At 55.8% G+C, this 57,671-nt stretch carries 44 protein-coding genes (2 of these 44 running past the window's edge); 14 read left to right on the top strand and 30 right to left on the bottom strand.

Features of this window, described 5'->3' with window-relative positions:
• The 10 genes from GW579_RS03115 to GW579_RS03070 form a co-directional block, all read right to left on the bottom strand.
• On the bottom strand, nucleotides 1-784 hold the 5' portion of the coding sequence (locus GW579_RS03115; protein WP_152326189.1) for an iron-containing alcohol dehydrogenase family protein. Its footprint begins 302 nt before the window's first position; 784 of the gene's 1,086 nt are visible here — the first part of the coding sequence; its start codon is at nucleotides 782-784; the stop codon falls past the left edge of the window.
• Between the two features lie 81 nt (nucleotides 785-865).
• A complete protein-coding gene (locus GW579_RS03110) occupies nucleotides 866-2,014 on the bottom strand; it encodes an alpha-hydroxy-acid oxidizing protein (protein WP_165057482.1) in 1,149 nt (382 codons plus the stop codon).
• Complete coding sequence (hisC, locus tag GW579_RS03105) at nucleotides 2,011-3,165, bottom strand: histidinol-phosphate transaminase (RefSeq protein ID WP_165057480.1); 1,155 nt, start codon at nucleotides 3,163-3,165, stop codon at nucleotides 2,011-2,013. Before hisC ends, GW579_RS03110 begins: the two co-directional genes overlap by 4 nt.
• Before the next feature lie 181 nt (nucleotides 3,166-3,346).
• Complete coding sequence (gene hutU / locus GW579_RS03100) at nucleotides 3,347-5,029, bottom strand: urocanate hydratase (protein WP_165057478.1); 1,683 nt, start codon at nucleotides 5,027-5,029, stop codon at nucleotides 3,347-3,349.
• Between the two features lie 78 nt (nucleotides 5,030-5,107).
• Nucleotides 5,108-6,658 carry a histidine ammonia-lyase gene (gene hutH / locus GW579_RS03095; RefSeq protein ID WP_152326185.1) on the bottom strand — a complete coding sequence of 517 codons (1,551 nt, stop codon included), beginning with the start codon at nucleotides 6,656-6,658 and terminating at the stop codon, nucleotides 5,108-5,110.
• A 117-nt stretch (nucleotides 6,659-6,775) separates the two neighbouring features.
• Nucleotides 6,776-7,561, bottom strand: coding sequence for an ABC transporter ATP-binding protein (locus GW579_RS03090; protein WP_165057476.1), 786 nt, complete (start codon nucleotides 7,559-7,561; stop codon nucleotides 6,776-6,778).
• The gene (locus GW579_RS03085) at nucleotides 7,561-8,442 is read right to left on the bottom strand and encodes an ABC transporter permease (protein ID WP_152326183.1); all 882 of its coding nucleotides are present in this window, start codon (nucleotides 8,440-8,442) and stop codon (nucleotides 7,561-7,563) included. Before GW579_RS03085 ends, GW579_RS03090 begins: the two co-directional genes overlap by 1 nt.
• A 17-nt stretch (nucleotides 8,443-8,459) precedes the next feature.
• Nucleotides 8,460-9,440: an ABC transporter substrate-binding protein gene (locus GW579_RS03080; protein ID WP_152326182.1), complete on the bottom strand. Its 981-nt coding sequence runs from the start codon at nucleotides 9,438-9,440 to the stop codon at nucleotides 8,460-8,462.
• Between the two features lie 232 nt (nucleotides 9,441-9,672).
• Nucleotides 9,673-10,254, bottom strand: a complete 582-nt coding sequence (locus GW579_RS03075) for a HutD/Ves family protein (protein WP_165057474.1) — start codon at nucleotides 10,252-10,254, stop codon at nucleotides 9,673-9,675.
• Nucleotides 10,251-11,624, bottom strand: coding sequence for a formimidoylglutamate deiminase (locus tag GW579_RS03070; RefSeq protein WP_165057472.1), 1,374 nt, complete (start codon nucleotides 11,622-11,624; stop codon nucleotides 10,251-10,253). The genes GW579_RS03075 and GW579_RS03070 overlap by 4 nt, the downstream gene beginning before the upstream one ends.
• A gap of 240 nt (nucleotides 11,625-11,864) precedes the next feature.
• Here GW579_RS03070 and hutC point away from each other — a divergent pair, with 240 nt between their 5' ends.
• From hutC to hutG, 3 genes are all read left to right on the top strand, one after another.
• The gene (hutC, locus tag GW579_RS03065; RefSeq protein WP_152326179.1) at nucleotides 11,865-12,665 is read left to right on the top strand and encodes a histidine utilization repressor; all 801 of its coding nucleotides are present in this window, start codon (nucleotides 11,865-11,867) and stop codon (nucleotides 12,663-12,665) included.
• A 180-nt stretch (nucleotides 12,666-12,845) separates the two neighbouring features.
• Nucleotides 12,846-14,108: an imidazolonepropionase gene (hutI, locus tag GW579_RS03060; protein WP_152326178.1), complete on the top strand. Its 1,263-nt coding sequence runs from the start codon at nucleotides 12,846-12,848 to the stop codon at nucleotides 14,106-14,108.
• Nucleotides 14,105-14,941, top strand: a complete 837-nt coding sequence (hutG, locus tag GW579_RS03055; protein WP_165057470.1) for an N-formylglutamate deformylase — start codon at nucleotides 14,105-14,107, stop codon at nucleotides 14,939-14,941. Before hutI ends, hutG begins: the two co-directional genes overlap by 4 nt.
• Nucleotides 14,942-15,190: 249 nt before the next feature.
• Here the strand turns inward: hutG and GW579_RS03050 are convergent, their stop codons facing one another.
• Genes GW579_RS03050 through bcsR form a run of 5 tightly spaced genes read right to left on the bottom strand, consistent with a single transcriptional unit; the run spans nucleotide 15,191 to nucleotide 24,378 of the window.
• Entirely contained in the window at nucleotides 15,191-18,481 is a 3,291-nt protein-coding gene (locus GW579_RS03050) for a cellulose synthase subunit BcsC-related outer membrane protein (RefSeq protein ID WP_165057468.1), read from the bottom strand.
• A gap of 4 nt (nucleotides 18,482-18,485) precedes the next feature.
• Nucleotides 18,486-20,843, bottom strand: a complete 2,358-nt coding sequence (gene bcsB, locus GW579_RS03045) for a cellulose biosynthesis cyclic di-GMP-binding regulatory protein BcsB (protein WP_165057466.1) — start codon at nucleotides 20,841-20,843, stop codon at nucleotides 18,486-18,488.
• Nucleotides 20,840-23,455, bottom strand: coding sequence for a UDP-forming cellulose synthase catalytic subunit (gene bcsA, locus GW579_RS03040; protein ID WP_165057464.1), 2,616 nt, complete (start codon nucleotides 23,453-23,455; stop codon nucleotides 20,840-20,842). The genes bcsB and bcsA overlap by 4 nt, the downstream gene beginning before the upstream one ends.
• 1 nt (nucleotide 23,456) lies before the next feature.
• Nucleotides 23,457-24,176, bottom strand: coding sequence for a cellulose biosynthesis protein BcsQ (gene bcsQ / locus GW579_RS03035; RefSeq protein ID WP_165057462.1), 720 nt, complete (start codon nucleotides 24,174-24,176; stop codon nucleotides 23,457-23,459).
• Between the two features lies 1 nt (nucleotide 24,177).
• A complete protein-coding gene (bcsR, locus tag GW579_RS03030) occupies nucleotides 24,178-24,378 on the bottom strand; it encodes a cellulose biosynthesis protein BcsR (protein ID WP_152326368.1) in 201 nt (66 codons plus the stop codon).
• 203 nt (nucleotides 24,379-24,581) lie between these two features.
• Here bcsR and bcsE point away from each other — a divergent pair, with 203 nt between their 5' ends.
• From bcsE to bcsG, 3 genes are read left to right on the top strand one after another with little or no spacing between them, the layout of a single operon-like run.
• Nucleotides 24,582-26,180: a cellulose biosynthesis protein BcsE gene (bcsE, locus tag GW579_RS03025; RefSeq protein WP_165057460.1), complete on the top strand. Its 1,599-nt coding sequence runs from the start codon at nucleotides 24,582-24,584 to the stop codon at nucleotides 26,178-26,180.
• Between the two features lie 5 nt (nucleotides 26,181-26,185).
• Entirely contained in the window at nucleotides 26,186-26,419 is a 234-nt protein-coding gene (bcsF, locus tag GW579_RS03020; RefSeq protein WP_165057458.1) for a cellulose biosynthesis protein BcsF, read from the top strand.
• Nucleotides 26,416-28,065 (top strand): cellulose biosynthesis protein BcsG, encoded by a 1,650-nt coding sequence (gene bcsG / locus GW579_RS03015; protein ID WP_165057456.1) that lies wholly within the window; start codon nucleotides 26,416-26,418, stop codon nucleotides 28,063-28,065. The genes bcsF and bcsG overlap by 4 nt, the downstream gene beginning before the upstream one ends.
• A 579-nt stretch (nucleotides 28,066-28,644) precedes the next feature.
• Here bcsG and GW579_RS03010 read toward each other — a convergent pair.
• Nucleotides 28,645-29,343 (bottom strand): FadR/GntR family transcriptional regulator, encoded by a 699-nt coding sequence (locus GW579_RS03010; RefSeq protein WP_165057454.1) that lies wholly within the window; start codon nucleotides 29,341-29,343, stop codon nucleotides 28,645-28,647.
• Between the two features lie 196 nt (nucleotides 29,344-29,539).
• Here GW579_RS03010 and uxuA point away from each other — a divergent pair, with 196 nt between their 5' ends.
• Nucleotides 29,540-30,724: a mannonate dehydratase gene (uxuA, locus tag GW579_RS03005; RefSeq protein ID WP_165057452.1), complete on the top strand. Its 1,185-nt coding sequence runs from the start codon at nucleotides 29,540-29,542 to the stop codon at nucleotides 30,722-30,724.
• A 623-nt stretch (nucleotides 30,725-31,347) separates the two neighbouring features.
• Here the strand turns inward: uxuA and araC are convergent.
• The 4 genes from araC to GW579_RS02985 all read right to left on the bottom strand — a co-directional run bounded on the left by araC (nucleotide 31,348) and on the right by GW579_RS02985 (nucleotide 36,170).
• A complete protein-coding gene (gene araC, locus GW579_RS03000; protein WP_152326165.1) occupies nucleotides 31,348-32,283 on the bottom strand; it encodes an arabinose operon transcriptional regulator AraC in 936 nt (311 codons plus the stop codon).
• A 176-nt stretch (nucleotides 32,284-32,459) separates the two neighbouring features.
• On the bottom strand, nucleotides 32,460-33,467 hold the full coding sequence (araH, locus tag GW579_RS02995; protein WP_371819794.1) for an L-arabinose ABC transporter permease AraH: 1,008 nt from the start codon (nucleotides 33,465-33,467) through the stop codon (nucleotides 32,460-32,462).
• Nucleotides 33,468-33,482: 15 nt separating this feature from the next.
• Nucleotides 33,483-35,066: an L-arabinose ABC transporter ATP-binding protein AraG gene (gene araG / locus GW579_RS02990; protein ID WP_152326163.1), complete on the bottom strand. Its 1,584-nt coding sequence runs from the start codon at nucleotides 35,064-35,066 to the stop codon at nucleotides 33,483-33,485.
• Between the two features lie 117 nt (nucleotides 35,067-35,183).
• Nucleotides 35,184-36,170 (bottom strand): arabinose ABC transporter substrate-binding protein, encoded by a 987-nt coding sequence (locus tag GW579_RS02985; RefSeq protein ID WP_152326162.1) that lies wholly within the window; start codon nucleotides 36,168-36,170, stop codon nucleotides 35,184-35,186.
• 416 nt (nucleotides 36,171-36,586) lie between these two features.
• Here GW579_RS02985 and GW579_RS02980 point away from each other — a divergent pair, with 416 nt between their 5' ends.
• The 5 genes from GW579_RS02980 (at nucleotide 36,587) to GW579_RS02960 (ending at nucleotide 44,105) form a co-directional block, all read left to right on the top strand.
• Entirely contained in the window at nucleotides 36,587-38,266 is a 1,680-nt protein-coding gene (locus GW579_RS02980) for a ribulokinase (RefSeq protein ID WP_165057450.1), read from the top strand.
• 52 nt (nucleotides 38,267-38,318) lie between these two features.
• Entirely contained in the window at nucleotides 38,319-39,824 is a 1,506-nt protein-coding gene (gene araA / locus GW579_RS02975) for an L-arabinose isomerase (protein WP_165057448.1), read from the top strand.
• A 790-nt stretch (nucleotides 39,825-40,614) separates the two neighbouring features.
• A complete protein-coding gene (locus GW579_RS02970) occupies nucleotides 40,615-41,358 on the top strand; it encodes an ABC transporter ATP-binding protein (protein WP_165057430.1) in 744 nt (247 codons plus the stop codon).
• Between the two features lie 86 nt (nucleotides 41,359-41,444).
• On the top strand, nucleotides 41,445-42,386 hold the full coding sequence (locus GW579_RS02965; protein WP_405047812.1) for an ABC transporter substrate-binding protein: 942 nt from the start codon (nucleotides 41,445-41,447) through the stop codon (nucleotides 42,384-42,386).
• Nucleotides 42,387-42,446: 60 nt separating this feature from the next.
• Nucleotides 42,447-44,105: an ABC transporter permease gene (locus tag GW579_RS02960; RefSeq protein ID WP_165057428.1), complete on the top strand. Its 1,659-nt coding sequence runs from the start codon at nucleotides 42,447-42,449 to the stop codon at nucleotides 44,103-44,105.
• Here the strand turns inward: GW579_RS02960 and GW579_RS02955 are convergent.
• The 4 genes from GW579_RS02955 to GW579_RS02940 form a co-directional block, all read right to left on the bottom strand.
• Nucleotides 44,102-45,583, bottom strand: coding sequence for an MDR family MFS transporter (locus GW579_RS02955; RefSeq protein ID WP_165057426.1), 1,482 nt, complete (start codon nucleotides 45,581-45,583; stop codon nucleotides 44,102-44,104). The two genes, GW579_RS02960 and GW579_RS02955, sit on opposite strands and share 4 nt — an antisense overlap.
• 120 nt (nucleotides 45,584-45,703) lie before the next feature.
• Complete coding sequence (gene bioD, locus GW579_RS02950; RefSeq protein ID WP_165057424.1) at nucleotides 45,704-46,390, bottom strand: dethiobiotin synthase; 687 nt, start codon at nucleotides 46,388-46,390, stop codon at nucleotides 45,704-45,706.
• A 321-nt stretch (nucleotides 46,391-46,711) separates the two neighbouring features.
• Nucleotides 46,712-47,935 carry a sugar metabolism global transcriptional regulator Mlc gene (mlc, locus tag GW579_RS02945; RefSeq protein ID WP_152326155.1) on the bottom strand — a complete coding sequence of 408 codons (1,224 nt, stop codon included), beginning with the start codon at nucleotides 47,933-47,935 and terminating at the stop codon, nucleotides 46,712-46,714.
• Nucleotides 47,936-48,105: 170 nt separating this feature from the next.
• Nucleotides 48,106-49,005 carry a LysR family transcriptional regulator gene (locus tag GW579_RS02940; protein WP_152326154.1) on the bottom strand — a complete coding sequence of 300 codons (900 nt, stop codon included), beginning with the start codon at nucleotides 49,003-49,005 and terminating at the stop codon, nucleotides 48,106-48,108.
• Between the two features lie 142 nt (nucleotides 49,006-49,147).
• Here GW579_RS02940 and GW579_RS02935 point away from each other — a divergent pair, with 142 nt between their 5' ends.
• Nucleotides 49,148-50,440, top strand: coding sequence for an MFS transporter (locus tag GW579_RS02935; protein ID WP_152326153.1), 1,293 nt, complete (start codon nucleotides 49,148-49,150; stop codon nucleotides 50,438-50,440).
• A 127-nt stretch (nucleotides 50,441-50,567) separates the two neighbouring features.
• Here the strand turns inward: GW579_RS02935 and GW579_RS02930 are convergent, their stop codons facing one another.
• From GW579_RS02930 to GW579_RS02905, 6 genes are all read right to left on the bottom strand, one after another.
• A complete protein-coding gene (locus GW579_RS02930) occupies nucleotides 50,568-51,662 on the bottom strand; it encodes an ABC transporter ATP-binding protein (RefSeq protein WP_165057422.1) in 1,095 nt (364 codons plus the stop codon).
• Nucleotides 51,663-51,666: 4 nt separating this feature from the next.
• The gene (locus GW579_RS02925) at nucleotides 51,667-52,509 is read right to left on the bottom strand and encodes a carbohydrate ABC transporter permease (protein ID WP_152326151.1); all 843 of its coding nucleotides are present in this window, start codon (nucleotides 52,507-52,509) and stop codon (nucleotides 51,667-51,669) included.
• A gap of 10 nt (nucleotides 52,510-52,519) precedes the next feature.
• On the bottom strand, nucleotides 52,520-53,443 hold the full coding sequence (locus GW579_RS02920; protein ID WP_101078854.1) for a carbohydrate ABC transporter permease: 924 nt from the start codon (nucleotides 53,441-53,443) through the stop codon (nucleotides 52,520-52,522).
• 58 nt (nucleotides 53,444-53,501) lie between these two features.
• On the bottom strand, nucleotides 53,502-54,785 hold the full coding sequence (locus tag GW579_RS02915; protein WP_152326150.1) for an ABC transporter substrate-binding protein: 1,284 nt from the start codon (nucleotides 54,783-54,785) through the stop codon (nucleotides 53,502-53,504).
• A gap of 65 nt (nucleotides 54,786-54,850) precedes the next feature.
• Nucleotides 54,851-56,029: an aminotransferase class I/II-fold pyridoxal phosphate-dependent enzyme gene (locus GW579_RS02910; protein ID WP_152326149.1), complete on the bottom strand. Its 1,179-nt coding sequence runs from the start codon at nucleotides 56,027-56,029 to the stop codon at nucleotides 54,851-54,853.
• Nucleotides 56,016-56,729, bottom strand: a complete 714-nt coding sequence (locus GW579_RS02905; RefSeq protein ID WP_165057420.1) for a FadR/GntR family transcriptional regulator — start codon at nucleotides 56,727-56,729, stop codon at nucleotides 56,016-56,018. The genes GW579_RS02910 and GW579_RS02905 overlap by 14 nt, the downstream gene beginning before the upstream one ends.
• A gap of 290 nt (nucleotides 56,730-57,019) precedes the next feature.
• Here GW579_RS02905 and GW579_RS02900 point away from each other — a divergent pair, with 290 nt between their 5' ends.
• Nucleotides 57,020-57,671 carry the 5' portion of an FAD-dependent oxidoreductase gene (locus GW579_RS02900; protein ID WP_152326147.1) on the top strand. It continues 557 nt past the right edge of the window, so only the first 652 of its 1,209 coding nucleotides appear in the window; it begins with the start codon at nucleotides 57,020-57,022; its stop codon lies off the right edge, out of view.

Raw genomic sequence — 57,671 nt, 5'->3', positions numbered from 1 at the left:
AGCCTTCGTAAATGGCGTGGGAGGCGGCGGCGTGGGCCCCGCTGCTCATCAGCGAGGTCAGACCGGCAAACATGAAAATGGCGTCCAGCACCTGATCCAGTTCGGCGTTTGGTTTACCCGCGCGCACCGCGTCGCAGGCAGCCGGGCCACAGGATTCAATCAGGTCATAACAAATCCGGCTGTTGGCGCTTGAAGATCGCGCCACGCCGCTTAACTGACCGTGATGGCTGCTGATGGCGCGGAATTCGTACCATTTTGCCAGCGTATCGCCCAGCCCCGCAGCGAGCCAGCGCAACGGCGCGGCCGCCAGAATGTCGCTGTCGATAATGACCGCCGCCGGGGCCTGTGGTAGCGGGAATAAATCGCGAAAATGTCCGTCATCGTGATAACGGATAGTCAGCGGCGTCACGGCAGCGCAGGTCGCGGCGATGGTGGGAATGGTCACCACCGGCACGTTGGTTTCCACCCCAACGGCCTTGCAGGTATCGAGAGATTTCCCGCCGCCTACGCCAATCACGATGTCGGCCTTTTTGTCTTTCACTACTTTCGCCAGACGCGTGATATTGCCTTCGCTGCTTTCACCGCCAAACCATTCGCTGCCCACCAGTTCCACCGCACAGCCTTCAAGCTGATGACGAATTTTATCTCCTGCCGCCATCAGGGCCTGATGCCCGCCAATCACCAGCGCGCGTTTACCGAGCAACGCACAAATATCGCCAAGCTGAGAAATAACGCCGGGGCCGCGCAGAATTTGCGCCGGGAAGATAATGTTCTGTGCCTGCATAACTGCTTCTCCGTGATGCTTGTGTTTGACTGATTCAGGTTAAAAATTCTGAGGATGTTTACTGTTTTTACTTTGTGCAAATTAACGCTCAGGGCGCAGCAAATGCGGCCCCAGCTGATTCACCGACGTACAACCAAGCTGCGCCAGCGTGCGGTCTACTTCCTGCAAGATAATCTCCAGCGCACGTTGCGCGCCCGCTTCGCCCGCCGCCGCCACGCCGTAGAGCATCGGGCGGCCAAGCAATACGGCATTCGCGCCCAGCGCCAGCGCTTTCACCACGTCGGTACCACGACGAAAACCGCTGTCGATAAGAATAGTGGCATCCGCGCCGCACAACTGGCGAATTTCCGACAGGACTTCCATCGCGCTGACCGAACCATCGAGCTGACGGCCGCCGTGATTGGACAGCACAATGCCGTCTGCGCCGGCGTCCAGCGCCCGTTGCGCATCGGCCGGTGCCAGAATGCCTTTAATCAGCAACGCGCCCTGCCACTGGCTGCGGATCCAGGCAAACGTTTCCCAGTTCAGGCGGGTATCCATCTGCTCAGAGAAATAGCTCGCCCCACCCGCGCCACGCTGTTTATCCGCAGACACGTAAGGTTTTAAATTGCCAAAACCGGGCATACCCGCCGGTTTCAGCGTCCGCCACACCCAGCCGGGATGCAGCGCGACATCCACCAGGCTCGGCAACGAAAGCTTCATTGGCCGCCGGTAGTTGCGTTTATCTTTTTCGCGATTACCGAAATGGACGGCATCGACAGACACCACCAGCGTGGTGCATCCGGCAGCTTTCGCCCGCTCCAGCAGGCCGGTTGTCACGGCGCGGTCTTTTAATACGTACAGCTGAAACCAGTGCTGCGGCAGGTTTTCCGCCGCGATTTCTTCAATCGATGCTGTGGACACCGTGCTCTGGATATACCCGATCCCGGCGCGTCTGGCGGTACGGGCCAGCATGGCGTCTGCGCCAAAACGCAGCATGCCGTTGTAACCGGTCGGTGCAATCAGCAGCGGCGCAGAGAGCGTCTGCCCGCAGAGCGTGACAGACAAATCGCGCTGGCTGGAATCCGTCAGTACCGGCGGAATAAAGCGCCAGCGGGCAAAAACCTCACGGTTATCTTTCAGCGTTTGTTCATCATCCGCCCCGCCTTCCACATAGCTGAAAGCGAAACGCGGCAACGCGCGCCGGGCCTGACGGCGCAATTCTTCAATGTTTAACGCAGCACGCTTCACGCGGCTTCCTCCGCCAGAATGTGTTTCAGGCTTTCCATAAACTGCCGGTTATCCTGCTCGTTACCGACTGACACGCGGATCCAGTTTTCATAGCCGGTTTCGCGCCACGGCTTAATAATTACGCCAAAGGTAAGCAATCGCTGTGCCAGTTCCGCGCTCGGCTGGCCGCAATCAAAGAACAGGAAATTGGCGTGCGACGGCGCAACGGTAAAGCCCAGAGCCGTCAGCTCTGCGGCCATTTTTTCACGCTGCGCGGTGACCAGCGCAATGCTGTCACGCACGTGCTGTTTATCCTGCAAAGCCGCAACGGCGGCAGTTTGTGCCGAGCGGTTAATGTTAAACGGCGTCCGGACACGGTCGAGCAGATTCACCAGTTCAGGATGGCTGGCTAAACCATAGCCAATGCGCAAACCGGCCAGCCCGTAAGCTTTGGAGAAGGTACGCAACACAATCCACGGACGCGGCTGCTCAGCCAGAACGCGCAGGCTGTCTGGATAATCAGGCTCGTTTTCGCAATATTCGAAATAAGCTTCGTCAATCACCAGAATGCAATCCTGCGGGGCAGCATCGATAATTCGGGCGAATCCTTCGCGACCCAGCATGCAGCCCACCGGGTTCGACGGATTGCTGAAAATCACCATTTTTGCAGGTGTGGAAAGCGCCCGTTCCCAGGCCTCAATATCGAACTGCTGCTGCGCGCTGACGCCCACCAGCGTGACCTCAGCCCCCATCATGCGCGGGAAAATTTCATGCAAACCAAAAGACGGGATCAGCGTGACGACGCGGTCGCCAGGGTTCAGAAAGGCCAGCGCCAGCATGTGTAAAATGTCTTCAGAACCGTTGCCGGCCACAATGTTTTCCGCGCTGACGCCCGTTTCTTCCGCCAGCACCGCACGCAATGCCGCACTAGATGCATCAGAATAAATCGCGCTGAAACGGGCATCAGCTTCAAGCGCCGCAATCACTTTCGGGCTGGCCCCCAGAGGGTTTTCATTACTCGCCAGTTTGGCGATACGGGCTGCGCCATATTTTTGCTGTACAGCATCGGCTGAAAGCCCGGCGTTATACACGCCCAGCGCCCGTGATGCGGGCCTTGCCAGATTTTTCAGGCACTCTTTTGCTGCATCAAAAGCTGTCGGATCTGAAGCCATCTTTTACCTCGTGCTGTGAAGATTCTGTTCCCGAGTATGCCGGAAGTCCGCGCGGTTTTACGCCACTTTTTAACGCATTTTCAGATTATTTTAGAAACAAAACGGGCAGCGACCTGCGCCACTGCCCGCTGATTTTGTTCAGTTTAATTGCCGCTGTATTCATCACTTACCCTAACGGGTTTCATAACATCGGCAGGTTCAGGTCATTGCGTTCCGCACAGGCTTTAGCCTGCTCATAACCGGCATCAGCATGACGCATCACGCCGGTTGCCGGGTCATTCCACAGAACGCGCGATAGGCGTGCATCGGCCTCTTTAGTGCCGTCCGCCACAATGACCATGCCCGCATGTTGCGAGAAGCCCATGCCGACGCCGCCGCCGTGGTGCAGGCTGACCCAGGTTGCGCCGCCCGCAGTGTTGAGTAACGCATTGAGCAGCGGCCAGTCGGAAACCGCGTCGGAGCCGTCTTTCATGGCTTCGGTTTCACGGTTTGGCGAGGCCACAGAACCGGTATCCAGATGGTCACGACCAATGACAACCGGCGCTTTCAGCTCACCGTTGCGCACCATCTCATTGAACGCCAGCCCGGCAATATGACGCTCGCCCAGACCGAGCCAGCAGATACGCGCCGGTAAACCCTGGAAGGCGATGCGCTCGCGTGCCATGTCCAGCCAGTTGATCAGGTTGGCGTTATCCGGGAACAGCTCCTTGAGTTTGGCATCCGTTTTATAGATATCTTCCGGGTCACCGGAAAGCGCTACCCAGCGGAACGGGCCTTTGCCCTCGCAGAACAGCGGACGGATATACGCAGGGACAAAGCCCGGAAAATCAAAGGCATTGGTCACGCCTTCGTCTTTCGCCACCTGACGGATATTGTTGCCATAATCCACGGTCGGAATGCCCATTGCGTGGAAATCCAGCATCGCCTGAACGTGTTTTGCCATCGAGGCTTTTGCGGCCTTCACCACAGATTGCGGATCCGATTTACGCGCTTCCTGCCATTTTTGCAGGCTCCAGCCTTCCGGCAGATAACCGTTCAGCGGGTCATGCGCCGAGGTCTGATCGGTGACGATATCCGGGCGCAAACCGCCTTCTTTCGCACGCGCAACCAGCTGCGGCATCAGTTCCGCGGCGTTGCCCAGCAGGCCGACGGAAATGGCTTTTTTCTCCGCGCAGGCTTTTTCAATCATCGCCAGCGCTTCATCAATGCTGTGCGCCTTGTAATCGACATAACGGGTGCGCAGACGGAAATCGATACGCGATTCCTGGCATTCAATCGCCAGGACGCACGCCCCGGCCAGAACGCCCGCCAGCGGTTGTGCGCCGCCCATACCGCCCAGACCGGCGGTTAAAATCCACTTGCCGCGCAGGTCGCTGTTGTAGTGCTGACGCCCCGCTTCGGCGAACGTTTCGTAAGTGCCCTGAACAATGCCCTGCGCACCAATGTAAATCCACGAACCGGCGGTCATCTGGCCGTACATCATCAGCCCGGCTTTATCCAGCTCATGGAAATGCTCCCAGTTTGCCCAGTGCGGCACGATATTGGAGTTGGCAATCAGCACGCGCGGCGCATCGGTATGGGTACGGAATACGCCGACCGGTTTGCCGGATTGAACGAGCAGCGTTTCGTCTTCACGCAGCTGGCGCAGGCTTTCCAGAATGCTTTCAAACGCGGGCCAGTTACGCGCCGCTTTACCAATCCCGCCGTAAACCACCAGATCTTCCGGGCGCTCAGCGACATCCGGATCAAGGTTGTTTTGGATCATGCGGTACGCGGCTTCAATCAGCCAGTTCTGGCAGCTCAGTTCAGTCCCGTGCGGCGCACGAACAACGCGGGCTACAGCCGTTTTTTGTGGAGCGTTCATCGTCGGTTCCTTCTCTCAAATAGGGTGTTTTCAGGTTCAAAATTTCAGGCAAAGCTCGTGTTCAGGCGAAGCTTTCGATCAAACAAAGCTTGGCAGCAGCGCTTCAATCGCCGCGGGCCAGTGTTCACGGGAAGCCCACAGACGCATCATTTCGACGTCCGGTGCCATCAGGCGATCCTTTTCAAGAAACGCGACGTTTTCACGGATGGCCTTCATTTCGTTTTCCAGCGTCACAGAGCTTTGCAGCGGACGATGGAAATCAATCCCCTGTGCGGCCGCCATGGCTTCGATGCCCACGACGACGCTGGTGTTAAAGCACATGTCCCCCAGACGGCGTGCGGCGTAAGTCGCCATTGAAACGTGGTCTTCCTGATTCGCTGACGTTGGCAGGCTGTCGACACTGCCCGGATGTGCCAGCGATTTGTTTTCTGACGCCAGCGCGGCTGCCGTCACCTGGGCAATCATGAAACCGGAGTTCACACCGCCGTCGTTCACCAGGAACGGCGGCAGGCCGGAAAGACCGGTATCGAGCAGCAGCGCCATGCGGCGTTCTGAAATCGCACCGATTTCTGCCACCGCCAGCGCGATGATGTCCGCAGCAAACGCCACCGGTTCCGCGTGGAAGTTACCGCCGGAAATCACATCACCATTTTCAGAGAAGACCAGCGGATTGTCGGAGGCGGCGTTGGCTTCGATGCGAAGAATACGCGCCGCGTGATGCAGGTTATCCAGACAAGCGCCCATCACCTGAGGCACGCAGCGGATAGAATACGGATCCTGTACACGCCCGCAATCGGCATGCGACGTGACAATGTCACTGCCAGCCAGAATAGTTGAAAGCGCCGCCGCAACGCCAATCTGGCCCTGCTGACCACGCGCTTCGTGAATGCGTGAATCGAGCGGTTTTACCGACCCTTTAATGGCTTCCAGCGACAACGCGCCTGCCACCAGCCCGGCAGAAAATACGCGCTCCGCTTCGAACAAACCGGAAAGTGCCAGAGACGTTGAAACCTGGGTGCCGTTAAGCAGCGCCAGCCCTTCTTTCGGGCCAAGTTCAAACGGCACCAGACCGGCGGTTGCCAGCCCGGCGATGGCCGACATTTTTTCACCTTTCGCCGTGACCTGACCTTCACCAATCAGCATCAGTGAAAGGTGCGCCAGCGGTGCCAGGTCGCCGGAAGCGCCGACCGAACCTTTCTCCGGAATACACGGATACACGCCCGCATTAAATAAAGTAATCAGCGCATCAATCACTTCAATGCGGATCCCTGAATGGCCGCGCGACAGGCTCAGGACTTTGGTTGCCATGACCAGACGCACCACGTTATCCGCCAGATCCTTGCCGATACCGACGCTGTGCGACAGCACCAGATTACGTTGCAGCTCAGCCAGCCGTTCAGCAGGAATGCGCGTTTGCGCCAGTTTGCCAAAACCGGTGTTGATCCCGTAAACCACTTTGCCCGACTCAACGATGCGGGTGACCGTTTCCTGCGAAGCCAGTACGCCAGCGCGCGCCTCTTCAGCCAGTTCAAGACGGACGTTGCCTTGATAAATTTTGCGCAGCATCGGCAGGTCAACATGGCCCGGTTGCAGGCGGCAAAGGGTTAAAGCGGTGGATGAAGAAGCCATAATCTATTCCTGTATAGACAAGTGAAACGGGAAGTAAACCCGGCTAAGGCCTCAGCCCGCCGGGTGTTTATGCAATACCTGACACAACAACGTTAAACGCTTACCCGCAGGGAGAGATCAGTGATCCATCGTCTGCATTGTTTCGGTACGGATTTCTTCCGTCACCCGCGCTTTCAGCGCCATAAAATCCGGTGACGTTTTCAGGGTGTAATCACGCGGATGCGGGAAATCAACGGCTATTTCTGTCTTAATCCGCCCCGGCCGCGCACTGAAAATGGCCACTTTGTTCGCCATGAAAATCGCTTCGTCGATATCGTGCGTCACGAACAGCACGGTTTTACGCGAAGATTCCCAGATCGACAGCAGCAGTTCCTGCATCATTACGCGGGTCTGGTTGTCGAGCGCACCAAAAGGTTCGTCCATCAGCAAAATTTTCGGATCATTCGCCAGCGCTCGGGCAATCGCGGTGCGCTGCTGCATGCCGCCGGACAACTGACGGGGAAAATGCTGCTCAAATCCGCGCAGCCCGACCTTATTAATGAAATAGTCGCTGCGCTCTTTTTGCGCCGCTTTGCTGACACCGCGTTCCTGCAAACCAAAACGGATGTTTTGCTCCACCGTCAGCCACGGAAACAGGGTGTAGCTTTGAAACACCATGCCCCGGTCAGCGCCCGGCCCGTCAACCAGTTCGCCATCAAGCCAGACTTCCCCGCGCGTCGGCTGATCCAGCCCTGCCACAATGCGCAAAAGCGTGGATTTGCCGCAGCCCGATGGCCCGAGAATGGTGATGAAATCATTTTCGTTAACCTGATAATCCACCGGCAACAGCGCCTGCGTTTTCTCGCCTTTCGGGCCGGTGAAAATACGTTCCACCTGCCGGACACTCAGTTTCGGATGGCTCATCACAGTGAACTCCAGACAAACAGGCGGCGGTTTGCCGCTTTAAATAACAGGTCAGAAAGCAAACCGATGCAACCAATCACGATAATGCCGAAGATCATTTGCCCGGTATTGAGCAGCGCCTGACTGTTAACAATCATATGGCCGATGCCGCTCGATGAACCGATAAGCTCCGCCACGATGACGTATGTCCACGCCCAGCCCAGCACCAGCCGCAGCAGCTCGGCAATTTCAGGCGCGGCACCCGGAATAATCACCCGGCGAACCACGCTCTGATTCGTCGCACCCAGCGTGTACGCGGCTTCGACCAGATCACGTCGCGCAGCGCCGACCGTCACGGCCACCATCAGGGTTATCTGGAAGAAGGAGCCGATGAAAATTACCAGAATTTTCTGCATTTCACCGATACCCGCCCACAGGATCAGCAGCGGAACAAACGCTGACGCAGGCAGATATCGGCAAAACGACACAAACGGCTCAAAAAACGCTTCAATCAGTTTGTACGACCCCATCAGAATGCCCAGCGGCACGGCAATGGCGCAGGCCAGAACAAAACCGCCCAGCACGCGCATCACCGTCATGCCGATATCGGTAGTGAAATCGAAATCGGTAAACAGTAAAACGCCTTCCTGCAACATGCTGGCCGGGCTGGCCAGGAACGTCGGTGACACGAATCCGGTAAACGTCACCAGCGACCACAGGGCGAAAAACAGGACAAAAAAACAGAACCCGAGGAAACCGCGTCGCCTTGCTGCGACCGGGCGCAAAGGCACCATCATCGGGTTATGCCAGATTTTTTTGCTTGCCGGCAACGGGGCCGGCTCGCGTAAATCTGACTGCGCGTTAACGGGATGTACGGCTGCCTGAGTGACAGAACTGTTCATGTCTTTGTCCTTCATGGCTAGTTCACGTACTTCGCGTCATATAAGGTGTTGATGTCCGGCGTTTTACGCAGGATTTTCATCTCGGTCAGCAGGCGCGCCGCTTCGTTGGTGAAGGTGACAATTTCACCGCTGAAGAATTTCTTATTGGCATCGCGACCCTGCCAGCGCAGATAACTGGATTCTTCCGCAAACTGTTTGCCGGTTTCTTTTACCGCAGCACCCATGATTTCGTTGGATTTTTCAGGGTCTTTCTTGATCATATCCAGCGCTTCAAAGTAGCTGTTTACCAGCGCCTGTGCGGCTTTCGGGTTTTTATCCAGCCATGCAGGCGTACAACCCAGCGTATCCATCACCATCGGATAATCGAGCGTCGTGGCAAGGATTTTGCCTTTGTCCGGGCTCTGGCGGATGGTGGAAAGGTAAGGCTCGTAAGTTACCGCCGCATCGTTTTGCCCGGCGATAAACGCATGTGCGGCTGCGTCCGGCCCCAGCGTCGCGAGTTTGACGTCTTTCATCGTCATGCCGTTTTTATCGAGGATCCACGCCAGCAGGAAGTAAGAAGAGGTACCCGGCGCATCGACGCTGACGGTTTTCCCTTTCAGGTCGGTAATTTTGTTAATCCCGCTGCGCACGGCAATACCGTCCGCACCGTAGGATTTATCAAGCTGCACGATCTGTTTAATCGGCACGCCGCTGGCGTTCCAGGTTAAATAGGTTTCCACCGTGGTAGCCGCGCACTGCAATGAACCGGAAGCAATCGCCAGATGACGGGACTGCTGCGGCACCATTTTCAGCGTGACTTCAAGGCCGTTCTTTTTGAAGATCCCGGCTTTATCCGCCAGCGTCAGGGGGGCAAAACCTGTCCACCCTGAGATACCAATAGCTACCGGTGTATCTGCCGCCTGCGCCGCACTGACAGCCACGCTGCCCATCGCTACAGCCAGCCCTAACAAAGACAACGAACGTTTCAGTACAGCCCTGGAAATCATGTTGCTCATCTGCCACTCCTGCCAAAGTACCTGTCGGGGGAACGCCTGAAGCGGTGAAAAACCTCAGGCAAAATACGCTACTGTATATTCTTGTCTATACAAGTCAGTCGACTATATTAAAGCAAGCTTTGTGCCAGTTCCGGCAGAGGCCATTTTACGTCGTTTTCTGTATCACACTGCCCGGTGGCCCGGCAGCGGATGAATCAATTCGGTGCGTCGCACGCTCTTTTTTAGCGCACGGTTAACGCGTAATTTTTGCCCAGAGCAGAAGGCCGTTGTCTGAAAGCGCCGTGATTTCCACGCTTTCCCCACCGTGGTGCGCATCAGCAAGAGCGGCGTTGAAGAACCCTTCTCCGCCACCAAACTGGCGACCATCCGGCCATTGCCATGTTCCGCGGATGGCATACAGCACGCCACCATCGTTAAGAGAAACACAGGGACTTTTAGCGGTGGAAATCACCTGCGCAGAACACCGGTTGCGGCGGGTCATGATATTGAAATCTGTCGTTGTTCCGCCCGGTAAGCTCGCATTCAGTGCGATGTCCCCGCTGAATGCGAAAGGCGTACCCGCTTCACTGAGATGATGATTAATTTCCGGTTCGCAAAGCAGGTGAACGCCCCCGCCGCTCAGCAACGTGATAGAGCGGTCAACGCCGGGAAATGCGGAAAACGGGCCGTCCTGCGCAATAGTGGCAATACTGGCGCGCCAGTCGAAATCGGCTTCACCCGGTGGCCAGCTGAGGATTTCACGGGTTTCTCCGCCGCCGTTTCGCCACGGGCTGACCGGTAAGTTCTCGAAGGAGAAATGCTGCCAGCTCGTCATGCGACCTCCTCTGCCAGCTGATTAAGCAGGTGCAGGAAATCTTCCGCCGCTTCCTGTTGCTGTTCATGCTGCCCGCCGATAATGCGCGCGACGCCGCCAACGAACACATCACGGATTTGCCCGATATTTCCGGCAAACAGCCAGCGGTTAAGCAACTCGCTGTCTCTGGCAGATGCAAGATAAGGATCCTGCCCGTCAAGCACCAGCCAGTCGGCGCGATAGCCTGCGGATAACTGCCCGATTGCCGCACCGCACGCCTGTGCGCCCCCCAGTAAGGCCCGGGTATACAGCACATCGCCGACGGAATTTTGCGAGGTTGTGGTCAGCCGGTTCCGGCGCTGGTCACGCAGGCGCTGCCCGTATTCAAACCAGCGAAGTTCTTCCACCACGTTGAGGGAAACGTGGCTGTCGGAGCCAATTCCCCAGCGGCCAGATTGCGCGAGGTAATCCACCCCGTGGAAAATTCCGTCACCAAGATTGGCTTCTGTCGTCGGGCAGAGTCCGGCAACTGCCCCGCTGTTCGCCATGCTCGCCAGTTCAAAGCGGTCGGCGTGAGTGGCGTGGATCAGGCACCAGCGGGCATCGATGTCGAGATTGTCATACAACCAGGCGATCGGACGCTGTCCGCTCCAGCCCAGACAATCGTTCACTTCTTTTTGCTGCTCGGCGATATGGATATGCACCGGCGACTGTTTATCGCCCGCCGACAGCACCTGCTGCATTTGTTCGAGCGAAACGGCGCGCAGCGAATGGAAGCACAACCCCTGATTTTGCAGTGGCTGGTTTTTCATCTGGCTGCGGATTATGTCCTGTTGTTGCAGGTAACCATCGGCATCCTGAATAAACCGTTTTTGCCCGGTCTGCGCGGGCTGAGCGCCGAAGCCGGCGTAGGTATAAAGCACTGGAAGCATGGTCAGACCGATACCGGTTTGTGCGGCCGCATGGCTCAGATGCGCGGCCATTTCACCGCGGCTGGCATAAGGATTTCCGCTGATATCGTTGTGGAGATAGTGGAATTCGGCGACTTGTGTATAGCCACCTTTAAGCATTTCGATGTACAACTGACGGGCGATAACGCCAACCTGTTCTGGCGTCAGGCGCTGTACCATGCGATACATCAGGTCACGCCAGGTCCAGAAGCTGTCCTGCGGATCACCGGCAACTTCCGCCAGCCCCGCCATTACCCGCTGAAAAGCGTGAGAGTGCAGGTTTGGCATACCCGGCACGACCGGGCCGGAAAGGCGGATACAGCCTTGCGGATCACCACCGGGCGTCACGGCGCTCAGTGTTCCGGCGGCATCAACGTCCAGACGCACATTGTGCGACCAGCCGTGGGCAAGTAAGGCGCGTGAAGCAAAATAAGCAGGCATAACAGCGTTCCTGATCAGCAATGAGAAACATAAACGCAATTTTATAGAAACAATTGCAAAACTTTTAAGCGACTTGTCTATACATATACATATGCCTGATTGCGCTGTAAACTTGCAACAATCCTTTTTTTATAAATTTAGTTTTCCGTCACGCCTTTCCGTTTCTTTTCCTTAAGGGAAACTGGCGGACATTCCGGGAAACTTTCCAGATACCTGTGTATTTTTTGAGAGGTCAGAGACATGTCGGAGCCCACACCACTTTCTTCGCAAAGTGCAGCGCAACAGGGAGTGTCTCAGCAGACATTGTCCGAACTGGCTGCGGCCATGAGCGACACGCCCGCGCCGATTTATCAGCGCGTGAAACAGGCGATCATCGGGCAGATCCGTGCCGGTGTCTGGAAACCGCATCAGCGCGTGCCTTCTGAAAGTGAACTGGTCAATGAACTGGGCGTCAGCCGCATGACCATCAACCGTGCGCTGCGCGAACTGACCAGCGAGGGTTTTCTGATTCGCATGCAGGGCGTCGGGACGTTCGTTGCCGAAGCCAAGGCCTACACGCCAATGCTCGAAGTGCATAACATCGCCGATGAAATTGCCCAGCGCGGGCACCGCCACGACAGCAAAATTCTGGTGTGCGAAGCCCGTCTGGCCGACGCAGAACAGGCGCTTCAGTTGGGTATAGCACCGGGCGCCATGCTGTTTTACTCGCAGATTGTGCACTATGAAAACAATGTGCCTGTGCAGATTGAAGACCGTTTTGTAAACCCGGAAACCGCGCCGGATTACCTTCAGCAGGTGCTCAATAAGCAAACGCCTTACACCTATCTGATGGAAATCGCACCGCTGACTGCCGGTGAACACCGCGTTGAAGCCATCGGTGCCAGCGATGAACAGCGCGAACTTTTGCAACTCAGCGAGCATGAGCCGTGCCTCTTAATTCATCGCCGTACCTGGAGCGGCAGCCGCGTGGTGACTTCTGCGCGCCTGATTTATCCGGGCTCCCGCTACCAGCTGTTCGGACGTTTCACCAGCCACGGCTGATGCCCTTTCATGCTGCCATACCCTAATCGCGGCCGTTCCGGGCCGCTATGCTTTCGTTTAAATTTTGGAAGACGTCTCGTAATAAGAAAAAACTATCGCTGGCCGCCTTGCCGGTTCCGCGGTTATGCGTTAGGTTGACTTTAGTTGTCTATACAAGATGAATTCAGCCTGGAGCCTGTCATGCCGGTAGCACTTTCCCCCCGTTTGTCTTCCGAACCGCCCACTCACTGTGACAGCGTATGGCGCGGTGCCACGCTCGTTACCATGATAGACGGGCATTACAACCTGATCGAAAACGGCGCGATTGCCGTCACCGGCGGCAAGATTGTCTGGACAGGCAGTGCCGCGGATTGCCCGGCCTTTTCTGATGCAAAACAGCACGAGTTTGACGGCGGCATCATCACGCCGGGTTTTGTCGACTGCCATACGCATCTGGTGTTCGGGGGCGATCGCAGCGCTGAATTTGAACAGCGTTTGAACGGTGTAAGTTATGCAGAAATCGCGGCAGCAGGCGGCGGAATTATCTCGACCGTCAACGCCACGCGTGACGCCACAGAAGATGAACTGCTGGCGCAGGCGTTATTTCGCCTCAAACCGCTGCTGGCTGAAGGCGTTACCTGCGTTGAGATTAAATCCGGCTATGGCCTGAGCGTGGAAAGCGAGCTGAAAATGCTGCGCGTGATCCGCAGGCTGGGCGTGATATTGCCGGTTGAGGTGAAATCCACCTGCCTTGCCGCGCACGCCCTGCCGCCTGAATTTAAGGGCCGCGCCGATGACTATATAGACCTGATTTGCGACACGTTACTGCCGGTGGTCGCCAGCGAAAACCTGGCCGATGCGGTGGATGCGTTCTGTGAGCATCTGGCGTTCTCGCCGGATCAGGTTGAACGGGTATTTAAGGCTGCTGCGGCACTGGGTTTACCGGTCAAACTGCATGCGGAGCAACTTTCTTCGCTGCACGGCAGCGCGCTGGCAGCCCGGCATCACGCACTCTCCGCCGATCATCTTGAATACGCAACGGAAGACGACGCCAAAGCCATGGCTGCCAGCGGAACGGTCGCCGTGTTACTGCCGGGTGCCTATTATTTGCTGCGCGAAACGCAGTGCCCGCCGGTAGCGCATTTCCGCCAGCATAACGTGCCGATGGCGCTGGCAAGCGACGCTAATCCGGGAACCTCTCCGGCGCTTTCGCTGCGTCTGATGCTCAATATGGGTTGCACGCTGTTTCGTCTCACACCGGAAGAGGCGCTTGCCGGGATCACCTGTCACGGCGCGAGAGCACTGGGATTACAGGAAACGCACGGCACGCTGGAAACGGGCAAAGTCGCTGATTTCATCCACTGGCCGCTGTCGCGACCGGCAGAACTGGTTTACTGGCTGGGCGGGCAGTTGCCCTGCACTATCGTTTATCGCGGAGAAATCCGGGGAGAATTTTGTTCATGAGCCTTTCAGCAGCTAACCGCATCACCGATCCTTACCATTTCATTCCCGGCACAGCACCAATACTGATCAGCATTCCCCACGCAGGCACACACCTGACGCCGGAAGTCGCCAGCGGGCTGAGTGATGCCGCCCTTCCGCTTTCGGATACCGACTGGCATATCCCGAAGCTGTATGACTTTGCCCGCGCGCTGGGTGCCAGCATTCTGGTCGGCCAGTATTCGCGTTTCGTGATTGACCTGAACCGCCCGTCCGACGATAAACCGCTCTACACCACGGCTACCACCGGTTTGTATCCGGACACATTGTTTGACGGGCGCGCCACCTTTAAACCGGGAATGACGCCGACTGACGCTCAGCGTCAGCAATATCTTGATGAAATCTGGCAGCCGTATCACCAGAAAATTCAGTCAGAACTGGCGCGGATGAAACAGGAATTCGGCTATGCGCTGCTGTTTGACGCCCATTCAATTGCCTCCGTGATCCCGCGTCTTTTCGACGGCCAGTTGCCAGATCTGAATCTCGGCACCAACAGCGGTGAAAGCTGTGCACCCGCGCTGAGTGAAATCCTCGAAAAAACCTGCCAGCAGCAGACGCGTTTCACCCATGTTCTGAACGGCCGCTTTAAAGGCGGGTACATTACGCGGGCTTACGGCCAGCCGGAAAACGATGTGCATGCCGTTCAGCTGGAACTGGCACAGGTGAATTACATGGAGGAAATTGAGCCGTTCAGCTATTCAGAGGACAAAGCCTCTGAGCTCCAGGCTTTGTTGAAGCCATTGCTGGCGGGGATGGTGTCGTGGGGATCGGAGAGGTATAAACAGGGCGCTGTTTAATCACGCTTTTTATCGCTGACGCTTGGTTTGATTGGATTGTATCAGGTGTAAGTTTCGGTTTCTCAATGGCAGTTATCACTCAGCGCCGGGTGCCGAAACCGACCAAAAGGGGAAAGTGCTTTTCCCCTTTTGGATTTCCCCACACTTTATCAACACGCGCTCCTTGAGGCCCGTTTGGGTGGCAAGCCAAGGTTATGAACTTGACCTCAGGCCAGCTCGGGCGATTAGCGCCCAATGCCCGCTCCGGCATTACTTAAAGTCCGCGTACGGCACCAACGGCTCTGGCGGCATATCCAAATCCCCCTGCCATCCGCTTAATGAATATCTCGCGTAGAGCAGATAGTGACTTGGCGTGTAATCTTTAGCCTGCTGGATGTCGATCCCGGCACCCACCGTCCAGTGGGAACTGACACGGCGTTCGACCAGCGCCTGAACCGTGTAACCAAACCCGGAACCGCTGCTGCCGGTTTCGACAGCGCCTTTGTCCGGCAGAGAATCAGGTACGAGATTCTGGATCGGATACCGCTTTTCATCGCTGGTGGATGAACGTGACCACGAAACCGAACCGCCCAGCTGCCATGACCAGTTTTCGGTGCGCTGGCGGTAATTCACCGGTACCGATAAAGAGAAATACTGCTGCGGACTGTAGTAACCACCTTGCCCCAGCGTGTAGCCGCTGAGATCTTTCTGGTAATGCCACAGCATGGAGCTGAGGCCGACGGTCGCGCGGCGGTTATCTTCGTTGATAACTTTGTAGTAATAGCCCCCCATCAGGCGTTCGCGGGTGTTGTCTTCGACGTTTTCACCCGTCAGCTGATGTGCGCTGACGTCTGCCCAGACGCCGTTTGCCAGCCCCTGATCGTAGCTCAGGCCCAGGCTGGCACCGGTCGCGCGTACGCCGCCCCAGGTGGTTCCGGTTCCCGGATCTTTTGCACCGGCAAAGGAAAGCAGTGAGCTTGAAACCGGACGGCGTGAAACGGTGGTCGTCCAGCCGATATCACCCCAGTCTCCGCTGTAGGCCAGCCCGCCGACCCAGTCAACGACCGGGAAGCCCAGGGGCGTAGTGCCCAGATCCCCTTTCCATTTGTCGTTTTCCCAGCCCGCACCAAGGCTGACGCCGTTGGCCGTCTGGCTGCGGTAGCTCCGGCAATTCTGATCACTACAGCTCCCGAAACTGGCTTCGTAGTTGCCGTTTTCGTTGTCGAACGTTCCCGCGTCCATACGCACCCAGTCGGCACGCAGGAATCCACGCCCCTGATAAACCGGCATATCCGCCTGGAACATGGTGGTATTAGCGGTGAGGTCGGATTTCCCCGGCGTCCCGCTGGAGGTCCAGGAATCGGTGTCCACCGTGAAGTTCACATCCTGCTGGCGGTAGAGGTCATGCGCGTCCGAGCGGATACCACGTTTCAACCAGTCATCGCTGGCGTTGTTACGGGTCAGACGGGTGTAACTGTCGTTGTCCTGCGGCTGTTTGTCGGTGATCCCGCTGGCAATCATCGCCTGTTCGTAATCCTGACGCGCCAGTTGCGGCTGACCGAGCTGTTGTTCTACGTTTGCCGCATTGCGGTAAATCAGCGCTTTGTCCTGCCCGGCAGGTTGAGTTCGTGCTGCGGTTTTCAGCGGTTGTAACAGTGCGGCGGCGCGTGAGGTTTCGCCCACGTCCAGCCACGCCATCGCGACACGCCGCTGCTGATTCAGGCTCATGCCTTTCAGATCGGCGGCTTGCAGCCGTTGTTTCGCCTGCGATTTGTTACCCGCCGCTAACGCGGTATCAATGCCGGTGAGGGTTTTATCGAGCTGAATGCGCTGCGCCATTTCGCGCATGTTGTCGTTCCACGTCGTTTCCGGCAGCGTATGCAGATGGCGAAGCGCCGCGTCGTCGCGGTCAGAACCGGAAAGATAAAGTGAATATGCGTAAACCTGTTCCGCATCCGCCGGGCGTTTTGCCGCAAGATGTGCGAAAGCGGCGTCTGCCTGTGCCGGTTCTCCGGCTTCACGCAGCGCATTGGCGTAGTGGTAGGTCGTCCAGACGTCATCCGGATTGAGTTTCAGGGCTTCGGCATAACGGTTCGCCGCCTGATTCCACTGGCGGTGAGCAACGTACTTTTCGGCCTGTGAGGTGACAATGTCACTTTGTAATCCACGTTGTTTATCAATCAGTTTGGCCTGAGATGCAGCCGGTAACGAATTGAGGTAATCGAGCGCTTTTTGCGGTGACTGACGCTGATAAATATTCACCAGCCCGCGCTGGGCGCTGCTGTTATCACGTTCCAGCCGCAGCGCATGCAAATAAGCCTGCGCGGCCTGCGGGTCATTTTTGCGCGCCACGGCGACATCACCGAGGCCAATCAGCGCCCACGGATCGCGTGAGTCGATGCGCTGCGCCTGTTTGTACGCCGCTTCGGCCTGATCAAGCCGGTTGGCTTTAAGCGCGTTGTCGCCCTGACTGATTTTCAGCCAGTAACTGTTGGTCTGGATCAGACTGGTCCATTTACCGGAATTATAACCGTCAGTTTCGGCGGCTTTGGCCCGCTCGAAAAGATTCAGCGCCTGCTGGCGGTTACCGGCGCGGGAATACGCCAGCCCCATTGCGCCCAGCACTTCGGCATCATTCGGTTTGGCCTGCAACGCCTGTTTAAGCGGAGCGATCGCGCCGGTTGAACCGCCGTTGCTGACCTGCGCCAGCCCGCGAACGCGCGCCTGATAATGAGGATCGGCCAGCAAACCCTGCTGACGCTGAAGTTCCTGCTGTGCCGCAATCACCTGCGGGCCGGTATCAAACGTGGCAATAAACTGTTGCAGCGCGTCAACGCTGGCATTGCTTACCGGCTGATCTTTGATTTTCGCCAGCCACAAATCAGCGGCGGGTGAACGCCCTTCATTGGTGGCGGCAATCTGTTTCACCAGAACCACGGCTTTGGCGTTATCGCCTTGTTCAAAGGCCATCTGCGCCAGCTGCAAACGCAACTGCACATCGCCTGGATACTGGTTATTCAGCGCCAGTAACTGCGCCTGTGCACGCGCTTTTTGCCCAGGAAGGCGGGCAACCAGTTGCCAGTATTCCACGGCCAGATCTAAGGTTGGCGGCTGGCCATCAAAGAGCTGATCGTACTGCGCTTTCGCTTCATCCAGACGCCCTGCCGTGGCCAGCAAACGCGTCTGCTGGAGTTTTTGCTGCATCTCCGGCGAGGCGATCTTCAGGCTCAGCTGCGCCTGACGGTATTCGTCAGAACCCGGCGCCACCTCTTTAATTCTTTCCAGCTGTTGCTGCGCTTTAACCTGGTCGCCTTCCCGCAGGGAAAGGCGAAGACGTGCGGACAACACTTTTGGATTTTTTGGATCCATTAATTCCAGACGAAACAGCGACTGACGCACCAGATCGTCCTGATGGCTGCCCTCCCCGACGCGGACCTGTTCCAGCAACCACTGCTCGGGGGAAACCACCGGCGCCGAAATTGACGGCGCGGCGAGCAGAGCAAGCCCGAGCGTCAGGGCCAGCCGGTTGAAAATAAACGGTATTCTACGACGCGTGTTCACAAGCCTATTCCTGGTCATCATCAGACAGACGACGACGCGCCAGAGAACGCAGGCCGGTCCACAGTAAGATTGCAGCAAGAATCACCACAATAACCGCCATCAGTGCCAGCAAGGCCGGATGGTTTGCCAGCGCATTCCACACGCGTTCCCACCACGGCAGATGGCCGACATAGTAGGTATCGCCGACTTTCAGGCTGCTCACGCCGGAATCGCGCACCACGGACACAGAACCAAAGACCTGCGCCCGTTGTTTCGCATCCTGCATTGAGGTGTTCAGCATCTCAAAGCCTTTCTGACCGTTGGCCATCAGCGCCACAACGCTGCGCTGGTCAAAGTAAGGGGACTGCAAACCGACGATGGCCGCAATCGGCCCCTGCGCACTGATCTGCGTACTGGTATCGACGCGCGCATCGCTGGCCGGTGCAGTGTTGTCCGGTAACGCAGCCTGACGGATTGGTGTATTGACCGCATCGCGTGCCGCATCCAGCAGCAGGTTGGCTTTTTTGTCATCACGCAGGGTGTCGTCGCGCATGCCCGCTGGCAGGTTGCCGATAACCAGTAAATCTGCGTCGGTGGTTTTCGCTTTTGCCGCGTCTTCCGTGAGGCTAACGCCAAGTGACGGATAACCGGTCAGTGCGCCGATATTACCCATCGCATCCAGTAATGTGGTGAGCTGAACCGGCTGCGGCTGCGGCTGAACCAGTACCAGCGTCTGTGACAAATCGGCCATGCGGCTGAACGGGAAACCGGCGTTGGCAAATGCGCGCAAATCCGGCATCGCCATAAAGTGACGGTAACCGGAGAAGTCGATGGTGGAACTGTCGTCGATCACGACGTGGTTTGGCACGGTGGTGTAGGTTTCGCAGCGCCCTTCCATTCCGCTCGCCAGCAGCGAGGTGTAATCGAAGTCAAAGCGCATCTGGTTTACCGCGCCGAGTTTAAGCGCCGGAATGTTCAGATCTTTGCTGCCGTCCAGCAGCCCCTGTAACAGGGACAAATGCAGAAGCTGCGATTCTTCGTCATGACCGGCTTTCAGGGTCAAATCCTGCACAAACTGGTTATTCAGGCTGATGCTCAGACGGGAGGTATTTTTCAGCTGCGGCGAGGTGTAGCGATATTTCAGGCGCATATCGATACCGGTGCTGTTAATCAGGAACAGGTCTGGCGGCAGATTGATGTTCATGGTGATCGGGTTCGGCTGGAGGCCGTCCGACTGCAACTGTTCCGCGTACTGTTTAAGTTCGCCGAAGTTCATCGGACGATCTGTCCGCACCCAGTTTGGCGCGTCGTAAGGCTGGCGAGGCTGGATATGATCAACGTTATCCACGCTTACGGTTTCGCCACGGAACAGGATATTGCCCTGCGAAATGCCTTTTACGGCAGTCAGCAGATCGTTGTCATCGCGCCCCAGAATCAGCAGCATTTTGACGTAAGGATTGTCCGCGCGGCTGACCATCTGCACGACCGGCCCTTTCACCGGCGGCATGTCTTTCAGGAAATCAGGACGTTTGTCGTTGGTGGCAAACACTACGGCGTGGTTGTCCGGCAGCTGGTTGTACAGCGTCGGGAAAGACTGCCCGCGCCACTGCGCTTTAGCACCAAACCACGACGCCAGAATGGCGGCCGCCTGTTGCTGGCTGGCGTCCGGAGACGCGGCAAATACCATCGGTAAATCCAGCGGACGGCTGTCGCGCGCATCAAAGAACGGCACCGGGAAATGCGCCAGATCGTTGCTGAGCGGCAGTTTCTGGTATTGCAGACTGAGCGAACTGCCCTTGCCGATTTCCAGCCACAGCGTGGTGTTGGCCGGATTTTCACAGACGTTCTGATAATGGCCGATAAACTCCAGCCGGATGCGGTTGAAGTCGGTGATGTAGCGCGGATCAATGACCATCTGTAAGTGATTTTTCTTGCCGAGCTGGTCTTTATCAATCACTTCAACGCCCATCAGCTGGTCGTTGAGATATACCTTGAGGTGCGACTGCACCGGAATTAATGACGGCGACGGCGTGAATTCAAGATTCAGGGTGGACTGCGTCACGACTTCGTCACTGCGCACACCAAATTCGATTTGCCCGTTGGGCTGAATACCGCGCAGGGTAATCGCGCCCGGCGTCGGAGCGACATCCGCAAACGGCAGCGTCACGTTGCGTACCGGCGCACCCGGAATAATCATCGGATTGACCGCCGGCGCAACCACCGGCAATAGCACCTGCGGCGCAGGCGTATTTTGTGCGACGTCAGGTGCCGGAGCATTGCCCGCGCGCGGCGGTGCCTGTTCGCTGAACGCCGGAGCCGCTGAACCCAAAGCCAATGTCATCAATGCGGATGCCATTAAAGTCGTCAAAGGAAGTCTTTTCATTGTTTAGTCATCATCAGGTTGGATTCATCAGGCTGAGCAGACAGCGGCGGATTGCGTGGGGCAAAGGACAGCAACCAGCAGCAAAACGCCTGGGTGCCGGAGGCCAGAGGGCGATATTTTTTCGGGGCAATGTCCAGCATCCGCAGATAACCGCGAATACCCAGCCCCATCACTTCGCGCAGGCTTTCCATAGGTTTGTCTTCCGGGAAATTGTCTTCACGTAATACCCAGCTGTCAGCGCGGGCAAAGGTACATTGAATGAAATCGATATGTTGTTGGGTGGTTAAAGGCTGAAGCTGCATGCCGATGCTTTTGCCAAATACACGGCTGATTTGCATCGGGAATGTATACTCCTGCTGACCACGATGAAGCAGTAACGTGACGTTGTCACCCGGCTGGAACTGGCTAGCACTCTCGGTTTCCAGCCCGACACCATTATCGGAGTAGTCCTGCACGGTACAGACATAAATATGCCCGTCCGGGCGCATTAATGACGCCGGCATTTTGGCTTCCACGCGGTGAGCCTGACGCACCTGTTTGGATTCGAATGCCACCGCGATCGCCCCACCCAGAATAATCATGTTGTAAATCACCCACGCCATACTCACCAGCACGGTAAGAATTTCGTCGGTGCGGCCATACATCACGCGGTAAATCCCGAAGAACAGACCGGCCAGATTAAGCAGCATCAGCACCTGATACGGGCGGCTGATTTTCCAGTCGACATACGCATGTTTGTTCAGGCCGCCTTTTGCCGTGACGTTAAAAGTCCCGGCGTGCGGATTAAACAGCGCGATGGTCGTCGGCCTGGCGATATACCACGCCAGCACGGTTTCGTAGATTTCATTCCAGAAGGAGTGGCGGTATTTCCCCTGCACCCGCGAGTTGGTCAGGCTGGCGTGGATCATGTGCGGCAGCACGTACAGCGCGATGGCCAGTGCAGGCGCGTAAATCACGTAAGCGTGCAGCAGCAGGAACGCCAGCGGCGCAGTCAGGAAGATCAGCCGCGGAATACCGGCCAGAAAGTGCATCATGGCGTTGGCATAACACAGCCGCTGCGCCAGTTTCAGCCCTTTGCCAAACAGCGGGTTATCTAGGCGGAAAATCTGCACCATCCCGCGCGCCCAGCGGATACGCTGGCTGACGTGCGCTGACAGGCTTTCTGTCGCCAGACCGGCGGCTTGCGGAATGCGGATATATGCCGAGCTGTAGCCGTGGCGGTGCATCCGCAGCGAGGTATGCGCATCTTCAGTGACGGTTTCCACCGCGATGCCGCCGATTTCATCGAGCACGTCACGGCGTAACACCGCGCATGAACCACAGAAGAAACTGGCATCCCACAGGTCGTTACCGTCCTGCACCAGCCCGTAGAACAGCTCGCCTTCATTTGGCGTGCGGCGCATGCGGCCAAGGTTGCGTTCGAAAGGATCCGGCGAGAAGAAGTGATGCGGCGTCTGCAACATGCTGAGATTTTTATCTTTAAAGAACCAGCCGACGGTCAGTTGCAGGAAAGATCGCGTCGGCACGTGGTCACAGTCAAAAATCGCCACCAGCTGGCTTTTGGCATATTTCAGCGCGTGGTTGATGTTCCCCGCTTTCGCGTGTTCGTGCGTTTCGCGGGCAATATACTGAACCCCGATTTCATGCGCAAAATCGGCGAACTCCTTGCGGTTGCCGTCATCGAGCAGATAAATGGTGAGTTTGTCGCGCGGCCAGTCCAGCCCGAGCGCGGCATACAGCGTCGGTTTCACCACGCTCAGGTCTTCGTTATAGGTAGGGATCATCAGATCCACCGTCGGCCACGTCGATACATCCGCAGGCATCGGCACCGGTTTACGGTTTAGCGGCCAGATGGTCTGGATATAACCGAGCACCAGCACCGTCCAGGAATAGGTTTCCGCACCCAGCAGCAGCAAGCCGCAAATCAGGCTAAGCGGATCATCCCAGTTTAACGTCGAGGTGTAACGCCACCATAAATAGCGGCAGGAAATGGTCAGCGAGAGGACTATCAGCATCAGCGCGGGGAATCGCCCCGGGATCCGCCGGATAATCATCGCAATGCTCCACAACAGCACCACGAAAACAAACTGCGCGATATAGCCGAAAGGCTGCGAAATACAGAACATCGCCAGCGTAATCGCTACCAGGCTGGTCAGGGTTATCAGTACGCGTTTGCCGAGGCGGTTCATTTTACCAATGCGGCGTGTGACGCGAATTTCCAGCGGGTTCTGTTTAACCTGTTTCGGCAGCGATTCCAGCCACAGAATGACTTTCTCGCGTAAACGTTGCGGCCATCGGGTGTAAACGATGCGTTCGCGCAGGCCGTCCGATGGAATAATTACCAGCAACCACAGGCTCTGAACCAGATAACGCAAAGGATCGGCCAGACGAGGTTTTGACGGTGAAAATTGCGGATACCAGCGGGTGCGCCGGGCTTGTACATTTTGCCAGGAAGGTGATTCAAAACGCAGAAACAGCCAGCATACAGCGATACAAAAGACCATCGTTCCCGAGGCCAGCCGTGAAGCACGACTGGCGCGATACCGCCGGTAGCGGTCTTGTAATTCAGACACCACCGGTGGCACGAGGAACAGGTTCAGCAGGCGGTTCATTTTATCGGACTCCGCGCAAATTCAGCAGGAACCAGTTCGCCAGCGTATTAATTTCGCGGCTGATTTTACTGTTTCCTTTCCACTCGCCGACCGGCTGTTTGGCCGCCAGGGATTCGGCCATCGCTTCGTCGCGGTGTAAAATAACCGGGATCATGGTCGGCAAGGTTTCCTGCCACAACAGCAAAATGTCTTGCTGCAACAGGCTGGACGGCACGAACTGATTCACCAGATACCGGCCATTCGCCGGTAAAGCGCGCTGATGGAGACGTATATGAGATTGCGAGTCGGCGTGGAGTAAAACGAGCGTGCTGTCGGCGATGGCCTGTGCCGGCAGCGGATCGGCGGCGGGAGAATCAATCAGGATCCAGTCATAAACGCCGCTGTTTTTGAGCTGCGTGATGGCTTTATTCCAGTCAAATACAGGCGACACCTCGCTTTGTGCGCGGGCACTTTCAGGACCGACATTACCGTAAGGTAAAAAGTCCAGATGAGAATGATAACGCATGGCGGATTTTTGCCAGGGTTTGCCGGCATTAAAGGCTGAACGCCAGCCGCACGTCTGTGTGAAAGGCATTCCGAAATGCAGACGCAACAAATTTTCCGGTGAAAAGTCGATCACCAGAACCCTTTCATTGAGTTGCGCGAGCCCCCAGGCCAGCGCTGCGGTGACTGACGTCGTCCCCGTGCCGCCACGAAATCCCTGTAACGCAATGACAGACATATTAGTTTTTCTCCGCGCCGTGTTTATCGTATTGCGCCAGCTCAGCCAGTAACGGCCAGCGTGACATTAGTTGCGGAATTTTTTCTTTACGGGCGACATCCACGTAATTTAATTCAGTTAAAGAAAAAAGGTGACTCAGCGCAAAAAAATCATCATCTTTTGACGGCTCGGATTCTTCCGAGCCTACAATATTGGGCCCCACCGTTCTTCCTCCCTGCTTCAATGAAAATGCTAGCGGTCTGGCACGGAAAAATTACCGCTCACATAGCGGCATTTTAGTATCAAACATAATTGTGAAGTATTATGATTATTTAATGTAGCAATGATAGAATTTATTATACTCACATTTATCAGTGTGTCCCAAGCAGACTTTTTATCTAAAACGAATACAAGCAGATTAACTATATGGCACTCTCCTTTTCATTGGGCATGAAGCAATACTGGAATGGATTAGCCCAAATGCAGGCCCGGGGGCTTTACTGGGTCAACGCTGACAAGCAGGAAGCCGCGTATCACCTGTGCGGACAGGCTCTTGAGGCTCAGCAGGGCGAAACACCTGTCACTGTATTTTTCCCACAGCACAATTTAATTTGCACTGAAGAAGAAAATAGACTAGACGACGACCACATTCTTCTCTCTCATTTGAAGAAACACCCCAGGCAAACGTTTTATTACCAGTTAGCCGACGGCAAGAAAGCGTTTCTTGGATTGCCAGGTGATATTAATCGTTTGCCTCGTCATCCTGCGTTATTAATGATCTTATTACTTCCTGTTACCTCCTGGCAGATGCTTAATGATAAACAATTTGCCCATTGGGTGAGTGAAATGCGTACCAGCGCGAATAGTAAAGAGGCAACAATCCTTATTATCTGCTACGGCGCGGGTATTAATGCGGTTAAAACTCAGCTGCATTTATATCATCGCAATATATATGGTCTTGCTGATTTAAAAACCGATACCCTCCCGAATCAGTGGGGCATTTCCTGGTGGCACGACGGATTAGGGGCGGAAGCCAACACGCTCTATCCGCTGACACCACGCCAGACCGGCTGGGAACTTCAGAAAAACGTACCCGCCTCAGTGGCCGAACAGGCCGGTGACGATCAGTGGATGTTGCTGGCGGAGCGGTCGGTGCTGGAAGGCGCACCGGCGCTGTCCGAGCGTTGGTTCCTGTTTGACAGCAATGAAGAGCTGGCAGAAAGAGCCCTGCACGCCCGCTCGGCGACGGTTATTTTTGCCCTGAGCGGCAATGACGCCGTGGAAGTGATGGCACGCCAGATCCACCGTCTGCGTATGCAGCGCGGTACGGGTTTGAAAATTGTGGTGCGTGAAATGAATTCTTCCCTGCGCTATGTTGACCAGCGTTTATTGCAGGCCTGTGGCGCAAACCTGGTAGTTCCGCACGCCGCGCGGCTTTCTAATTTCCTGACGCTGCTCGACGATCTGCAAAACCTCACGTTTACCCGCCACGTGCAGGATGATATTGAAACCCTGCTCGACAGCCGGCTGCCGACGCACCATAAAGGCTATCTGCCGCTGCCGGTTTTTTGCAGCGTCATGAACGATATCTGGAACCATGCTTCACTGGCCACCGAATCACGCGGTTTACTGATTTCGCTGCGCCCTGCCGCCGGGATCAGCCCGCAGCAGGCGATGTCGCTGTGTTCCCTGCGCCGCGACGGCGATATTCTTACCGTGACCGAACGGCATCTTTATTTGTTCCTGTCGAACTGTCAGGTTAGCGATGTCGGGAACGTTCTGGCCTTTCTGTTTAATCTGCCGGTGAAAGACGTTTTCACCAGCCAGACATTCTGGAGTCAGGAGCTGGATATTCAGACCGAAGTCCGCCGTCTTGCGGCTAAACCGCCGATGGCAAAAGCCGTGACCGGCCCTGAAACGTATGTGCCACAAAAAGCAGAACCGCTGAAGCGCGCGCAGATCCACGCCCCTGTGCCGGTGACGCTCGTGTTAAACGACACGCCTGTTCAGCAGCAGCCGGAGTAAGCGAAATGGATATCCAGGACATCATTGAGATTTTTATTCTGGCCGCGGTGATATTCATTCCGCTGGGATATGCTTTGCGCAGCCGCCTTCCCGGCTGGAAAAACCGTCTGGCGACACGTTTTCTTTCACCCCGTTATTTAACTCCGATGACAGCCAGCATGATCAGTAAGAACCGCAAACGTTCCGACGCGCTGACTGATGTTTCTCCGGTTACAGGGAAATCCAAGACTCCACTATGAACGAACCGAATTCTTCTTCACCGCGTTTGCGGATCTGGCAATCCTGGCGCGGACTTGGCGCCTGGAACTACTATTTCTTACTTAAATTCGTTCTGCTTTCACAGGGTTATCTGAATTTCGACGCGCTGAGCAATCTGGTGTTTGCCGCCGTATTATTATTCCCGTTGCCTTCGCTGCGTCTGCATCGCTGGCGTCAGTGGATGGCCCTGCCGTTTGGTCTGGCGCTGTTGTACCACGACACCTGGCTGCCGGGCTGGCGCTCAATTATGAATCAGGGCGCGGACGTCGCCGGTTTCAGCGTGAGCTATCTGCTTGAACTGGCAGACCGCTTTATAAACTGGCAGTGGATTGCCGTCGGCTTTGCGCTGCTGGTAGGTTATCTGTTTATTTCTCAGTGGGTGCGCCTGACCACGTTCACGGTTATCGCACTGCTGTGGGTGAATCTGAGCGGGATGATTACGCCGTTTTTCGCGCATTCTCCGGCGGCCGCGGTGGCAGAAAACACCCCCGCCGTGACCGCTGCCACTTCGGCGCAGCCTGCCGGTGACAACACCGTTAACGGCCCGCCGACCAATGCCAATCTGAGTGCTTATCTCGAGCAGTTCTACCAGAACGAAAGCCGCAAGGCGACGAAGTTCCCGGATGCGCTGCCTGCGGATGCCCAGCCTTTCGACCTTCTGGTCATCAACATCTGTTCGCTGGCCTGGTCGGATCTGGACGCCGTGAATCTCTCCAGCTCTCCGCTGTGGTCACGTTTCGATTTCGTGTTCAGCAATTTCAACTCAGCGACTGCCTACAGCGGCCCGGCGTCGATTCGCCTGCTGCGCGCCAGCTGCGGCCAGACATCGCACCACAATCTTTACCAGCCTGCCGGTCAGCAATGTTATCTTTTTGACGATCTGGCACGTCTGGGCTTCACCAATCAGCTGGCGATGGACCACACGGGCGTGTTTGGTAATTACATCGGCAATCTGCGTGACGATGCTGATATGAAAGCTCCGCTGATGTCACAGGCCGGTCTGGGTTATGAACTCACGTCATTCGACGGCTCACCGATTTTCAACGACGGGCAGTTGTTCTCCCGCTGGCTGGAAAATCAGGAAAAAGCAGGCACGGCGCGTACCGCCACCTTCTTCAACCTGATCCCCCTGCACGATGGCAACCGCTACGTGGGCAGCAATAAGGGCGCGGATTACCATAACCGTGCACAGACCCTGCTTAGCCAGCTCAATACCTTTATGGATCAGCTGGAGAAATCTGGTCGTAAAGTGATGCTGGTCGTTGTGCCGGAACACGGCGCGGCGCTGGTCGGCGATAAGATGCAGATTTCCGGCCTGCGCGACATCCCGAGTCCGGGCATTACGCACATTCCGGTCGGCGTGAAATTCTTCGGTATGCAGGCGCAGCACGCTTCAACACCGATGAAAATCGACGACCCGAGCAGCTACATGGCGATTTCCGAAATGGTTTCCCGCGCTGTTGATGGCAAAGTCTTCACCAGCCCGACGATGGACTGGAAAACCTTCGCCTCCAACCTGCCGCAGACTCCGCTGGTTTCAGAGAATGAAAACTCGGTGGTGATGGAATATCAGGGAAAAATTTATATCCGGTTAAATGGCGGAAGCTGGGTGCCGTACCCGAGCTGACGATTTGTTTGTGGGCTCGCCGCCCACACCCTCAGCTCCCAAACTGGCTTTAAGGTCAAGACCGTGGGCGTCGGCCCACACCGACCAGAGACCCGGTAACGCGCGGGCCTCTGGACTCCGCGCTTTATCACTTCGCGCTGTCGCAGGTGCGACGGACATGTTCCGCAGCAATAGTGAGTGGCGCAAATCCAGGTGCTTCGCACTGCCTTCTCTCGGTCTTCGAGCCTATGGTCTCGAAGCCGCTCCGTTCAGCTGAATTTTGAGCACGCCAATCAACTTATCTAAAAGATAAATCCATTCCATTTTTGAATTTAAGATCGTGCGGGCGATTCAGAAAGCTTGCTGAATGAGAGGTTGCAGACCTGAGGCTGCAATCCCGAAATGAAGGCACCGCGTAGCGGCAAGATTTCCAGCCTGTCGCTGCGGCTGCTGAAACATAGCCAGCGAGCGACAGCGCGCAGTGAAGAAGCGCGGGAGTCCAGAGGGCGCGCGCTTACGCGTCCTCTGGGCCAGTTTGGGCGGCGAGCCCAAGGTGTTGGTGTTGAATTTAAAAACCGCCTGTGTCCGGCATTGACACTGTCATTCCGCAAATAACTGGTCATACACATGCTGTAAATGCCGGCTCATTCTTGCCTTCGCCCCTGCACCATCTTTCGCCAGAATGGCGTCCAAAATCCCCTGATGGTCAGCATTCATTTCACGGGCGAAATCGACTTCGGTGTAATGGCTTTCAAGCCGCATAAACCTGCGGGAACGGCGTTTGTCCCACAGGTATCCCATCATGTCGTGCAGGACTTCGTTGCCGGTCATTTCGCTAATCATCAGATGAAACCGACGGTCGGCTTCCAGAAACGCGTCGTTGTTGGCATTCAGGCTATTTAGCTCATCGGCGATTTCTTTCAGTTTGGCCCGCTGATCATCCGTGCCGTTCAGCGCGGCCAGTTCGGCGGTCATTGATTCGTAAATCTGCCGCGCCCTGACCAGCGATTGCAGGCTGAACTCTTCTTCCGACGACATCACCGGCGTAGCGGGGGGCGCTTGCGGGAGCGGGTCGTTGACGTAAACGCCGGTGCCTGTGCGGATTTCCACCCAGCCGGTGATCTCCAGCGCAATCAGCGCCTCGCGGATGGAAGAACGGCTGACGCCCAGCTGTTTGGCCAGATCGCGCTCTGAAGGGATCATCGTTCCCGGCGCGAACTGGCCGGTATTAATGCAATTAATCAGTACATTAGAAATCTGGCGATAGAGCCTTTCGACTTTCAGGGTCGGCAAATCCATTATTTTCTCCATGCAGGTGCTGGATCCCAAATCTGTTATCCCGATCACATTAATGATCGGTTCGATGCTGAATCATATGTCGGTCTGATGGCCTGACCAGCAGACCACCTGACCAGACCGCGCATTAAGATTGAACTTATCACCGGCCATGCGTCAACTACATTCAGATGTCAGATAACACTTTTAAGGAAAACACATGGAACAGACTTGGCGTTGGTACGGCCCGAATGACCCGGTTTCACTCGATGATGTGCGTCAGGCTGGCGCGACCGGCGTGGTGACCGCCCTGCACCATATCCCGAACGGTGAAGTCTGGCCGGTGGATGAAATCAAAAAACGTCAGGCACAGCTGGAAGCGAAAGGTCTGGTGTGGTCAGTGGTAGAAAGTATTCCGGTGCATGAGGAAATCAAAACCCGCAGCGGAGATGTTGAGAAGCACATCGCCAATTATCAGCAATCTATCCGAAACCTGGCGGAATGCGGCATCGATACGGTCTGCTACAACTTCATGCCGGTTCTGGACTGGACGCGCACGGATCTGGGTTATTTACTGCCGGACGGTTCCCGCGCCCTGCGTTTTGACCACATCGCGTTCGCCGCTTTCGAATTGCATCTTCTGAAACGTGAAGGCGCTAAATCCGATTACAGCGCGGAAGAGCAAAAACAGGCTGCGGATTACTTTGCTGCGATGACACAGGCGGAAAAAGACCAGCTGGTGTCTAACATTATTGCCGGTTTACCGGGCGCGGAAGAAGGCTATACGCTGGATCAGTTCCGTGCGCGTCTCGCCACTTACGACGGCATCGATAAAGCCAAACTGCGCGAAAACATGGCGCACTTCCTGCGCAGCATCGTGCCGGTAGCCGAGCAGTGCGGGATCAGTCTGGCGGTTCACCCGGATGATCCTCCGCGCCCTATCCTCGGCCTGCCGCGCATTATCTCCACCATTGAAGATATGCAGTGGCTGAAAGAAGCCGTCGACAGCATCCACAACGGTTTCTGTTTCTGCACCGGTTCATACGGCGTTCGCGAAGACAATGATTTAGTGAAGATGATGACGACCTACGCCGACCGTGTTCACTTCATCCATCTGCGCGCCACGCAGCGCGAAGAAGTCCCTGGGAGCTTCCACGAAGCCGATCATCTGGACGGCGACGTGGACATGGTTGCAGTTATCAAAGCGATTCTGACCGAAGAGCAAACCCGCCGTAAAGCCGGTAATCTGCGCGCTATCCCGATGCGTCCGGATCACGGCCATCAGATGCTGGATGATTTGCATAAAAAAACCAATCCGGGATATTCGGCGATTGGCCGCTTACGCGGATTAGCAGAGCTGCGGGGTGTGGAGCGGGCATTGAAACAGAGCTTCTTTGCCGAGTAAACTCGCGGGATAAATTAACTTCCGACTGAGATAATTTCGGTTTCTTAATAACGGTTATCACTCGGCCTTTCGCGCTGAAACCGACCAAGAGGGAAAAATGCTTTTTCCCTCTTGGATCTCCCTTCGCTTTTTCAACACGTGCTAACGCTCGCTGGCTATGTTTCAGTGACTGCAATGACAGGCTGGAAAGCTTGCCGCTGCGCGGTGCCTTCATTTCGGGATTGCAGCCTCAGGTCTGCAACCTCTCATTCAGCAAGCTTTCTGAATCGCCCGCACGATCTTAAATTCAAAAATGGAATGGATTTATCTTTTAGATAAGTTTATTGGCGTGATCAAAATTCAGCTGAACGGAGCGGCTTCGAGACCATAGGCTCGAAGACCGAGAGAAGGCAGTGCGAAGCACCTGGATTTGCGCCACGCACGATTGCGTCAGAACATGTCCGTCACACCCGCGATAGCGCGCAGTGAAAAAAGCGCGGAGTCCAGAGGCCCGCGCGTTACCGGGTCTTTGGTCGGTGTGGGCCGACGCCCACGGTCTTGACCTTAAGCCCGCTTGGGTGGCAACCCAAGGTCCTGGTGACCTTAAACGGCCGCCCCTTTTGCAGCGGCCTACTCTGCAAAACTCAAAAATGATAGGCCACGGCGTTTTCCTGCTCCGGCCACGGCTGCGATCTGTACGGTTTAGCCGGATAGTTGATCTCCACGCTGCGTCGGCGGAAATCACTCGGGCTCACCCCTACCCGCTTGCGGAAAACACGCGAGAAATACAACTGATCGTCATATCCCACCACGCGGCCAATCGTCGCAATGGATTCCTGGGTAGTTTGTAACAGCAGTTTGGCGCGGATCACCCGCTGATCTTCACGCCAGCGCAGAATGTTGATACCGACCTGTTCGCGGAATAAATGCGCCAGCCGCGAAGGTGACAGGCAGACGTGGCGCGCAACTTCGTCAATGCGCAGTTCTCCGGCCAGATTGCCGGTAATAAACTGGCAGGCTTCAATGACGCGCGGGTCCATAATCTTTTGTGGACTCTGCGGATCTTCTTCCATGGCTCGCAGCAACAGGCGTTCCAGCAGATTCATCCCTAATTCTTCGCAGAAACGACGACCTGATTTTTGGGTTTGCTCAATATTGGCAAAAAGGCGGTCGAACTCCAGCAATAAGGTGTTGTTCGGTAAAGAAAGACGCCCTACGTCGCGGGTCTTGGTATGCCATTCCAGCCAGTCAGCCCAGTAGGCGCGCGGGCGGAAATACACCCAGCGGTGATACCAGGAATCGGCATTGGCCGAGCGGCTGTATAAATGGCGCGCTTTCGGCGGGAACAACAACAAATCACCGGGATTGCAGTAAAACGTATCTTCACCGTCAAAGACTTTCCCCTGCCCTTTGACCGTCAGGTTAAGAATGTAACCTTTCATCCCGCCCGGACGATCGATGGCGAAATCCAGTGGCCCGTCAGCGAGGATCGGTGTCATACCGGCGACCAGATAGGCGTTGAAACTGTAACCCGGTAACAGCGGATTTTGCTGCTGATCCTGAATCATACGGTGATACATCGAACCTCCTGAAACTTCACTGGGCTATGGACTTTTCATCTATTCTAATCGGCGGTGAAAGCGCTGCCAGTAAAGGTTACTAATTTGTGAACAACCACGCGTTTTTACGGCATTTAACCGATGAGAGCGTTAAATGCCGTGGGGTAAAGCTGTGAAAGCGTTATCACAGAACAGGGTTAAACCGTCTTTTTAGCTTTCTGTTTGTAGCGGTCGAAGATGACTGCGGCCAGCAGGATCAGACCACGTACGACATATTGCGAGAACGGAGAAATGTTCAGCAGGTTCATGGCATTTTCTACCGTGCCCAGGATCAGGATCCCCGATACCACGTAAGAAATTTTACCGATGCCACCTTTCAGCGATACGCCGCCCAGCACGCAGGCAGAGATAACGATCAGTTCAAAGCCCAGCGACGTCATCGGCTGGCCGCTGGTCATTCGCGAAGCCAGAATGATCCCCGCCGCCGCCGACACCAGCCCGGAAAGCACAAAGATGATAATTTTAGTACGAACGACCGGCACACCCGCCAGTCGCGCCGCATCTTCATTACCGCCAATCGCCAGCGTGTTGCGGCCAAACGTGGTTTTGTTGAGCAGCAGGCCAAAGATAATCAGACAGCCGACCGTCAGCCAGATTGGCGCGGGCAGCCCGAACCAGTTGGCATAGCCGAGCGCGAAGAAACGTTCGTCTTCGATACCGACCGCTTTACCGTCAGAAATGATGTACGCCAGACCGCGCACAATCTGCATGGTGGCAAGTGTGGTGATCAGCGCGTTGATTTTCAGACGGGCGATAACAAAGCCGTTGAGCAAACCGGTCAGCATTCCGAGCAGCAAACCGGCGGCGACGCCAATCCACAGGCTTTCGGTCATGTTGATGACCACTGCCGTGGTAACACCGGCGCAGGCAATCACCGAGGCGACGGACAGGTCGAAGTCGCCGGATGCCAGACAGAACAACATTCCGCAGGCCACCATGCCGGACATTGAAATCGCCAGCCCCAGCCCTTTCATGTTGATGAAGGAACTGAAGTTCGGCACAAAAATCGTACAGGCGAGAAACAGCACGGCGAAGACCACCAGCATGCCGTAGCTGTCCCAGATTCGCATCAGGCCTTGCCCGCTGCGCGACGCAGCAGAAGGTTGATCCGGTTTGGCTGAATTGGTTGTCATACTCGACATAATATTTTTGCTCCTCAGTCAGGCAGCGTCAGGGGCAGAATCAAGATCTGGCGTTCGCAACATGGCGAGCCCCAGCGCTTTTTCTTCAGTAGCGTCGTCGTGCAACAGTTCGCCGGAGATGGCGCCTTCGCGCATCACCACAATTCTGTCCGCCAGACCCAGCACTTCCGGTAAATCACTGGACGCAAACAGCACGGCAATGCCCTGTTTCGCCAGTGAGTAAATCACGTTGTAGATTTCATGCTTGGCGCCGACGTCAATACCGCGCGTCGGTTCGTCGAGCAAAATGACCTTCATTTCTTCCGACAGCCAGCGGCCAAGAATAGCTTTTTGCTGATTACCGCCGGAAAGGTTCATGATCAGCTGCTGGTCGCTCGGGGTTTTGATGTTCAGCGCTTCGATATGCTTGCGCGCATTTTTGGCTTCCCAGGCGTTGTTGATCAGGCACCCCGCTTTCACCGTTTTGCGGCGGGCGCTGATGTTGATATTGTCGCGCACTGAATGCACCGGAATGATGCCGTCGGCCTTGCGGTCTTCCGGGCACAGCATAATGCCGAGGCGGATGGCGTCAGCCGGTTTGCGGATATTCAGTGCTTCTCCGTCCAGCCTGACGGTGCCGCCGGTAATGCGCGTGCCGCCGAACAGGCCTTTCATCAGCTCGCTGCGCCCTGCGCCGACCAGCCCGAAAAGACCGACAATTTCCCCCTGACGCACGGTCAGGCTGACCGGCGTTCTCACGCCTGGTGCTTTGACGTCGTCCAGTTCCAGACGGATTTCGCCGTGCGGACGCGGCGCGTATCCGTAGATATCATCCAGATTGCGGCCGACCATAGCCTGCACCAGCTTGCTGTTATCGACCTGCGTCATGTCGTCGAAGGTCCGCACGTAACGGCCATCTTTGAAAACAGTGACAGCGTCACTTAATGCAAAAATTTCTTCCATACGGTGTGAAACATACAAAATGACGCGCCCTTCGGCACGTAACTCGCGGATAACGCGGAACAATTGTTCAATTTCACGGGCAGACAGCGAGCTGGTCGGTTCGTCGAACGCAATGATTTTGGCGTTACGCGCCAGCGCTTTCGCAATTTCCACCATCTGCCACTGGCCGATGGAGAGATATTTCAGCGGCGTGTCCGGGTCGATATCCAGCCCGAGATGTTCCAGCTGGATTTTGGTTTCATAGCGCAGCAATTTGCGGTTCACGAACCCGTGTTTACTCGGCAACTGCCCGAGATAAATGTTTTCTGCCACCGTCATTTCCGGCACCAGATGCAGTTCCTGATAAATGATCGCCACACCGGCATCGAGCGCATCGGTGGTGTTGTTAAATGCCACCGGCTGGCCTTTGATGTGAATGTTGCCCTGCGACGGCTGATAGTTTCCGCTGAGGATTTTCAGCAGCGTGGATTTCCCCGCGCCGTTCTCGCCCATCAGCGCATGGATTTGCCCGGCATAACAATTGAAAGAAATACCGTCCAGCGCTTTCACGCCCGGAAAAGTTTTGCCAATGTCATGGAATTCCAGATACGGCGTGGCCGCATCAAACTCCGTCAGCGACGGTGTCAGCAAAGGCGTCTTGTTTGAAGATTGCTGAGTCATAGTGGCTACCTGGAAAAATATGTGAAGGATTTCAAACCGATTACTGCACCACAGAAAACAGTCGCACTTCTTAACCGTCGTCCGTGGTGCAGTAACGCAATTCAGATCAGGCAAAAGTTACATTAAGCCTTTCTTCTTCAGCTCTTCTTTGAAGTTGTCGCGGGTGATCAGCACAACGTCGGTCACTTCGGTGAATTTCGGCGGTTCAACACCTTTGGTCACCCACTCATTCAGCATCTGGATACTTTTGTAACCGTGGATATCCGGGCTCGGTAACAGGGAACCGTAGAAGCCGGTTTGCGCGCTTTTTGACAGCTCATTCACCGCGTCAACCCCGTTGATGCCGATGCCGATCACGTTCGCCGCTTTAAAGCCCTGACCTTCTGTTGCACGCACGCCACCCAGAACGGTGTTGTCGTTCATGCCGATAATCAGCCAGTTTTTCACTTCAGGATGTTGCACCAGCAGGGAGTTACCTGCGTCCAGTGCGCCCGGGATATCGTTGGATTTTGTCGGCACTTTATAGATTTGTTTTTCCGGGAAACCGGCGGCTTTCAGCGCATCCATAGAACCGCTGGTGCGGCGGCGTGCGGTATCCAGCTCATCCGCGGTAATCGCCATTACGCCGGTATCAGCCACTTTCCAGCCGCGTTTTTGCATTTCCTTATACAGTTCCTGCCCCTGACGTTCGCCGATTTTGGTCGCCGCCATCATGACCAATGGCACTTCTTCCATCGGTTTGCCTTTGGCATTCACAAACTGGTCATCCACCTGGATCACTTTCATGTCATAGCTGCGGGCTTTGGCCATGATGGCAGGCCCCAGACGTGGATCCGGCGTACAGATAACAAACCCTTTCGCGCCGTTCGCCGCCAGGCTGTCGATGGCATTCAGCGTTTTTTCGCCATCCGGCACGGCAATTTTAATGACCTCGAAATTCAGGTCTTTACCGGCCTTATCAGCGAACCGCCATTCAGTCTGGAACCACGGTTCTTCCGGTTGTTTAACCAGAAAACCCAGCTTCGGATTGTCTGCTGCCATAGCTGAATGTGACATAACAGCCGCTAACCCGACCGCCGCCAGCGCCTTAGTGAATTTATGCATGATGTTCTCCGACTTTTATTGTTGTTTTTCACGATTCCGGCCTTAATCCGGGTGGCTGTCCGCAATCATGAAAACGTTATCATTGGCGTAAGGAAACAAAATCAGAGCGCGGCGAAGTCCGGTATATAGCGGATTTGCGTCACGCTCTGTTGTAAGACGCAGTAAGTTTTAGCGGTAATTTTGCAGCGGAATGTAGAGCGCTATCACACGGCGGGAAAACAGCAGGTTTGTACATAGATATAGCGATTTTAGCCAAACACTAACATTTGACCAACCTCACAGAAACATCATGGGGAGCAGATTTGTGCATACTTCCAGCTAACGCCTCCTCACTCACTTTTTGCCATCCTCCTACTGTTAGAGCAATTCGATTCGCCGCCGTAATGACTACGGCAAACCTGAAGGAGTGAGAAAGAATGACGCAAGGTGCGATTGCTCTTGGTCTTGATTTTGGCAGCGATTCCGTCCGCGCACTGGCCGTTGATTGTCAGACCGGTGCCGAAATGGAAACCGACGTGGTTTACTACCCGCGCTGGAATGAGGGCCGTTACTGTGATGCGGCAATAAATCAGTTCCGCCATCATCCCCTTGATTATATTGAAGCGATGGAACAGGCGATTAAAAACGTCGTACAACGTCTTGGCAACGAACGCGCAGCGCGCGTGGTCGGTATCGGCGTGGATTCCACCGGTTCCACACCCGCACCGGTCGATAAAGACGGCAACATTTTGGCGCTGAATCCTGAGTTCGCCGAAAACCCGAACGCCATGTTCGTGTTATGGAAAGATCACACGGCGATAGAAGAAGCCGAAGAAATTAACCGTCTGTGCCGCAGCGGTGATTTCCCCGACTATTCCCGCTATATCGGTGGCGTTTACTCCTCCGAATGGTTCTGGGCCAAAATTCTCCATGTTTCCCGCGCCGACCCTGCTGTCACCAAAGCCGCCGCCTCCTGGGTGGAATTATGCGACTGGGTGCCCGCCCTGCTTTCCGGCACCACCGCGCCGGATAAAGTCGTACGTGGCCGTTGCAGCGCCGGACACAAAATGCTCTGGCATCCGTCGTGGGGCGGCCTGCCGCCAAAAGATTTCTTCGCCGCGCTCGATCCTTTGCTGGTTGAACACCTGCCTTATCCGCTGTTTACCAACACCGTCACCGCTGAACAGGCTGTCGGCACGCTGACGTCTGAATGGGCAGAACGCCTCGGCCTGCCCGCCTCCGTCGTGCTTTCCGGCGGCGCATTCGACTGCCATATGGGCGCAGTCGGCGCGGGCGCACAGCCTTACACGCTGGTCAAAGTGATCGGTACCTCCACCTGCGACATCCTGATTGCCGATAAAGAACGGGTAAACGACCGCGCCATCGCCGGAATTTGTGGTCAGGTGGAAGGCAGCGTGGTGCCGGAGATGATCGGCATGGAAGCCGGACAATCCGCGTTTGGCGATATGTATGCGTGGTTCAGCCGCCTGCTGAGCTGGCCGCTGATTCAGGCCGCTAAGGCGCATCCGGAACTGAAAGAACAACTCACCGCCTTGCAAAAAAATCTGCTGCCCGATCTGACCGCCGCGTGGGCCGCCAATCCGAAGCTGGATCACCTGCCGCTGGTGCTCGACTGGTTTAACGGACGCCGGACACCGTTTGCCAATCAGCGTCTGAAAGGCGTCATTACTGACATCAATCTCGGCACCGAAGCACCGGAACTGTTCGGCGGTTTCATTGCGGCCACCGCCTTTGGTGCGCGCGCGATTATGGAGTGTTTCGAACAACAGGACATTCCGGTTGAAAACGTTCTCACGCTCGGCGGTATTGCCCGTAAATCGCCGGTCATCATGCAGGTTTGCGCCGACGCCATGAACCGTCCGTTGCAGATTGTCGCCTCCGATCAGTGCTGCGCGCTGGGTGCCGCCATCTTTGCTGCCGTCGCCGCCGGGGAATTCAAAGACGTCCCTGCCGCCCAGGAAAAAATGGCGTGCAGCATCGAACGCACGTTGCTGCCGGATCCGCAGCGCGTCGAACAATACCAGCGTCTGTACGAACGTTATCAGCAATGGTGTGCAACCACTGAACCGCTGTTTGCAGCGAAGACAGCACACTGACTATTTTTTTCGAAAACGGTTTTTTCAAACATCTGAAATTCAGGAGTGATTAATGGACGCGTTTAAACATCTCGAAGTGTGGTTCGCTATTGGCAGTCAGCATCTGTACGGGCCGGAAACGTTACGTCAGGTAAAAGAGAACGCCGAGAAGGTAGTCAATGGCCTGAACGCAGAAGCCGGATTGCCGGTCAAACTGGTGCTCAAACCGCTGGTCACCACGCCGGACGAAATCACCGCACTTTGCCGCGAAGCTAACTATGCGAATTCCTGCGTCGGCCTGATTACCTGGCTGCACACCTTCTCTCCGGCCAAAATGTGGATTGCCGGTCTGAGCATCCTGCATAAACCGCTGTTGCAGTTCCATACACAGTTCAATGCTGAAATTCCGTGGGATTCCATGGACATGGACTTCATGAACCTGAACCAGACCGCACACGGCGGCCGTGAATTCGGTTTCATCGGCGCGCGCATGCGTCAGCAACATTCCGTGGTCGCCGGTCACTGGCAGGATGGCGAATCGCACCGCCGCATCGCTCAGTGGATGCGCGTTGCCGCGGCGAAGAATGAAAGCCAGCATCTGAAAGTGGCGCGTTTTGGCGACAACATGCGTGAAGTGGCGGTGACCGAAGGCGATAAAGTGGCCGCGCAAATCCAGTTCGGCTACAGCATCAGTGCCTATGGTATCGGCGATCTGGTCAGCGTCATCAACGAAGTCAGCAAAGGCGATATCAATACGCTGGTGGAAGAGTATGAATCCACTTACCGCCTGACGGATGCCGTGAAACTCAACGGCGAACGTCGTGAAAACCTGCTGGACGCAGCAAAAATCGAACTGGGGATGACCCGTTTCCTGGAGCAGGGGAAATTCGGCGCATTCACCACCAACTTTGAAGATCTGCACGGCATGAAACAACTGCCGGGGCTGGCGGTACAGCGTCTGATGCAAAAAGGCTACGGCTTTGGCGGCGAAGGCGACTGGAAAACCGCGGCCCTGCTGCGCATCATGAAAGTGATGGCCAGCGGCCTGAAAGGCGGCACGTCGTTCATGGAAGACTATACGTACAACTTCAAGCCGGGCAACGATCTGGTGGTTGGCTCGCACATGCTGGAAGTGTGCCCGTCGATTGCCAAAGAAGAAAAACCGCTGCTGGATGCGCAATATCTGGGCATAGGTGGCAAAGCAGATCCGGCACGTCTGATTTTCTCCACCCCGGCAGGCCCGGCGGTCAATGCCAGCGTCATCGACATGGGCGATCGTTTCCGTCTGCTGGTCAATCAGGTGGATACCATCGAGCAGCCACATCCGCTGCCAAAACTGCCGGTCGCCCGTGCAATCTGGAAAGCCCAGCCTTCTCTGGCAACGGCGGCTGAAGCCTGGATCCTCGGCGGCGGCGCGCACCACACGGTGTTCTCTCAGGCGCTGGATATCGATGCACTGCGGTTGTATGCGGAGCTGTCCGGGATTGAGTTGCTGGTGATTGATAACGACACGACTCTGGCGGACTTCAAGAATCAGATCCGGTGGAATGAAGTTTATTACAAATTGTGCAGTCGCTGATTTGCTTGCAGAAGGCCGCTGCAATGGCGGCTTACACTGCTAAAGCAGATCGAAAACATTTCGGTTTCTTACGTGCGGTGATCACTTAACGCGCTGCGCCGAAACCGCCCAAAGGAGGAAAGTGCTCTTCCTCCTTTGGAATCCTCCACGCTTTTTCCAACAAGCGCTTCGCTGGCTGGCAATGTTTCAGGGACTTTTGCTGTTGCCGCAAAATCCCGCCGCTGCGCGGTTCCTTCCAGTCGGATTACAAACCGCGCGAAAAGATACGCGGTTTTCCACCTCTCCTTCCAGCGTGATTTTTGAAAGCGGCCACGGGCTATGTAATCCGAAAGATGGATGCTGGCTGGTTTTTATTTACTCCTTCCCCTCTCACGAGGGGACGGAGTAAACCAACTCGTTGTTATTTTTGAGAAAGTTTAGATGGCGCGCTCAAAAATTTTGCTGACTGAGGGTTCGAGACTAATGGCCCGAAGCCCTCGGGGAAGGAACCGCGCAGTGGCAAGATTTCGCGCCACATTAGATTGTTCCAGAACATGTCCGCCGGCCCGGCGATAGCGCGTGTTGTAAAAAGACGCGGAGATTCCAAAGAGGGCTCGTCATAGCCCTCTTTGGTCGGTTTCGGCACCAGACGCTGAGCGGTCACCGCACGTGAAAAACCGAAATATTCCCGGTCATCCGTAAGCCGCCTGCAAAGGCAATTTGGTCACCTTTCTAAAAGGTGTCACACCCCGGTCACATTCCCCCTTTACCCTCACCTCCACTAATAAGTCCCAAAGAGGATAGTACAACCATGATCATTCCAGCTCATACCGGCGGGAATGCGCCGTCGCGCACCTGTCCCGCTATCGCTATCCATCAGGTTTCCCATTTCTTCGGGAGCAACCCGGTACTCAATCACGTCAATTTATCGGTGCCGGAAGGCACGATCCTCGCCCTGCTCGGCCCTTCGGGCTGCGGGAAAAGTACGCTGCTGAAAATGCTGGCGGGCTTACTGCATCCCGCATCGGGGCAGATCAGTTTCGACGGCGAAATCGTCGCCAGTGGCTCGTTCAGTCTGCCGCCGGAAAAACGTAATCTCGGCATGGCGTTTCAGGATTACGCGCTCTGGCCACACATGACCGTTCGCCAGAACGTCGGGTTTCCGTTGCAGATGCGCGGAATTCGTGGCGCGGCGCAGCAGAAAAAAGTGATGGCGGCACTGGAACGCGTCGGGCTGGCGGATTTTGTCTCGCGCCGCCCTTCTGAGCTCTCCGGCGGGCAGCAACAACGTGTGGCACTGGCCCGCGCCATCGTCGCCGAACCCCGCATCCTGCTGTTTGATGAACCGCTGTCGAATCTCGACCGCGATTTGCGCGAAAGCCTGTGTGAAGAAATGGCGGTGTTGTTGCGCCAGCTCGGCACCACCGCGGTTTACGTCACGCACGATCAGCACGAAGCCCACGCGCTCGCCCATCGTATTGCCCGTATGGACAAGGGCACGATCGCCCGTATTGACACGATTGATCCTTCCGGAATTTCACCTTTTGTTGCTTAACCTCTGATGGGATAAAAATGATGAACCGCACAGTCAGCACTTTTCGTAAGAACAGCACAACGTTTTCCCGTACTAAAACAGGCGTAATGACCGCAATGACTCTTTCTCTCGCAATGGCAGCAGGCAGCGCGCAGGCGCTGACGCTCTACACCGCCGGGCCGGGTTCTCTGGCAAAAAAACTGGCGGCAGGTTATGAAAAACAAACCGGCGTGAAAGTGGATGTTTTCCAGGCCACCACCGGCAAAGTGATGGCCCGCCTGGACGCCGAACAGGCCAATCCGCGTGCTGACGTTCTTATCTCCGCATCCTGGGATACCGCAACCGATCTCGAAAAACGCGGCTGGCTGCTGGAATATCAAAGCCCGAACGCAGAGCAGGTTCCGGCGCAATTCAAAACGCCTTACTACGTCGCGCAGGGAATTTCCGCGCTGGGCATTGTGTGGAACACCAAAAGTGGTACCACTGAGCCAAAAGACTGGGGCGATCTAGCCAAACCGGAATTTAAAGACAAAGTGACCACGCCTGACCCTTCGCTTTCCGGTGCGTCGCTGGATTTGCTGATCGGGTTACAAAATGCCCACGCACAGCAGGCGTGGAAGCTGTTTGAGGATCTGAAAGCCAACGGCATGATTATCGCCGGGCCAAACGCACAGGCGCTGACGCCAGTGTTGCAGGGCGCGAAAGCCGCCGTGTTTGGCGCGGTGGATTATGTCTCTTACGCCAGTGTGCAGGACGGCGAATCCGTCAAGGTGATTTTCCCGGTCAGCGGTACCGTGATCGCCCCGCGTCCGATGATGATCCTCAAATCCAGCCAGCAGCAGAAAGAAGCCAAAGCGTTTATCGATTACGCGCTTTCGCCTGAAGGCCAGAAACTGGTAGCCGATGCGTGGCTGATGCCCGCGCGCACCGATATCGACGCCAAACGTCCGTTGTTTAAATCACTGAAACTGTTGCCGGAAGCCTCTCAGGCCTCGGCGTCGCGCAAAGAAGTGCTCGAGCGTTTCGCAAAACTGTTCGGTCAGCAGTAAGTCAGTCACGGGCTGCGAAGGCAGCCCGTTTCCCCTCCCCGAACAACGACGACAAATACCATGAACAGAAATGCTTTTTTGCCCGGCGTAACGGGCATTGCGTTGTTATTGCTGGTCGCCGTGCCGGTCAGCTTTGTGATTTTACAGGCGGTTTTCCCGCATCTCGATACAGGTGCTTATTCCGCACCGTTCAGCGTATTTACCCGCGTCTTCGCCGAACCTCAGCTGCGTGAACTGTTTTCCACCACGATCAAAGTCGGGCTGGGCGTCGCGCTGTGCAGCGGATTAATCGGTATTCCGCTCGGCGCGCTGCGTGGCCTGTTTGCCCTGCCGGGTGCGGCGTTGTGGGATGTTCTGTTTCTGGTGCCCTTTTTGCTGCCGCCTTATATTGCTGCCCTGTCGTGGATGCTGGCGCTGCAAACCCGCGGTTATGTGCAGCAACTGGTGCCGTGGCTGCATCTCAACGATTTCCTGTTTTCCATACCGGGCATGGTTGTGGTCATGACGCTGAACGTCTTTCCGGTGGTGTATTTCGCGGTGTCGCGCAGCATGGCCGCCAGCGGCAGCCGTCTGGCAGACGTGGCACGTATTCACGGCGCTGGCCCGTGGCGCGCCTTTTCCCGCGTGACATTACCCATGGCACTGCCCGCTATGGCATCAAGTTTGCTGCTGGCATTTACGTTATCCATCGAAGAATACGGCGTGCCGGGCGCGCTCGGTTCGCGCAGCGGCGTGATGCTGCTGACCACCGGCATCGAAGCGCGCCTTGCCGACTGGCCGATTGATTTACCCGGCGCGGCGGTGCTTTCACTGATGCTGGTGGCGATCGCGCTGTGCGCTTACAGCGTTCAGCGCGCGGTGGTGGCGGGCAAAAATGTGGAAAGCATGACCGGCAAACCCGCCGATATCACACAAAAACGGCTGAAAGGCTGGACGATCCCGGTGCTGGCATTATTCACGCTGGTGACGGTGATTGCCGTGGCGCTGCCGATTTTATCGACGCTGGCTACAGCGTTTTCCGGCACGCTTTCTGGCGGACTTTCGCTGTCGAACCTGACATTACGTCACTTCGGCGCGCTGTTTACCGCACACGGCGACGCGATCAGCGCCCTGTCGACCAGCCTCAGTCTGGCGCTCGGCACGGCATTAATCGCGGGCGCGACGGGCTTTCTGGCGTCGTGGCTGGTAGTGGTCAGGAAGATCCGCGGTTCGGCGCTGATTGACGGATTGTCTTTGTTACCGGCGGCGCTGCCGGGGATCGTGGTTGGCGTCGGGCTGATCCTGGCGTGGAACCGCAGCTTCTGGCCGGTCACGCCTTACAACACCTGGGTGATTTTGCTGCTCGCCTATTGTTGCCTGCTGCTGCCTTATCCGGTGCGTTACGTCAGCGCGGCGTTAAAGCAGATCGGCGGAAATCTGGATGCGGCCGCGCGGGTGCATGGGGCGACGGCGGCACAAACGCTGCGGCTGATCCTGCTGCCGCTGGTCTTTCCCAGCCTGCTGGCGTCGATGATGATGGTGTTTGCCGTCGCCTCGCGCGAGCTGGTGACGTCGCTGCTGCTTTCACCGGCAGGCGTGCAGACCGTATCGGTGTATGTATGGCGGCAGTTTGAACAGGGATCGGTAGGAGATGGCATGGCGATGGCGTCGGTGGCGGTGTTACTGAGCCTGACGCTGATGCTGGCAGCCGTCAGGCTTCAACGAAAACCGCTGGCTTAGCTCTCCCGCTGCGGTTCGGTCTGCGGGCGGTCGCCTGCCGGAATTAACAGACCGGCGGCGACCGCCAGTACGGAAATAATCGCGGAAACCATAAAGACCCAGTGCAGGGACGCCGCCACACTTTCGGTCAGCGCCGCCAGATGATGGCTTTCCATCGCATTGCGCGTGGCTTTTTCCATCAGTTGCTGAACCGGATCGTTCACCTGAGGCAGGCGATATTGCAGATTGAGATTCAGCGTTGCGCCCAGCACGGCGGTGCCGATTGCCGAGCCTAACATGCGGGTAAATAAGGTGGATGCGGTCGCAATCCCGCGGATTGCCGGTTCCGCATTATTCTGCACCGACACAATAAACGTGGTATTCGCTAACCCCATTCCCGCGCCGATTGAAAACGCCGCCAGACGCGCCACCCACAGCCCGGAATCTGGCGAAAGAAACAGCAGCGCCACACTTCCGCCCAGCAGTAAAACGCCGCCCAGGACCGCTGTCGCGCGGTAAGACGTCGCCTGCATCAGACGGCTGCTGAGCATGCTCGCCAGTGGCCAGCCGATGGACATCAGCGCCAGCGTGGTGCCTGCTTCCAGCGGCGTGCCGCCGAGAACGCCCTGCACGTAGGTCGGCAGAAACGCGCTGATCCCCATCATCGTCGCGCCAATAATCAGGCCGCCAATGTTACCGGCAATAATCACTTTGCTTTCCCACAGCGCCAGCGGGAACAGCGGCTCAGGCGTTTTACGCTCCTGGCGGATCAGCAAATATCCGCTGACCACCGCCAGCACAATCAACGCCAGCGCCCAGTAGCCCAGCACTTCGGCCTGAAGCAACGCCAGAAGCAGCGCCGCAACGGAAAGCGTCAGATAACCGGTTCCGGCCAGATCCAGTTTATGTTGTTTACGCTGCCCGTCCGGCGGCAGGTATTTGACCAGAATTGCCATCGCCACCAGACCGATCGGCACGTTAACCCAAAACACGACGGCCCACGGGAAATGCGAAACGATAAATGCCCCCATCAGCGGGCCGACAATCGCCGAAACGCCCCACACGCTGGACAAATAGCCCTGCGCTTTCGCACGTTCCTGCGGGCCATAAACATTGGCAATCAGCGTGGTCGCAATCGGCGTAATCGCCCCTGCGCCCAGACCCTGCAAGGCACGGAAAGCAATCATCCAGGCCAGCGAGGGCGCGAATCCACACAAGACGGAGCCTATGAGAAACAGCGTCGTCCCGATGAAAAACATTTTCCGGCAACCGTACAAATCTGCCAGCCGGCCATAGATCGGCACGGTAATCGCCTGTGTCAGCAGATAGACGGCAAAGACCCAGCCGAGCAGCGAGAAACCGCCGAGATCACCGATGATGGTCGGCATCGCGGTCGCCACAATCGTGACTTCCACGGCCGCCATAAACATCGATAACATGCAGGCAGTGAGAATTAAGGGGCGGTGCGATGATTTTACAACGGGAGTCGTGACGGCCATGTTCTCTGTTTTCGTTAGATTATGCGCTCAGGCAGATAGGCAAACTATAGACAAAAAAGCGGCTCAGGGTTTGGCACTCTGAGCCGCTTTGTTTCGATGGTTACGTGACAACGTCACGTATCAGACGTTGGTCAACGTTTTCAGCTTCAGGCTGGACAGGTCAATAAATTTGGCCATATCGCGGCTTTCCGCACGAGGTAAATAAGGAATTTCACCCAGCAGCGGCGCGGAAATATTGGCACTGATCGCGTCAATAGTTTCCTGATAGTGGGCAAGGCACGGGTTAATTCGGTTTGCAACCCAACCCAGCAGCGGTAATCCATCGGCGATAATCGCCTGCGCCGTTAATAGCGCGTGGCTGACACAGCCTTCCTGAATACCGACCACTAATACGACCGGCATATTTTGCTGGCGAACCCAGTCTGAATATAAAAGGTGCGGAGTAATCAATGTTCTCCAGCCATCGCACCCTTCTACGACCACTGAATCTGCCTCTTCACGCATAAAGTTGAGGCCACTGGTCATTATTTCAAAAATATTCTCAGGAACCTGGCTGGCATAAATATCTTCGTCAGCTAAGGCCAGAGGGGTTATTCTATTAAAAGGATAAGCAATAGAAGATGACTGCTGGAGAGTTACCGCATCTTTATTTCGAACCCCGTCGGCCAGCTCCTGGCTGCCAGTTGCAATAGGTTTATAGCCTAAAACGCAGCGATCCTGCGCGGCTAAGGCCTGAAGCAAGGCACGTGTGACAATGGTTTTACCTACACGGGCGTCCGTACCCGTGACGAAAAAGTGCGTTAACATGAAATTCAGGCTCCGGGATCTCTCCGTCTTATTGAAAGATAGCCTCCGGTAAGAAAAAGCCGCCAGAGACAAAGTAACAGCTGAAAGTCTAGGCGATGAGAGATGAGAGCGGTTTGCGTTAGCGCAATGTTTTGTTGACTGGACTGTAAGGAATACGCATAAGGTTATAAGAATTTATTTAATGTCATAACCTGAGGGAATATAAGTAATTAAAGTAACCGGCGGACAAACCACATCCTGTGAGCATCAGATTTATGGCATTGCTTGCTGATACAGATCAATAAACGTCGCCACACCGAAGAATATAGCCCGCTAAGAGTATTATCCCTGTAATAATTTAATCAGTAAGGAGCCGCTATAAAGCGCATCCTTAACTAATGCCGCGCCGGGCATTGTTCCCTGATTATAAAATTGCGTGGATTCCAGTTTGATATTTTCGCTATACGCGGGAAGTGATTGCTGCTGAATACAGGACATTATCGCGGGATGAAGAATATCCTGAGATAAATTAAGCGGTGAGCCGATCAGCACTTTTTCCGGATTAAACAAATTCACCATGATCGCCAGAATACGTCCTACGCTCTGCCCCACGCTGATAATCACATCACGCGCCAGCTGATCGCCCCGGTTCGCGGCGTCACACACTGCTTCAATCGTCAGAGAAACGCCGTGCAGCAAACTGGCAGGCACCGGCACCGTGAGGCGCTGACGCACTAAATCCAAAATACTGTCGGTACTGGCAACGGTTTCCAGACAACCGTGATTGCCGCAATAACAGCGTTTCCCGTACGGATCAACCTGCGTGTGCCCGATTTCGGCCACGCTGCTGCTGCCTGCGTGCAAAACGCGCCCGCTGGTAATCACCCCGGCGCCGACGTTGTGGTCAATCACAATCTGCACCACATTTTTGCAACCGCGTGACGCACCGTACAACGATTCTGCCAGCGTCCACGCGCCGATATCATGCTGAACGTACACCGGCAGGCCCGTATGTTCCGAAAGCGTATCGCCAAGCGGCATATCGAAAACGTCATGATAAAACGGCATGCGGTGAACAATGCCCCGGCGCGCATCAATCATGCCCGGCAGGGTAATCGCGATGGCGGTCAGGCGCTCAAGTTTGCGCTGATGGCGGATAAAGAACTGATCGATTTCAGAAATGATGCGTTTAAGCAGCGGCTGATGCGCCTGCTCCGGCAGCGGAAGCACTTCTTCTACCACCAGTTTGCTGCTCAGATCCCGTAAACCGAGAGTGATCGACCCCAGGCTGATACGTGCCGAAAGGTAATGCCAGGCCTGAGTATCCAGGGCTAAACCAATGGCGGGACGCCCGCGGCTTCCCGGATCCTGAAACTCAGTTTCAAGTACCAGATGTGCCTGTAAAAGTTCACGGACAATCTTGGTAATACTGGCCGGAGCGAGTTGAGCTTTTTTAGAAAGTTCTATGCGCGAAATGGGACCAAACTGATCTATCAGGCGGTACACAGCACCGACATTGGTTTGTTTAATCTGATCAATATGTCCGGGTTGCCCGTCGGGGATCACTCAAGGAACTCCTGTTATTTTCGCGCTTCAAAATAAAGATTAGGGCTATGTTGGGGTTTTTGTCATATGTCGTCAACTATTTGATTCGTTATGTGATTTGGTGCACAAATTGTGTGAAAAGCCTCTCAGAATTGACTGGAAATACAGCAGGTTTGCCCCCAGTTGCACAGTCAGTTCTCCCGGAGCAGTAAATCGATAAACGCCCGCGTGGCCGCGGTCATCGGGCGACGCGCGTGATTCACCAGCCAGAGCTGCGTGGTACCTTCTGCTTTTCCGAAACGCAAATAACGCACGCCATCGACCTGAATGCGCAAATACGACGCCGGCAATATCGACACGCCTAAACCCGCCGCCACCAGCCCGATAATCGTCAGCGGCTCGCCCACTTCCTGGGTGATAAAAGGCGTTATTCCCTGTGTTTTGAGCTGACCGAGAATATCGTCATACAGCGACGTGCCGACGTCTTTGGAGAAGAACACGAAAGGCTGATCGGCCAGATGCTGAAACGTCAGTTCGCCGTCAGGCAGCGCGTTCAGCGGATTGTCTTTGTGAACCACGGCAATCAGCGGTTCCGACAGGATCAGATGATGCGCCAGCTCTTCCGGCAACTCGCCGTTGCGCATAATCCCCAGATCCAGCTTACCTTCCAGCAGCGGTTCGATTTGCTGTTTACTGTTGAGTTGCTCGATCCGAATATTGACGCCGGGATAGGTCAGCCTGAAATGATGCAGCGTGCGGGAAACGCGACGCATAAAAGGCGCGGAAGACGTCAGCCCGAGCGTCAGATTCCCTGATTCGCCGCGATGAATTCGTGCCGCCTGCGCCGCTGCTTCATCAACACGCAGCAAGATCTGCCGTGCTTCCTGCAAAAATGCCTGTCCGGCCTGCGTCAGCCGCACGCTGCGGTTGTTTCGGTAAAACAGCGTCGCACCGACGTGGGTTTCCAGCGCCTGAATCTGCTGGCTGAGCGGCGGCTGAGAAATATGTAACCGCTCAGCGGCACGGCCAAAATGCAGCTCTTCGGCGACTGCGATGAAATACCGCAAATGACGCAGTTCAATGTGGCTCATGGTTTAGATCAATTTATCCTCATTGATATGTTTAACGTATCGTTCTTGCGAAATTAATATATTAGACAATATATCGGCCACTGTTAAAATTTTCATACATTTTAAAATTTAGTTTTACAGCTCATCGCGTTAAGGAATTCCAGTGAAAACCTCCCGGCGGATTTCCGCTGCACCAGCCAATGACTCTGTTAATGACGACGAATTAAATCCTGAAAGCCCCGTCGCCCGTTCCGGCCTGAAAACCCCTTTTATCAAACGCGGAACACCGCAGTTTATCCGCGTCACGCTGGCTTTATTTTCAGCGGGTCTGGCGACGTTTGCCCTGCTCTATTGCGTTCAGCCAATTCTGCCGGTGCTCTCGCATGATTTCGGGGTATCGCCTGCGACCAGCAGTTTATCGCTGTCGTTATCCACCGGTCTGATGGCGGTTGGCCTGCTTTTTACCGGCCCGGTATCGGACGCCGTGGGGCGTAAATCGGTGATGGTGGTGGCGCTGTTACTGGCCGCGGGTTGCACGCTGGTGTGTTCCTTTATGCAAAGCTGGGACGCCATTCTTATCATGCGCGCGCTGATTGGTTTGTCGCTGAGCGGCGTGGCGGCGGTTGCCATGACGTATCTGAGCGAAGAGATTCACCCGAGCGTCGTGGCGTTTTCGATGGGGTTATACATCAGCGGGAATTCCATCGGCGGGATGAGCGGACGTCTGGTCAGCGGCGTTCTGACGGATTTCTTCTCATGGCGTATCGCTATGGCGGTCGTCGGTTTCTTCGCGCTCGCCGCAGCGATCATGTTCTGGCGCATTCTCCCGCCTTCAAAGCATTTCCGCGCCAGTTCGCTCAAGCCGCGCAAATTGCTGATTAACTTCAAACTCCACTGGCGGGACAGTGGCCTGCCTCTGCTGTTTGCCGAAGGTTTCCTGCTGATGGGCAGCTTTGTGACGATGTTCAACTACATCGGTTACCGCCTGCTCGCCACGCCATACAACCTGAGCCAGGCCATCGTCGGTATCCTGTCGATTGTGTATCTGATGGGCACTTACAGCTCGCCGAAAGCCGGTGTGATGACCGGTGTGTATGGCCGCGGCCCGGTGCTGATTGGTTCAACGGCCATCATGCTGGTGGGGATTTTGATCACCGCCTTCTCACCCGTCTGGATGATTTTCATCGGAATGATCCTGGTCACCGGCGGATTCTTCGCCGCCCACTCGGTTGCCAGCGGCTGGATCGGCCGTCGCGCACGCCGCGCGAAAGGACAGGCGTCGTCACTTTATCTGTTCAGCTACTACGCGGGATCGAGCGTCGCCGGGACTCTGGGAGGATTCTTCTGGCACGCCTACGGTTGGTACGGAATTACGGGGTTTATCAGTCTGATGTTGGTTGTTGGGGTCGGTGTCGGGATCCGGTTGATGCGGCTTTCTGAGGCAAAAGCCGCTTAATGCCATTTTAAGAACCTGGGTTGCCACCCAGGTCAAAACCTTGGGCTCGCCACCCAAACTGGCCCAGATGGCGCGTTAACGCGCGCGCCCTCCGGACACCCGCGCTTTTTAACTGCGCCAGCCCGAATCACTCACCCAGTTTAGAAAGCCTCCTCTGGCTGTCAGCCTCAAATAACTGCATCCGCGCAGTATCAATCTGCACCCAAACCCTGTCCCCCGGTGCGGCACCGGATCTCACCATGCTGTAAACACTCAGCCGTTCTCCACCGAATGTACCGTGGATAAGCTCACTCAGGCCGGTGGGTTCGATGAGCGTAACGTCCAGAGGAACCGCGCCAGGCGCGCCCTGTTCGCACAAGACAATGGCTTCGGGCCGCACGCCGCAGGTGACTTCTGCACCACTTTTCAGGTTCATAATCTGCGGGTCAACCGGCAGCGTCTGGCTGGCATTGATGCGCAGCTGCGGAGCGGAATCACCCAGTTCGATTGTGCCGTTAATGAAGTTCATTGAGGGCGAACCGATGAAGCTGGCGACGAATTTATTGGCGGGTGTGTCGTAAAGTTCCAGAGGAGTGCCAACCTGCTGGATGACGCCGTGGTTGAGCACCACGATGCGGTCGGCAAGCGTCATGGCTTCGACCTGATCATGGGTGACGTAAACAATGGTGTTGCGCATGCGCTGGTGCAGGCTTTTGATTTCAATGCGCATCTGCCCGCGAAGCTGAGCGTCAAGATTGGAAAGCGGTTCATCGAACAGGAAAACCTGCGGTTCACGCACAATCGCCCTGCCCATTGCCACGCGCTGACGCTGGCCGCCGGAAAGCTCTTTCGGACGACGGTGCAACAGCGCCGTCAGCCCGAGAATATCCGCCGCTTTGTTCACGGCCGCGTCGATTTCGGCTTTCGGGCGTTTTTGCACTTCAAGGCTGAAACCCATATTCCGCGCGACGGTCATATGCGGATACAGTGCGTAACTCTGAAATACCATCGAGATATCGCGGTCTTTTGGCGCGACCTGATTCATCAGGCGCGTGCCGATGTGAATGTCCCCCGCCGTCGCCAGTTCCAGCCCGGCGATGGTGCGCAGCAAAGTGGATTTTCCACAGCCCGAAGGCCCGACTAACACCACAAATTCGCCGTCCTGAATCGTCAGGTTGATATGACGCAGCACTTCGACATTTTCGTAACGTTTTTGAAGATCGGAAATCGTAATCTGAGCCATAAAATTATCCTTTAACCGCGCCAGCCGTCAGCCCCTGAACCAGGTAACGCTGAATGAATGCAAAGAAAAGACAGGCGGGGATCAGCGCCAGCACCGCCGCCGCCATCATGTCGCCCCAGGAAACCGCGAATTTCGACACAAAACTGAGCAGCCCGACCGGGAAGGTCATCACCTCGTTTTTGTTGATAAGCATCAGCGAGAACAGCAGTTCACTCCACGCAGCGGTAAACACAAATCCGAGCGTGGCGGCCATGCCCGGCAACGTCAGCGGTATAATGACTTTGCGCAGCGCCATAAAACGGCTGCACCCTTCGAGCATCGCCGACTCCTCCAGATCTTTCGGAATACTGTCGAAAAACGACTGCATCAGAAAAGTGGCGAACGGCACGTTGAACGCGGTGTAAATCAGGATCAGCCCCAGCAGGCTGTTGGTCAGCCCGAGCGGTGCCATCACTTTGTAAATCGGCGCGAGGATCATCACCAGCGGGAACATTTGCGTGAACAGCAGCAGCGCCGCCATCACGGTTTTGCCACGAAAGCTGAAGCGCGAAAACGCAAAACCTGCACCGGCGGCGATCACGGTCGTCAGGAATGCGGTGCCGAATGACACAATCAGGCTGTTAAAGAAATACAGCGGAAACTGGCTTTCGGTAAACACGCGCTGGAAATGCACCAGCGTCAGTTCACTGGGCCACATCCGCACGCCTTCGCTGTAGAGCAGTTTGTCCGGTGTAAACGAAATCTTGATCAGCCAGTAAATCGGAAACAGCGCGAACAGCAGGTAAAAGAGGATCCCCAGCCGGTGTCCCCCTTTGCGGAGCCACAAATTTAACGAGAGTACGTTCATCGGATTCTCCTTATTTCAACAGCTGGTGGCGGATACGCAGTAAAACCAGTGCGTACAGCGTCATCAGAACCAGCAGGAATACCGCCATCGCCGAGGCATAGCCAAAGTCGAGTTTCCGGTAGGCCGTGGTGAAAATGAAACTTGACAGAATCGACGTCGAATTTGCCGGGCCGCCGTCGGTCATGACCACAATCAGGTCGGCAAAATTGGCAATCCAGATGGTGCGCAGCATGACGGTAATCGCGATCATCGGTGCCAGAAACGGCAGCGTGACTTTGCGAAACTGCTGCCAGCCGGATGCGCCGTCCATCGCCGCCGCTTCATACAAATCTTTTGGGATCGACTGCAACGCCGCCAGCAGCGTGATGGCAAAAAACGGAATGCCAAACCAGACATTCGCCAGCACCGGGCCGTAAAGCGCCAGCGTCGGATCCGACAAAATGTTGTAAGGCTCAGAAATAATGTGCAAATCCGTCAGCCAGTACGGCAGCACGCCGATCACCGGATTCAACAACCATGCCCAGGTCAGACCGGAAAGAAACGCGGGCACCGCCCACGGCAGAAACACCAGCGCCTGGACCCAGCGGCGGCCGGGGAATTCACGGTTGAGCAGCAGCGCCAGACCGAGCCCCAGCGCGAACTGTAAAACCAGCGACGTGGCCGTCCAGTTAAAGGTGTGACGCAGTGCGGCGTAAAAATGCCGATCATCAAACATTGTGCGGAAGTTATCCAGCCCGACCCAGCCGGTATCAAACGGGTTAAGCAGCTGAATATTCTGGAAAGCATAAGAAATGCCGATCGCCATCGGTACAAAAATAAACAGGCCAATCAGCACCATCGTCGGGCTGAGATAAACCCAGGGTTCAAGCAGCGCCCGCAAACGGGGAAAGCGCGGCGCGGCAGCGGTGTCTGGCGGTGAAACTTCCAACATCATGACGCGTCTCCAGTTGTAAAAGGTGTTAACTCCGGCACCGCGTGCCGGAGCCGGATGCTTACTTCTGCGTAGCCAGCCACGCCTTTTGCTCTTTGGTGAGGTATTTCGCCCAGTCTTTCACCATGCTTTCTGTGTCGTTCTGGCCGAGCAGCGTCTCCTGCGAGCTGTCTTTCACAATCACCGAGTTAAAATAACCCCAGCCTTTAAGGTGTGTCGGCATGGTAAGCGGAATGTAATCCGGACTGTTCAGCTCGGCAAACCAGCCGGCGAACTGCGGCGCGTGGTAATACGCGTCCTGCTCAGCGCCTTTGTAAATCGGCAGCGTGCCGACGAATTTCGACCACGTCAGGTTGTTTTCTTTGTTGCTGAGGAAGGAAATCAGATCCCAGCTTTGATCCTGATTTTTACCCTGTTTGAACATCGACCAGCCGGTGTAACCGATGGTCGGATAGGCTTTGCCGTTGGGCCCGAGCGGCATCGGCGCGACCGAGAAATCGTCCGGGTTCATGCTGTTTTTGATGGCGATCAGCGCGTCCGGATCCTGATCGAGCATTGCGCATTTCCCGGAATAGAAGCCGGAGACTATTTCGTTAAAACCCCAGTTGACGCTGTCTTTCGGCGCGTAACCTTTCTGGTACATGTCCACCAGGAACTGCGCCCCTTTAATTGCGCCCGGATGCGTCAGCGTGCTGTTGCCGTCTTTGTCGAAAAAGTCCGGCGAGCCGTTCATCGCCGCCATAAACATCATCCAGGCGTTAGTGCCACCGACGCCACCGCGCATGCAGTAGCCGCTGATGCCGTTGCCCAGCCCGCTGATTTTCTTCGCATCGGCCATAAACTCGTCCATGGTTTTCGGTGGCTCAGTCAGCCCGGCCTGCTGGAAGAGTTTTTTGTTCCAGAACATCGCCCGCAGATAGAAACCGTAAGGGATCATGGTCGCCGTGCCGCCGGAAGAGCGCGCCATCGTCAGCGTTTTATCGGTGAGATCCGGCGTGCCGCTCCAGCTTTTCAGGCGCGGTTCGAGATCGGCCAGCATCCCGTTGCTGGCGTACAGCCCCTGCCAGGTATCAGGCATTTCCACGACGTCCGGATATTGCCCGCTCTGAATCATCGTGCCGAGTTTTTCAAACGCCTGCCCCCAAGGCAGTGACACCACTTCAATCTCGACATCCGGATGTTGCGCCTTGTATGCGGTCAACATTTTTTGCAGCATTTCGGTACGCGCCGGGCTGGTGATCACTTCCACCAGCGTCAGTTTGGTGGCGGCAAAACCGGCACAGGAAAACAGGCTGACGCTGAGGGTCAGCGCGCTGAGCAAAGCATGACGTTTCGGGTGTCGCATAATCTTGATTCTCCACGGAGCTAAGGGTCGGATCACAGGAACAGTCGTTGATGTTTTTACCGGGTTCAGGAACAGGCGCTTTCGATGGCGTTTTTCAGGTCGCGCCACAGATCGCCGGTGTCTTCAAGGCCGATAGAAATGCGGATCACGCGTGGCGATACGCCAAAATCAATCGCCGAGTTAAATTCGCCCGCCTGATTCAGCACGGAAATGGCGGGCATCACCAGGCTTTCAAATCCGCCCCAGCTCACGCCCATCCGGAACAATTTCAGTGCGTTACAGAATGTCGGAATGTCGATGCCCTCGCTGAGTTCGAATGAAAACAGGCCGCTGTAACCGGTCAGCGTTGACGTCGGCAGCGGGTCTAAACCGGGATGATTCACCTGCGTAATGCGAGAATAGCCCTGTAAACGTCGCGCCAGTTCCAGCGCACTTTCGTGATGCTGACGCATACGCAGCGGCAAAGTCCGGAGGCCGCGCAGTAAAAGCCAGGCTTCGTTAGCCGACAATTTCCCGCCTAAAAACGGGCTGATATGACGGGTAATCGCACCGATGCGTTCCTGACTGGAGATGACCAGACCGGCTACGACATCGCTGTGCCCGCTGATGTATTTGGATGCGGAATGGATCACCAGATCGATACCGGCCGCCAGCGGTTTCTGGAAAACCGGCGATGCCCAGCTGTTGTCGATCATCGTGATCACGCCGTATTTTTTTGCCAGTGCGGCAATCGCTTTCAGATTCTGCTCGCCCATCACCCAGCTGTTCGGGCTTTCCAGATACAGCAGTTTCGCGCCCTGAATCGCCTCTTCCAGGGCAGGAAGTGAACTGCCATCCACGAACTGAGCCTCAATCTGAAAACGGGTGCAGAACCCGCGCAGGAAGCGGTAGGTATCCGGGTAAACGTGATTCACACACACGACTTTGTCGCCCGGCCCGGCCACGCTCAGAATGGAATTGCTGATCGCCGCCATGCCGCTGCCGAAGGCCAGACAGGCTTCGCCACCCTCCAGTTCCGCGACCTTTTTCTGCAATTCCACTACCGTCGGGTTATCAACGCGGGAATACAGCGCGTGATCGCTGTCACCGCGAAAACGGGCGATCATGCTGTCATAATCGGTGAAACTGAATAATGATGACTGATAAATCGGCGGCGAAATCGCGCCGCGATCATGGCGTCCGTCGTGGACTAAACGGGTGTATTCGTGCAACTCATCGTGCGGGCTTTTATCATCTTGCTGCATTGATCACTTCCTTCATGTCACGTTCAGTTATGTTCAGAATGTCGTTGCTCAGCCTGCGTGCGGTTTCCGGCTCGCGCCGCGCAATGGCTTCAAATAAGGTCCGGTGCAGCGGAAAAGAGTCGCTGAACAGCGCCTGTTCCGGCGGTGATTCGAAAAAGGCGTGCAGCAGGTCGTAGATGCCGCCGACCATTTGCAGCAGCAGCGGATTGTGCGCGGCGGTGTAAATCGCAGCATGAAACTGCCAGTCTTCGGCTCCGGCAGAACCGACGCTCAGATGCACTTTTTCCATCACACCGAGCTTTTGTTCGATAAACAGCAAATCGCTTTCCGTCGCCCTGACTGCTGCCAGCGCCGAGGCTTCGCATTCAATGATCCGGCGGACTTCCAGCGCGTGAAGCATGGTGGCGGAGTCGTTTTTAAAGCGCAGGGACAGAAAGCTGTCGTTAGCGGTGACTTCCGATTGCAGGAAAGTGCCGCTGCCTTTTTTTCGCACGATAATGCCCAGCGCTTCCCAACGTTTCAGCGCCTCGCGGACGGTATTCCGGCTCACCGCCAGCCCTTCCGCCAGCACGCGCTCGGGCGGCAATTTTTCACCCACGCGGGTGCCGGACTGCGCCACATAGCGGGTCAGCGCATCAAGCACCAGCGTGTCACTTTGCTGAGGAGCAATCGGGTGCAACAAGTTCAGTTCACCGTGCATATTGTTCTCCGCGCATCGGCCAAAATTGGCCCAACAACTCAACCTGTGAACCACTTTGCAATTTGTTTGCCAGTTTTTAGATAAAGCGCTAACTCACTGATTTCCCCTCAGATAGCGTATTTGCGCACCGATCCGGGTAACAAAACCGCGATCGCCGTGGTGCAAAAATCACCGGTTTTGTTATGTCACTGTGCAGGATATGTTCAGACTTGTAGCACGCAATGGATTGACGCTCGTTAGCGCAAATGATAATTGTTATCATGTAAATTCATTTCATCAGGCAGGTTTGTATGACCACGAACACTGACCGCGCGTCTGTCGCCACCGTTTGTATTGTTGGCGGCGGCCCAGCCGGACTAATGCTGGGCTACCTGCTGGCCCGCCAGGGAATTGACGTGACGGTGCTGGAAAAACACCGGGATTTTCTGCGTGATTTTCGCGGCGACACCATTCACCCTTCAACGCTGGACATCATCTGGCAACTGGGTTTTCTCGATGAGTTTCTCGCCCTGCCGCATCAGCGCGCCGAGAAGCTGTACGGCGAAATCAACGGCAAAGAAACCACGCTGGCGGATTTCACTCATCTGCCGACGCAGTGCAAATTCATCGCTTTTATGCCGCAATGGGATTTCCTGAATTTCATCGCCAGCAAGGCCGCGCTGCTGCCGAATTTCCGGCTGATCCACAATGCGCAGGTGCTTTCGCTGCGGGAGAATGAATCCCAGATAACCGGTGTTCTGGCGGATGTGAACGGCGAAACGCAGCATTTCGACGCCGATCTGGTGGTGGGTTGTGACGGCAGAAATTCGATTGTGCGCGAGCAGGCCGGGATGGAAATCCGCCGTTTCGGCGCACCGCGTGACGTGCTGTGGCTGAAAATCAATAAACGCACGGACGACCCGCAGTGGTCGATGGGGCATCGCGGGCCAAAGAAAAACTTCA

This window comes from Rahnella contaminans (genome assembly GCF_011065485.1).
GTDB lineage: Bacteria > Pseudomonadota > Gammaproteobacteria > Enterobacterales > Enterobacteriaceae > Rahnella > Rahnella contaminans.
The sequence above is the reverse complement of the archived record's forward strand: the minus strand, read 5'-3'. Positions and strand labels throughout refer to the sequence as shown.

What these genes read in the sequence shown, in the direction of transcription:
- GW579_RS02920 (WP_101078854.1), bottom strand. Translation starts at nt 53,443, where the DNA reads ATGATGTTGGAAGTTTCACCGCCAGACACCGCTGCCGCGCCGCGCTTT.
- GW579_RS03070 (WP_165057472.1), bottom strand. Translation starts at nt 11,624, where the DNA reads ATGCCTGCTTATTTTGCTTCACGCGCCTTACTTGCCCACGGCTGGTCG.
- hutI (WP_152326178.1), top strand. Translation starts at nt 12,846, where the DNA reads ATGCCGGTAGCACTTTCCCCCCGTTTGTCTTCCGAACCGCCCACTCAC.
- bcsE (WP_165057460.1), top strand. Translation starts at nt 24,582, where the DNA reads ATGGCACTCTCCTTTTCATTGGGCATGAAGCAATACTGGAATGGATTA.
- araC (WP_152326165.1), bottom strand. Translation starts at nt 32,283, where the DNA reads ATGTATCACCGTATGATTCAGGATCAGCAGCAAAATCCGCTGTTACCG.
- GW579_RS02910 (WP_152326149.1), bottom strand. Translation starts at nt 56,029, where the DNA reads ATGCAGCAAGATGATAAAAGCCCGCACGATGAGTTGCACGAATACACC.
- bcsQ (WP_165057462.1), bottom strand. Translation starts at nt 24,176, where the DNA reads ATGTCTGTCATTGCGTTACAGGGATTTCGTGGCGGCACGGGGACGACG.
- GW579_RS03010 (WP_165057454.1), bottom strand. Translation starts at nt 29,343, where the DNA reads ATGGATTTGCCGACCCTGAAAGTCGAAAGGCTCTATCGCCAGATTTCT.
- hutU (WP_165057478.1), bottom strand. Translation starts at nt 5,029, where the DNA reads ATGAACGCTCCACAAAAAACGGCTGTAGCCCGCGTTGTTCGTGCGCCG.
- GW579_RS03075 (WP_165057474.1), bottom strand. Translation starts at nt 10,254, where the DNA reads ATGACGAGCTGGCAGCATTTCTCCTTCGAGAACTTACCGGTCAGCCCG.
- hutG (WP_165057470.1), top strand. Translation starts at nt 14,105, where the DNA reads ATGAGCCTTTCAGCAGCTAACCGCATCACCGATCCTTACCATTTCATT.
- hutC (WP_152326179.1), top strand. Translation starts at nt 11,865, where the DNA reads ATGTCGGAGCCCACACCACTTTCTTCGCAAAGTGCAGCGCAACAGGGA.
- GW579_RS02985 (WP_152326162.1), bottom strand. Translation starts at nt 36,170, where the DNA reads ATGCATAAATTCACTAAGGCGCTGGCGGCGGTCGGGTTAGCGGCTGTT.
- GW579_RS03085 (WP_152326183.1), bottom strand. Translation starts at nt 8,442, where the DNA reads ATGAACAGTTCTGTCACTCAGGCAGCCGTACATCCCGTTAACGCGCAG.
- GW579_RS03080 (WP_152326182.1), bottom strand. Translation starts at nt 9,440, where the DNA reads ATGAGCAACATGATTTCCAGGGCTGTACTGAAACGTTCGTTGTCTTTG.
- bcsG (WP_165057456.1), top strand. Translation starts at nt 26,416, where the DNA reads ATGAACGAACCGAATTCTTCTTCACCGCGTTTGCGGATCTGGCAATCC.
- GW579_RS02940 (WP_152326154.1), bottom strand. Translation starts at nt 49,005, where the DNA reads ATGAGCCACATTGAACTGCGTCATTTGCGGTATTTCATCGCAGTCGCC.
- araA (WP_165057448.1), top strand. Translation starts at nt 38,319, where the DNA reads ATGGACGCGTTTAAACATCTCGAAGTGTGGTTCGCTATTGGCAGTCAG.
- bioD (WP_165057424.1), bottom strand. Translation starts at nt 46,390, where the DNA reads ATGTTAACGCACTTTTTCGTCACGGGTACGGACGCCCGTGTAGGTAAA.
- GW579_RS02960 (WP_165057428.1), top strand. Translation starts at nt 42,447, where the DNA reads ATGAACAGAAATGCTTTTTTGCCCGGCGTAACGGGCATTGCGTTGTTA.
- bcsF (WP_165057458.1), top strand. Translation starts at nt 26,186, where the DNA reads ATGGATATCCAGGACATCATTGAGATTTTTATTCTGGCCGCGGTGATA.
- hisC (WP_165057480.1), bottom strand. Translation starts at nt 3,165, where the DNA reads ATGGCTTCAGATCCGACAGCTTTTGATGCAGCAAAAGAGTGCCTGAAA.
- bcsA (WP_165057464.1), bottom strand. Translation starts at nt 23,455, where the DNA reads ATGAACCGCCTGCTGAACCTGTTCCTCGTGCCACCGGTGGTGTCTGAA.
- GW579_RS02965 (WP_405047812.1), top strand. Translation starts at nt 41,445, where the DNA reads ATGACCGCAATGACTCTTTCTCTCGCAATGGCAGCAGGCAGCGCGCAG.
- GW579_RS02970 (WP_165057430.1), top strand. Translation starts at nt 40,615, where the DNA reads ATGATCATTCCAGCTCATACCGGCGGGAATGCGCCGTCGCGCACCTGT.
- araG (WP_152326163.1), bottom strand. Translation starts at nt 35,066, where the DNA reads ATGACTCAGCAATCTTCAAACAAGACGCCTTTGCTGACACCGTCGCTG.
- GW579_RS02955 (WP_165057426.1), bottom strand. Translation starts at nt 45,583, where the DNA reads ATGGCCGTCACGACTCCCGTTGTAAAATCATCGCACCGCCCCTTAATT.
- GW579_RS02925 (WP_152326151.1), bottom strand. Translation starts at nt 52,509, where the DNA reads ATGAACGTACTCTCGTTAAATTTGTGGCTCCGCAAAGGGGGACACCGG.
- uxuA (WP_165057452.1), top strand. Translation starts at nt 29,540, where the DNA reads ATGGAACAGACTTGGCGTTGGTACGGCCCGAATGACCCGGTTTCACTC.
- GW579_RS02915 (WP_152326150.1), bottom strand. Translation starts at nt 54,785, where the DNA reads ATGCGACACCCGAAACGTCATGCTTTGCTCAGCGCGCTGACCCTCAGC.
- GW579_RS02930 (WP_165057422.1), bottom strand. Translation starts at nt 51,662, where the DNA reads ATGGCTCAGATTACGATTTCCGATCTTCAAAAACGTTACGAAAATGTC.
- hutH (WP_152326185.1), bottom strand. Translation starts at nt 6,658, where the DNA reads ATGGCTTCTTCATCCACCGCTTTAACCCTTTGCCGCCTGCAACCGGGC.
- bcsB (WP_165057466.1), bottom strand. Translation starts at nt 20,843, where the DNA reads ATGAAAAGACTTCCTTTGACGACTTTAATGGCATCCGCATTGATGACA.
- GW579_RS02980 (WP_165057450.1), top strand. Translation starts at nt 36,587, where the DNA reads ATGACGCAAGGTGCGATTGCTCTTGGTCTTGATTTTGGCAGCGATTCC.
- GW579_RS02905 (WP_165057420.1), bottom strand. Translation starts at nt 56,729, where the DNA reads ATGCACGGTGAACTGAACTTGTTGCACCCGATTGCTCCTCAGCAAAGT.
- GW579_RS03090 (WP_165057476.1), bottom strand. Translation starts at nt 7,561, where the DNA reads ATGAGCCATCCGAAACTGAGTGTCCGGCAGGTGGAACGTATTTTCACC.